This window comes from Flavivirga algicola (genome assembly GCF_012910715.1).
GTDB classification, from domain to species: Bacteria; Bacteroidota; Bacteroidia; order Flavobacteriales; family Flavobacteriaceae; genus Flavivirga; species Flavivirga algicola.
On record NZ_JABBHF010000011.1, the window covers coordinates 1 to 57,671 of the forward strand.

Here is a 57,671-nt window from a genome sequence, read left to right on the forward strand (position 1 = left end):
GCTCACGTATTCTATGATTAAAACAAATTTTTACCGATAAATTTATTAGTTTATTTCAAGCAGCATATTTTTTAATATCTACATAAGGGGTTCCTCTTTGTACTACTGCAAAAACTCTGGCCAATAATTTATTTCTTATCACATTTATTGTGCTCCTTCTATTTTTACCTTCTTCGACTTTCTGCTCATAATATAATTTCATTTCAATATTATGTTGGATGGCTGTTTTAGCACACATATCCAGCAAACTCTTTATCTTTTTATTGGCATAGTGGCTTATCCTTGTCCTCTTTCGAATACTACTTCCTGAAGAATATGGAAATGGGGCTATTCCGCAATATGAAGCAAATTTCCGAGCATTCTTAAACTTCGTAAAACCGTTGGTATGAACGATTAAAAACAAAGCAGTTTGAGCACCTATACCTTTAATGCTGGTTATCAGTCTGTAATGCTCTTTTAGTTTAGAGCTACTATCAATGATATTCTTCATTTGACCTTCTATAGCTTTAATCTCAATTGACAAATATCGGATCAATTTCTTATGGGATTGAAAGAAAATCCTGTTTTCAACTCTACAAAACAGCCTCTGGTATTCTCCCAATGAATTTTTATAGCCTGCTCTGTGCTTTACCATTCGGTCACGAAGTGATAGTAGCCGTTTTAATTTATTAATTGCATTAGTAGGCATTTGAAACAGAGTAATTTCATCCCTGAGCCTATATGCATATAAGGCTATTTTAGTGGCATCTATTTTATCGTTCTTACCTCGGACTATTCCCAAAGACTTTTTTATTTCCAGTCCAGAGATCACTGCAAAGGAAATATTGTCTTCGGACAAAAACACGGACAACCCATGTGAATACAGTCCTGTATGTTCAAAAACAAATATCGTTTCCGTGTTTAAATAACGTGTGTTCTTTCTCACCCATTTCAGCATTTTTCCATATCCTTTCAATGTGTTTTCAAAAACGTTGAACGCCTGACTACTATGAATCCTTACATCCAAAGTCAATTTACTAATGTCGATCCCTACCGTTTCTTTAATTTTCATAATTTTATGTTTTAAGTTAATGGTTACATTGACTAAAACCTTTAATAGGTAAACGCTATGATTCTATTTGGTCCTTTGTAACCAGTTTTAAAGAACGGAGACTAATACGTGAGATAGTTCTTGTTTACTAACGGGCGTGCAAGTTCACTCCGTTCTTTTTACTACCCTTAAAATTAATAACAATTTTAAAGGGTAAGAGTCTTCCCCAGACCCCATCTTTTTAACATAATTATAAATCCCTTTTTTAATCTTTAATAAAAACAAATCTAAAGGACCTAGGCGTGGGCTCTCTTATTGTTCCAAGGTATACCAGTACCCCAACGGCAATAAGTTGAGTTCCATGCCTTTTTTGTTTCCATACATATAGGCTTTGAGATGATATCTCCTTTTTAAGGAACTAAACTTAAAATGTTTAACTAACAACGTTACATTTTATGAAAAAAGAAGACCACTTTGTGTTGCCCGATAGTTTTATACTACCACATTATGCCCTTATAGCCACATTAATAGTATTACTGGATAAGTCTGAGCTAAACCATGCCGTTAAGAAACATTGTAAAACGGGTTTAAGGGTTATTGGTATTATTCATGCTAATACGGGCTATAATACTGGTACCAACTTACTATTAAACAAAGAGTTTGATGCGTTTTTTGCATTATTCCCTAAAGCGTTTTTTAATAATAGGGAACTCATACCTGCTATTATGATTATTGAAAATATAGAACAATGTATTAAAAACAATTACCTAGAATGTGTTGATAGCTAGAGCCAAATAACATCTTTATTCGAGATGTTTTTGACTCTTTTTTTATGTAAGAAGGGGGAAGCAATGTCATTCAGACTACAACAAAGAATCTCTCACCTAATATTGTTATGCCCAACTGGGCAAAGTCCTTTTAGATGCCTTTGTTGTTTATTATTCTGGATGACATTATTGTTTCCTGTTGTTTAAGAAAAGATTATCTGTTAACTAAAATTACATGTCATTCCAATCTAAGAATGAGGAGGCTGCCTAACGGCAATCAGGGAATCTCATCCTTCTGAGATTTCTCGTCACTCATGCTTCGCTCTGCCGAAATGACAAATAATTCAATATTAATCATTTACGCATGTTACCTATTTTGTTTAAAAAATGGTATTCTTAGATATTTTCTTGTTTAGAGATTCTTCGCTTCGCTCTGAATGACAGTAGGTTTTAAAAATACTTAGACAGACTAAATCTTAAAAAGCTATCTTCTCTAAAATTAGACAGTATAAATTCGTTGGTATCTATAGAACTAAAAATTCTGGCTTCAACCTCTGCCGTCCAACTGCTTCCAAAGCGTCTGGAAGCTTCCATGCTAAATATTTTACTACTGGATTCTAAGTCTGAAATGGCTCCAATTAAAATAGCCGTATCCTGGGTATCGTTAAAAGCAATTCTGCTCCCCAAAAACACATCGTTTTGTAAGGCATTTAAAGCCAATTCATCACGCTCATCATAAAGGTATTCACCTAACAACCCTATGTCTAACCCGTTGCCATCAATATTACTAAAAGTAAACTCCAAGCCTGCAACCATGGCAAAGAAATCTTGCGTTTTAGCGCTTCTGTAAATAGATTCCAGTTTCCATAAAAACGCATTGTGGGTAATCTGTAAATCGAGTCCTGTTTGATTAATTACTGGATAAAAAGCATTGATATTGCCTTGCTGATCGAAAGTAAATAGCGGTTCTCTCCCGTTGCCATAAAAATGAGTAAGCCCCACATCAAAAGCCCCAAAATAGTGTTTCCACCTAAAAGCTAAATCCTGACGCCATTCTTCGGCGCCACTTTCGTATTGCAGATCATCTTTATCTATAACTACAGGGAATCTTAAACGGCCTTTTGCCCCAGAAAATGTTCGTTTTCTGTGATATGGCAAATAAAAGAAATCGAAACTTCCTATTTTATTGGTTGTATAGGTAAATTGAACCATGGGTTGTCCTAACTTGTCTTCACCATCAAAAGACTCAACGGCATCGGTTTGGTTTATAATATCTACTAAGTGATTACTCTCTGCTACGCCCCAATATATTTTTTTAAGCCCTATGCTTAACTCCCAGTCTTTTTTTGCTTTTTGATAATAGAGTTCTCTTACATCCCAATGGGTTCGTTCATCATCAACATCCAATCTAAAAAAACCTGTAAAATTTAGCTGCTCATAACCCTTATTCCAATCTAATGAATATTCTGGTGTAAAGGCCATGGAAGGAAAATGCGTTTTTTGATTATCAAATGCCGCAGCATCGTAAAAGTATCTATATTCTGCTTCTACTTCCAGCTCGAAGTCCTGATTCATCTTTTTATCTTTATTTTGAGCATGAAACACACCAATGCTCAAAAAAAGAACTAAAATAATGGTACTAAATATTATTTTTTGATTCATTCTATTTCATTAAAAAGCAACACCAAAAGGACTAATACCAATCTTTACTTTCAATCAAATTAACCAAAAACGAAGAACATCTAAGAAAGCTCTAGTCTATGGCGTTGCTTTACTTGAGTTAGTCTATCAATCTCAACTTCTTTTTAAGGCGACTTGAGTAAAATCTTCATCGGAAAGATTTACATCAAAATTATAATCGCTAAATTCCAATATGGTTTCTTTTTTACTTTGGTGGTTTTTCATAACAAACCTGGATGCTCTCCAAAACTTTTTCTTGTACAGTTTATACTCACTATAAACCAATGTTTTTAGTAGTGCATTTTTTCTATCGTAAAACTCAACTCTTTCTAAGCGGTATCCTTTATCTTTATTATAGGTTACAAGACGTCTTGTGTATCCCGATTTTGGGTCTACAGGGTCTTGTTCTACAACTAAAAGGCTGCCTTTTTCTTCAAGAAACTTATACTTATATTTTTCAACTTCTTGTGATGATAAATCCTCATAAGCAAACTCACTTCCTACGAAAGGTCCCGATTTATTATTAGATGAAATTCTTTTCACACGTTTAATAGATGGTAAAAACAACCACTGGTCATCTGAACCTACTTTATGTGTAAAGGTTAATGTAGAAGTTCCTTTAACATCTTTAGGACTATTAAAAACGATCAGGGATTTATCACCATCTTCTGTAAGTTCTAATGTTTTTGTTGTAAGCGAACGTTGGCTGGTTTGACCATTTTTATTTTTAAGGGTCATTTTTAAATTCACCATAGAACTCTTAAACCCTAAATCTGCCTGTTCTGCTGCTTTAGCAATTTTTAACCCGCGCTCTTCAGGAGTTTGAGCCTGCATTCCAAATGCGATTAATACTGTTAATACGAAAACTATTTTCTTCATTTTTTTATGTTTAATAATTAATTTATTTATCTAAAGCTATTTGGGCTTCATTTATATTTTTTGCTACAGTGGCCTCTTTTCTGCTAGTAAGAATCAATAATGATGGCAGTAAGATAAAATCTATTATAAGTGCTGCCAAAATGATAATAACTGTAATTCTGGCCATATAACTATTTAATGCAAATGACGATGTTGACAATACAGAAAACCCTGCCAATAAAACAATGGTAGTTGTTACGAGTGCTTTACCCACAGTCTCAAAAGCATATACCACGGCTTGTTTAGCATCGTAACCCAACTCACGCCTGGCTCTTAAAAACTTACTCATAAAGTGTACGGTGTCGTCTACTATAATACCTAAAGTCATCCCAAAAACGATAACCATTCCTGTATTTATTTGTGCCTTATAGAGTGCCCAAATACCAAAACCAACCAGGACAGGAGTTACATTCGGAATGATACTTAACAAACCTAATTTGAAATTTTTTAGAGCCAACATCAACACCAAGGAAATTAATATAAGCGCAATAATGTTTCCTTTTAGCATACTGTCTGCTTGCCTAAACCCTAGTTTAGAAAACATAAGCGTTGGGCTTACAGCCATGGTATGCATCGCTTCTGGAGTGTTGTTTTTTAGCCAATCTTCACCTTTTTTTGCAAAAGCAATCATTTCGGCACTTGAAACATTCTCAATTGTTACTGTTACTCTGGTTTCGGATTTATCTACGTTAATTTGATTATTTAAATCCAACCCGAAAGGCAAAGACAATTCATAAAGTAATAAATACTGGGCTGCTTCCTCTCTATTATCGGGAATACGGTAGAAACTTTCATCATCACCGTGCATTGATCTATTAACACGTCGAGCCACTTCACTAAAGGCATTAACATGTATAACTTCAGGCTGTTCATTAAGCCAATTTTCAAAAGCATTTAAATTTTTAAGATATTCTGGATTGTTAATCCCGCCACTTTCTCCACTTCCTACAGAATATTCAATATTATAAATACCTGTTAAATGATCCTTTATATAGTCGGTATCTGTCCTAAATTGAACCGATTCATCAAAATAATTTACAAATTCGTCATTGAACGTATTCTTTGTCGCTAGATAAGTCAGTCCACCAATTATCAAGAAAGAGATAATTGTTAATCTAATAGGTTGTTTCACTACATAATTTCCTAAACCAGCATACCAATTTTTACGTACAACGGTCGACTCTTTTCTAACTTTAGATTTAACTGGTAAAACAGCCATCAACGCTGGGAGCGTTGTTGTAGAATAAAGAAACGCCATTAACATACCAAAAGCTGTGATATTTCCTAAATCCCAAAACGGTGGTACGTCCCCAAAATTCATAGTTAAGAACCCGATTACTGTTGTTAAACTCGTAATAAATACAGGCATAAAATTTAAACGCATAGACTCTTTTAATGCGTCTACTTTATTAAGACCATCTTTACGCATCTTTTGAAGCATGGTAACAAGTATATGGATACTGTCTGCAACAGCCAACGTAAGGATCATGGTTGGAAATACTGCTGAAGGTGGTGTCATTTTAATACCCATTAAGCCAACAAAGCCTACAGCACTCATTATAGAAAACATGACCACCACTAAAGTAGCTAGAGTGCTCCAAATATTTCTGGTTAAAATAAATGTGGTTATAATAACGATGATCAACATGATCATGGTTAATGCCATATCTTTCATTGAAGACTCAAAGAAAGCGGTGTTCATTGGTATTAAGCCTGAGGTATGCACTTCGAAATTCGGATGTTTTTCCTTAAAATCAGAAATCATATTTCTAACAAAAGGTGTCACCTCTCCTGGTATTTCATTGATATCTTCTCCAGGAAGCCTAACCGTTATATTAATGGCCGTAACACTCCCTTCTTCATTAAGTATTCTGTTAACAAGTAGTGGTTCTTTTAAAGCTTTTTCTTTAATTTCCAATATTTCGGCATCCGTTTTTAAAGATGACTCATAAGATAAATCGTCCACATATAAATCATCGCCATCTGCACTTGTATGCTGAAAGTTAGTTAATGCATCTACTCTGGATGAATATGGGGTATTCCATGCCTCGGCAGTTAATTCTTCTATAGCTGTAAGGTTTTCTTTTGTAAACAGATTACCATTAGATGGGGATAAAACAAGGATGACATTATCATCTTTAGTATACTTTTCTTGTAAAGCGTCAAAAGCCTCTAGCTCTGGGTTCGCTTTACTAAAGAAAACATGATAGTCTCCATCAAACTCCATACTTCCTTGAGAGCCTAACCCCAAGGCTAATGTTAATGAAACCAATAACACAGGCCACTTATATTTTATGACGAAGTTGGCCCAATTTCTGGTAAAAACAGTGGTAGCATTTCTTGCTTTTTTAATAGCATTCATATTAGTGATTTAAATAGTTGACCAGTCGTTTTTATATATGACTGATCTGGTTAATAATTTATCTTTTATATTAAAGACGATTTTTATATTTATAATAGGGACAAATAAAGTTAATATTTTAATAGTTGACCAGTCAACTAGTTATGGTTAAAAAAACAATCAAAGTATATTCTTGACCATAGCCATAAAATTATCTATAGGTTCTGCACTTTGTTTTTCTTTCATGCTAATCATAGATCCCTTTCCTGCATCCTCAATAAAAGTGGCTATAACATATGCTTCCATATTTATCTTCACCTCACCTAGTTCTTGGGCCTCTTTAATCACATCGGCAATTATCGATAACATTGTTTCTTCCTTGACTAAAATAGCAGTTCTTATATTTTCATTATGTTCTGCCATTTCACTTGCTAAATTACAAGCCATACAGCCCATCTGACAATTCAAGTTATTTTTTAAAACATCAACTCTGAATTCATAAAAATCTATAAGCCTTTGTTTTGGGGTTACAGATTTATCGCCCAACATTTCTCTTGCTGTAACCAAATGCGTATCAAAATATTTATTTATAGCTTTAACTGCAAAATCTTCCTTAGACTCGAAATAAAAATAAAAAGACCCCTTTGGCACATCGGCAGCCTTTACGATGTCATTAACACTCGTCCCGTTATACCCTTTACTCCATAGGATTTCCATTCCCTTTTCTAAAAGGAAATCTGCTTTGGCATCATGTTTAACAGTTTTAAGCATAAAATAAAATTCAATACAAAAATATGACCAGTCGTCTAGTTAATCCAAATTTTAAATGTTAAAATTTTTATAAACGCAGAAAAGGTCGCCAATTAAAGCAACCTTTTTTACTACTAATTAATCAATACTACTTTACTGTAAGCGTGTATTGTGGTGTTGGATTTAACGGACAGAAATAAACATACTCTCCTTTTGTTAACTTAGTAACCTTTGTTTTTTCAACCTTTCCTTCTTTAACAACTGTAGTTACATAAGCTGTTTTGATATGGTTTTCTGGTTTACTTGCATCTTTACCTTTAGGTACTAATACTAAACCAACTTCTTTAGCTGCGTGATTGTTAAACACTTCAAACACATAAGATCCTTCACTTAATGTTAAAGCTTTTTGGGTAAACTCGCCCTTAGTTTGTTCTAAGGATACTGTTTTTACATCCTTTTTCATGGCATCCTGTGCATTTGTATTTATTGTAAATGCTAATGCGATTACTAAAATTGAAATGATTCTTTTCATGATTTTAAAAAATTTATTAGTGATTATTATTTATTGATTTATTTTTATTTACACAACTGCGCCTTTTAATGGCTGCGCTACAGGGAAATCTACCGGTACTTGAGTTGTTTGGTGGATATAATTAGAAATTGTTTTGTCTCCCACCAAAGCAATGGTATCGATTAAATTTCCTTTAGTATATCCAGCATTGAAGAAATTTTCCAAAACAGCTTCGTCTGTCTTTCCTCTGTTTTCTGTTATATTTTTAGCCAGCTGTGCCAAAGCATTTAATTTAGAATCGAATGATGCATAACCTGCTCTTAATTCTAAGATTTGCGCATCGGTAAAACCATTCATTTTTCCAATAGCAGTATGTGCAGACAAACAGTAAACACATTGATTTACTTCACTAACTGCTAAATTAACAACCTCTTTTTCTTTAGCCGATAATGATGTTTTTGCGTTTGAAAAATTCAAATAATTTTCTAATGCCGTATCACTATGTGCATAGGTTGCGTATAAGTTTGGTACAAAACCTAAAGCTTTGTTTAAGTTATCGAAAATAGCCTGGTTATTTTCGCTTACTTCTTCTCTTTTTGGTACATTAAATGTGCTCATAATCTTAATTTTTTAATATGTATTATTTTTAAATTCTATTGTTTGTAATTCTGGTACAAAGGTGCAACCATATAAAGCGCTGCACCATGTAAGTTCTTCCTCTTTACTTGTCAATTATTCCCATTATAATTTTGAATGCATGATATTAGCATCTATATAAGGTGCTTCGGCATCGCAATAAAAATCGTGAATATGTTTTTGTTCGCAATGTGTTTTAGGGCTTATAGTATTAAGCGCTCTCTTCTTATTATGTCTGAATATTTCAATTAAATTGAAAATGGATATGTGTTTTAAGTTCATAACTTTTACTGTTTAAATTATACAGTACAAAGTTGCATTATAACAGGATGCTATAAAATGAATGAATTTCCCTAAAACTTGTCAATTTTTCCTATGAAGCAGATTTAAGCTGCTTTTTAAAATCTGAAGGTGATACAGAAGTATATTTTTTAAACAATCTGCTTAGATGTGAAGCGTCTTCAAAACCAATTTCAAAAGCAATTTCTTTGGCTGTTTTATCTGTATAAACTAACAACCGTTTTGATTCAAGAATAAGACGTTCGTGAATTATTTTTAACGGACTTGTATTTAGTTTAGCAAATGTATTGGATAAGGTTTTTGGAGATTTAAAAAGTTTATCGGCATAAAAGCCAACACTATGCTCTTGTCTAAAATAAGATTCTACCAAAACATTAAAACTTCTCAATAACTCTATTTTTGAATCTTTAGAGGTTAGCGCTGTTTCGGTATTATCTTTAGCTTTAAGTATACGCGTACTTTTAATAATAAATCTGGCCATAAGCATGCGCAGCATTTCAGCTTGAATGTTATCTTTGGTTTCCAACTCGTCAACAAACACCTCATGAAGGGTGTTGAACTTATTCTGTTCTTTTTCATTTAAATGAATAAGAGGTAAATATTCGTTTCCAAAAAATAACAAACCCGCACAACCAACTTCTTGGTCGTGGTCTTTAATACAATAAAATTCCCTGTTAAATTGATACACTACCAAATCCTTACCTTCAATAAATTGCAAATATTGAATATTTGTTAATGCCAAAACACTATGTGGTTCGATAGTAAAAGGTAGACTGTCCACAATAATCTCTGCGCTTGAATCTTTAGTTCTTATAAACGTAAATAATTCTACTTGCTTAGATTTTTTGTACGATTCTAAAAGCGACTCATTGCCTACTTTTAAAATGGCATCTGTAGAAAATTCAGAGAATAAATGTGTCATATTTACTAGGTCTCCAAGAAACCAATAACATTACAAATTGTTATTGCAAATTCCTTTAAGAGGTTAAAAGATTTTTTATTTTAGTGTTATAATGTAGGTAAACGAGTTTGAAGATGGAGATTCACTATTACTAATTGGGAAGAAAAAATAACGACACTATCACCCTATATATACAAAATAGGTACAAACTGGTTAAAGCCTCCTAAAGGTATCTCGATTCTATAAGCTTAAAGACCGCAAAACCTATAAGTAAGTCACTTATGCAATTTTAGCTGAATACGTTTTCGCAGAATATCAACTTCTAATACCTTCACTATAATTTGTTGATGCAAACTAACATATTCGTTAACATCCTTTACAAAAGAGTCGGACAGATTTGAGACATGAATCAACCCACTTTCTTTAATACCTACATCCACAAAACAGCCAAAGTTGGTAATATTATTGACAATCCCTGGAAGCAATTGCCCCTCCCTTAAATCTTCAATAGTCTTTATATTTTGATTAAATGTAAACACTTTTGCTTGCTCTCGAACATCCAGCCCTGGTTTCTCAAGTTCTTTAATAATATCTTGAAGCGTTGGCAACCCTACTGAATCGGTACAATATGTTTTCAAGTCTATGCTTTTAAGAAGCGCTGTATTACCTATAAGATCTTGAACACTCTTACCCAAATCTTTAGCCATTTTAGTAATAACAGCATAACTTTCGGGATGCACAGCAGAATCGTCTAACGGATTTTTAGCATCTTTAATCCTTAAAAAAGCAGCACCTTGTTCAAAGGCCTTCCCTCCTAAGCGTGGCACTTTTTTAATATCATTTCTTGAAGTAAACACACCATTTTCATTACGGAAATTAAAAATATTCTCTGCTAGCTTCGGGCCAATCCCAGACACATAACTCAATAAGCTTTTACTTGCTGTATTGATATTCACTCCAACCGAATTTACACAGTGTTCAACAACAGTATCCAAAGATTTCTGAAGCTTTGTTTGGTCCACATCATGTTGATATTGTCCCACACCAATAGATTTCGCATCGATTTTAACCAGTTCTGCCAACGGGTCCTGTAACCGTCGACCTATGGACACTGAACCTCTTACCGTAACATCATAATCCGGAAATTCTTCACGTGCAATTTTTGATGCTGAATAAATACTAGCTCCAGCTTCACTTACCACAAAAACCTGAATATCGTTTTTAAAACGAATTTTTCTAATTAAGGCTTCTGTTTCTCGTGATGCCGTACCATTACCAATAGCAATTGCTTCTATTTTATAAGCATCTGCCAACGAGCTTATTTTTTTCATCGCACCTGTGGCATCACTTTTTGGTGGATGCGGATAAATGGTTTCATTATATTTTAATTGCCCTTGCGCATCTAAACATACCACTTTGCAACCCGTTCTAAAACCTGGGTCTATGGCCAAAACACGTTTTTCTCCTAAGGGAGACCCCAGTAATAATTGTTTTAAATTTTTTGCAAATACATTAATGGCAGATTCGTCTGCTTTTTCCTTAGCTATTTGTAGTGCTTCATTGCTTAAAGATGGTAATAACAAACGTTTGTAAGCATCCTTGATAGCCAACTCTATTTGATCTGCACAGGCATTATTGCTACGAATCATCCTACTTTCAATCTTATCTAAAGCTCTGTCGTTATCTATTTCTACTTTAACACGAATAAAGCCTTCTTTTTCTGCTCTTAAAATAGCTAATAATCTGTGTGACGGAATTCTACTTAAATTTTCAGACCAATCAAAATAATCCCTAAATTTTTGAGCTGTTTCATCTCTTACACTGAGTGCCGTCGAAGTGTCAGCTTTCGACTTTACAACTTTTGTAGTAATCATTGCAAAACGCTCTAGTTGATAACGGATGTTATTTCTAATGTCGGTGCGCTCGTTTACCCATTCTGCAATAATATGCCTAGCACCTTCTAAAGCGGCTTCAACCGAATGAACATTATCTTTTATATAATTAAAAGCAATCGATTCGACATCATTGGCATTCTGACTCATAATAATTTTAGCCAAAGGCTCCAAGCCATTTTTACGAGCAGTCTCTGCTTTCGTTTTTCTACTTTTTTTGTACGGTAGATAAATATCTTCAAGTGTTGTTAAATCTTGAGCCGATGTTATTTTTTGTTTTAATTCTGGTGTTAAAACAGCTTGTTCTTCCAAAGCTTTTAAAATAGCTTTTTTTCGTTTATCTAAAGTTTCGAAGACTTCCTTATTCTTTACAATCTCTCCAATTTGAACTTCATCTAAATTACCTGTTCGCTCCTTTCTATAACGTGAAATAAACGGAACCGTACAATCTTCATTGAGTAATTCAACTGTATTTTTTACAGCATGTTCTGGGAGTTGGGTTTGGGAAACTATAAACTTTAAAATATCAATCATTTATTTTGTCTGAATTAAATTGAGCGCATAAAAAATCTCGTTTTCAAAAATAACATTGAAAACGAGATGTATGCAAGTTTAATTCTAATTTTAATTATTCGCTTCGGCCTTGGCTTCTTCAATCATTTTTTCATTGGGTAAAATAGCGATATTAACGCGTCGGTTTTTTGCTCGCCCTTCTACAGTAGAATTATCGTGCATAGGCTGATCTTCTCCAAACCAATTTGTAGTAAACCTTCCAGAGCTAAGCCCTTTTCCCTTAAAATAGTTTGTCACTGCGTATGCTCTGTTTTTTGATAAGTTCATGTTATAATTGGCATCTCCAGTATTATCGGTATGACCTACAACTAAAATATTAGTATCTGGATATTCTTTAAAGACTCCTGCCAATTTATTCAATGTTTTTTGAGAAGAAGCATTAATATTATACTTATTTGTATCAAAATAAACGCCGCTACCCTCGTCAAACGTTACTACGATACCATCATCTACACGCTCAACCTCTGCACCAGGAATTTCTTCTTCTATTTTCTGGGCTTGCTTATCCATTTTATTTCCAATGAGCACTCCAGCAGTTCCTCCAATAACACCACCAATGACAGCTCCCAGTTCTCCATTGCCTCCTTTACCTACATTATTACCAATAATAGCACCCAAAATAGCACCACCAGTAGCACCAATTACGGCACCTTTTTGTTTGTTATTGGCATTTTGTACGGCTTTACAATTTGTTAGACTCATTGTTAAAATAAGTGCCAAAAAGATTAATCCAATTTTGTTTAAAAATGTCTTCATTATTTTATTGTTTATTAAAATTCATTGTAATTGTAAATGGTTTACCACCAACAGACACGGTCTGTTCCCATTGCATGGTCGCATCTGATAATGAGATTAATTTTAATCGAAAACCACGATTGGTTTCAGATTTATACTTCTCATTGGTTGGCTTAAGCAGAAAATCGTAAAGCCCTGTTTGGGGATCAATTTCTTGAATTGTAAACACAAAATTTCGAATGCCGCTTGAACAACCAGGACCGTTAATATTGTAAATTCCCGTATTATTATTGGGAACAAACTGCCACGTGCTTCCTTCAAAACATTCTTTTGAAGAATCACTAAGCAAATTAACATTATAGGTTCCTTTCTCACTATAAGTTATTGAGTTTAGTACCCAATCTCCTTTAATTACTTTTTTCGAATCTCTTACAGTTTTTGATGTTCCGCAGGAAATTAAGCTAATAGCTATTAAAAAAATAAGTGTGTTTTTCATAAATTTAAATTTAATTGGTATGTAATGACATTTACGAATTTAAGACTCCCTTTAGATTTTTTTATATAATTTTTCTGAAGAAGTTTAAGCTCTTAAATATAGATAAGTATAAGACACCGATCATCTAGGTTAGTCACTTTTTTTTATACAATTTCATTAAAAATACAATGAATTAAAAAGCTAAGTTTTAAGTTTCAGAAAGTTAAACTGAAAACAAGCATATCTTGTGAAAATTTAGCCCATTAAAGAGGCGCGTATTTAAGCCACTTTTTTAAGCAAGTCGAAACAAGGACATTTTTTGCAACGTTTTTTTTCGCCTTTCTTGAATTTCTTGCAACAGCTGGTTTTCACCTTATCGGTAGTAATGATACCAATCTGTTGTAATTTTTTTATAGCTTTTTGCTTTTTCTTCTTGCCCAAAACTGAATCTAAGATTTCGATAACGTGGCAAAAATAGCTTATTTTTATTAAATCTAAATAAGATTAAGTGTTAAAATTATTCAGGAGCATTGGTTGCTGCAGTTGTAACTGTTAAATTTTCGATATCTCTGTCGAATAGGTACAGGCCTCCTTTATCATCACCAATCATGTTTATCTTATCAAGAATGGTACGGGCTACTGCTTCTTCTTCTATTTGTTCGGCAACATACCACTGTAAAAAGTTATGTGTTGCATAATCTTTTTCCTGAAGACTTATATGCACCAACTCGTTGATACTCTGAGACACATATACTTCATGATCAAATAATTTTTCAAACATTTCTTTAAAAGATTTAAAGGTAACATTCGGCGCCGCTAATTGGGAAATTTTGGCATGTCCGCCACGTTCATTAACAAACTTCACCAGTTTCAGCATATGTTCCCGTTCTTCATCAGATTGCGCATACATAAAATTGGATACACCTTCTAAGCCTTTCACTTCAGCCCAGCATGCCATCGCTAAATAAATTTGAGAGGATTCTGCTTCTATTCTTATTTGATTGTTTAATGCTTCTTCTATGGTTTTTGATAACATGAGTTCTTTTTTATGTAAAGTTAAACAAAATTAATCATAGAATTTTTCCAAAATATAAGTTTTAGATTTATAGAATAAAGAAATCTTTAATACCTAAAAATCGTTTTTGCTGCAATTTAAGTTACCTGATTGAGCATGGTTATTTATTTTGTAAAAAAAGTTTACAAATATCTTTATCTATGTGATTAAAACATAAATCAAATAATGATTTTATGTGAACAGGTTTTGTATTAGAGCAAATCTTGTAAACAAATGCGAACCTTTTTAACCAATTAGAAACTCTCCAAAACTTTCATTGGCATTCAAAAATGCTATCTGCAAGACGTTTTTATCATGAAGTATTTTTCATTTAATAGTTCTTCATGAAATATAACAGATGAATATTCTGAAAATCAATCCTTTTTATTCCTTGCTTCATAAAGGATAACCAATGCTATTTAACAACCATTATGTAAACCTATTCCTCTTTTTTTGTAAAAAAAGTATGCTTAAAATTAAAATATGTAAAAAAAATCCCTTAATTTAATCGTTTTATTAGTTTAACCTCCTAAAGACTAACAATTAGCATAATTACTAACTTTATATACCTTATTTTATGAATCGAAGAAAATTTTTATCATCTGGTACTATTGGATTAAGTGCTATATCGATGATCCCATCGTCAATTATTGCTAATAACAATCCTGTTTCTGTTTTCTCTATCGGAGAAGGGTTTAACCGGGTTTCTAGTCAAATTAATCATATTTCTGTAGCATTTCTACCTCAGCATTTTCTTAAGGCGCATACCGCTTTAATGCACATCCTTTTAAAAAAAGGATACAGTTATGATAATACTAAAGTTGTAAAATTAAGTTCTAATTGCTTTGCAATCCCTTTAAGCAAAAAACCTCTGATAGGTTTTAATACCAAAGAACTTGCTTTATTGATAGAACATAAAGGAAATTGTAAACACTATATTCTTAACGAAAACACAACAATCGCATTTAATTCATTGGTTGAAAACTTTAGCAAAAGTTCAGATTCCCATGAGCTAAATCTAGATGCCATTGCGTTTTCGGCTCCCGCAAAAGTCATTAAAAAATCTGATGGTAAAGAAAATAGATTTGTTTATAAAAATGCAGATGGAAACACTGTTACCTTAATAGGTTCCTCTAAACGACAAATAGCAATGGTTAACTAGAGAGAAGGGTTATGTAGATTTAATAGTCTTATATATTTCTTACTCTATTTAACTGAATGCATAGAATATCTATAAAATTATCTCTCTTTAATAATTATAGTAGTTCAGCCATGTGATCTATTTTTTTTCACTTGGTTCATCATAAAACTATGAATTTATGAAAGTAATACTCATTGGAAGTTTTCCAGTTTGTTTATCGGTTTATAATCATCTTTCAAAAAACAAACACTTGGATGCTGTTTGTTTTCAAGAATCAGAGATTCAAAATACCAAAGAAAATTTTTGGATAAATGCTATCCAGAAAGAAGGATTTGATTCTTTCCTTATTAATACAAATAATCTAAATCAACAATTTAAGGTATGGTTAGAAAATAAAACTCCAGATCTTGTTTTAGTCTGTGGATTTTCTTTAAAAGTTCCAGAACCTCTGTTATCCATACCAACACATGGTTTTTTAAACATTCATTTTGGTAAACTACCCGAAAACAGAGGACCAGACCCCTTATTTTGGTCTATTAGACGTGGAGAAAAGCAAACTGCTATTACCATACACCAAATGGATAAAAACTGGGATACAGGAAACATCCTTACAGAACAGCCAGTTCCCATCATTCCAGGAGAAACATTAGGAATGGCCAATTCTAAAATGAGTAATATGCTTGGAGAGCTTACTGAAAAAGCAATAAAATTGGTAGCAAATCTCCCAAATTTCAAACCACAATCAACAGAAGGAATAGCATACAATTATAAGCCTAATGATATAGAAACGAGCATACAATGGGAAACCCAAACTGCAGATGAAATTGAGCAATTAATCAATGCCTGTAATCCAAAATATGGTGGGGCCACGACCTATTATCAAGGAGCTCCAATAAAAATACTGGAAGTCTCACCTGTAGACAACCAACCTCTATTAGGTAAAATGCCTGGTGAGATTATACATGCGCATCCACAAGAAGGATTGTTCGTCTATTGCAAATACGGAAAATTATTAAAAGTAAATACGATAAGTTCTGATGCAGGAGTACTATCTGGATCTAAATATGTACATCTGGGAGTACGACAAGGGCATTGTTTTACTACCACTTTAAAAGCTAAATACCATACAGAAATCTAAATGATAACCAATAACAAATTATTAATCTTAAACATTAAAACTTATGCAAGGAACAATAGGAGAAGTTCGTATGTTTGGCGGTAACTTCGCGCCAAGAGCTTGGGCATTCTGTGAAGGCCAATTAATAGCCATATCACAAAACACAGCTTTATTTTCAATTATAGGAACTACTTATGGTGGTGATGGAAGAACCACTTTTGCTTTACCAGATCTAAGAGGACGTGTACCTATTGGACCCGGGCGCGGACCAGGTTTATCGTCTCGTTCCTTAGGTCAGAGAAGCGGTTCTGAAACCAATACACTAAACGTTCTACAAATGCCTTCTCATAATCATAATGCCATAGTTACTAATCCAGGAGAAATAGCTATACCTGTAAACACAACCTCAGGAGATGAAGATGAGGCAAACCCTGGAGCTGGGGTTTTAGCAAATACCGGAAATGATAATTTTGCTTCTAGTGTAACTGCTGGTGCAAAATATGCTGGAAGTAATATTCCTGTATCTGGAGGACAAATTACAATAGCTAATAATGGTGCTAATCAACCCATAAACAATATGCAACCTTGGCTATCTACTTATTATATTATTTGTTTACAAGGAGTTTTTCCTTCAAGAAGCTAAAAAAATATTAACCTTAAAAATAAAACATTATGGATGGAACAATAGGAGAAATTCGCATTTTTGCAGGCAATTTCGCACCAAGAGCTTGGGCGTTTTGCCAAGGACAATTATTATCTATTAATTCAAATCAAGCCTTATTTTCAATTTTAGGGACTACTTATGGCGGTGATGGGAGAACCTCTTTTGGATTGCCCGATTTAAGAGGGCGGGTTCCTATCGGGCCAGGAACAGGGCCTGGATTAACAACACGTAGACAAGGTCAAAGAAGTGGAACCGAATATAATATATTAACTATTCCACAAATGCCTTCTCATAATCATAATGCCATAGTTACGAACCCAGGAGAAATAGCTATACCTGTAAATACAACTTCAGGAGATGAAGATGAGGCAAATCCAGGAGCTGGGGTTTTAGCTAATACGGGAAATGATCATTTTGCTTCTAGTGCAACTACTGGTGCAAAATATGCTGGAAGTAATATTCCAGTAGCTGGAGAACAAATTACGATAACCAACACAGGAGCTAATCAATCTGTAAATAATATGCAACCTTGGCTATCTACCTATTATATCATTTGCTTACAAGGCGTTTTTCCTTCCAGGAATTAGATTATTAAAAGAAGAGAATTAGAATATATCTTTTTGTTCTCTTCTTTTTAAACTTTTATTCAATGTCACATTAAACAACACCATTTTTTTTAATAAAACTATTTCTAATAATGAAAAAAAATTACTTGAAAATCAAAATTATTGTATGTGTTTGGGTTCTATGCTCCTTTAGCTTATATGGACAAATCCAAGATGGAGTGATAGACGATCCTGGAGATATTGTGTTTGTAGCATTTCACGATAATGATGATGGTTTTTCATTTTTATTTCTTGATAACTGCCCTAACGGTACCTCAATTAGATTTATTGATGAAGGATGGAATGGAACTTCATTTAATAGCACAACTTCAGAAGGCGAGGTATTATGGACAAACAACACGGGAACCACAATAGTCGCAGGTACGGTCATTGATATTACAGACGCTGATGATAACAATCTAGGCATTCAAGCTACTCTTGGGGTTGCAACGGAAGATGAAAGTGGATTTTCGACAGGTGTCACAAACGAACAAATTTATGCCGTAACAGGAACCCGGGCAGCACCAGGTACTTTTTTAGCTTTTGTTGGCGATACAGATGATGGTTCAGATCCAGCTTCACTATCTGGAACGGGATTAGTAGCAGGTTCCACAGCGCTTATTCTCATAGACAATGAAGGATATTATACTGGGAGCACTACTTGTAATGGCACGATTGAACAATGTGCTACTATGTTTAACACCTCAGGAAATTGGACAACCGGAAGCTTTTCTTTTCCATCAGCAGTTCCTGATACAGCAGATGGAAGTGCAATCGCACCAGACACTACCAATCCACAAGTACAATCAATTACAAGACAAAACCCTACAACATCTCCAACTAATGCAGATACTTTGACTTGGGATGTTACTTTTGACGAAGCTGTAAGTCTTGTCGATCCTGCTGATTTTTCGCTTTCTGGAACTACGGCCACAGTAACTGGGGTTACCAATCCAAGTGGCAATATTTATAGGGTTACTGCTTCTGGTGGGGATTTAGCAAATGCGAACGCAACAGTAGTATTGAGTTTTAGTGGTGGTCAGAATATAATCGATTCGGTTGGAAATGCTTTAACAGATACAACCCCGACAGGGACTAATGATAATAACTTTGTTATAGACAATACAGCTCCGACTATATCGATTGGCACACCTAGTGCTGGGGCTGCCAATAATGGGCCTATCACTTACACCATTACTTATACAGGTGCAAACAGTGTGACTTTATCCAATGGGGACATAAGCTTGAACACCACGGGGACGGCTACGGGAAGCATCGCCGTTACCGGATCGGGAACAGCAACCAGAACCGTTACCATAAGCAGTATCTCTGGCGATGGCTCCCTGGGCATTTCCATTGCGGCGGATACGGCAAGCGACACCGTTGGAAACAGTGCTTCGGCTGCTGGACCCAGTGCCACCTTTACGGTGGACAACACCGCGCCAACCCTTGCCATCGGTGCACCCAGTGCCAGTTCGACAAGCAGCGGGCCCATCACGTATACCATTACCTATACGGGAGCAGATGCCGTGACACTGGCAAATGGGGACATCAGCTTGAACACCACTGGAACGGCTACGGGAAGCATCGCCGTTACCGGATCGGGAACAGCGACCAGAACCGTGACCATTAGCAGTATCTCTGGCGATGGCTCCCTGGGCATTTCCATTGCGGCGGATACGGCAAGCGACACCGCTGGAAACAGTGCCTTGGCAGCTGGACCCAGTGCCACCTTTACGGTGGACAATACACTAAATGTACAAAGTGATATTTTAGCTAATGAATTAAATATATATCCTATTCCTGCTCAAAACATCATCACTATTTCTTCGGAAACAAGTTTAGGATTACAAAACGTAAAATTATTTAATCTACAGGGCAAATTGATTCTTTCTAAGAAACTTGATACAAATAGTAATACAAATGCTATTGATATTTCTTTAATGCCTTCTGGTTTATATCTAATGCATATATCTTCAAAAAATGGTTTTGCCACTAAACGAATCATTAAACAATAACGCTATTTTTAATGTTAAAATAAAAAACCGAGGTCATGACCTCGGTTTTTCTTATTCATATCATATTGTTTTTCAACTTATCTGCAATCCATTCCTAACATCTGCATCACCGGCACTGAATGCAGTCGAAGTATCTGGATTTACAAATACCAATTTGCCTTCTGGGGTTTCCGTCATTAAAATCATACCTTCACTTTCAACACCTCTTAATGCTCTTGGTGCCAAATTCACTAAAACGGTTACCCGTTTTCCAACAACTTCTTCGGCATTAAAACTTTCGGCAATTCCAGAAACAATCGTTCTTACATCAATACCCGTATCTACTTTTAAGACCAACAGCTTTTTTGCTTTTGGCATTTTTTCGGCTTCTAAAATGGTTCCAACACGGATATCCAATTTTGTAAAATCTTCAAACGTAATGGTCTCTTTTTGTGGTTCTACAACAGCATTCGCTACTTCGTTAGCTTTTTTACTGGCTTCTAGCTTATCAAGCTGTGCTTGAATAGCAGCATCTTCAATTTTAGAGAATAACAATTCTGCTTTTCCTATTTTATGACCAACTGGTAATAAGACTTCTTTGGTACTGATATCGTTCCACTGAGATGCTTTGACAAGCTCAGCATGACTTTCGTTTTCATCTTTTCGGGCAAAACCAAGAACACCTTTAAGCTTTTCGGAAGTAAATGGCAAAAATGGTTCACTTAAAGTTGCTAAAGCTGATGCTATTTGAAGTGCTACATACATAATCGTTTTTGTACGCGCTTCATCTACTTTAATAACTTTCCAAGGTTCTGCATCTGCCAAATATTTGTTTCCAAGTCGTGCTAAATTCATGAGCTCTTGCTGTGCTTCTCTAAAACGATAACGTTCGATAGAACTAGCTATAACATCTGGATAAGCTTTTACTGCTGCTAATGTTTCTTCATCAACCTGTAGCAATTTGCTTGGAGCTGGAACATTTCCGTCATAATATTTATTTGTTAAAACCACAACACGGTTAATGAAATTTCCAAAAATGGCGACCAATTCATTATTATTTCTGGCCTGAAAATCTTTCCATGTAAAATCGTTATCTTTAGTTTCAGGTGCATTGGCTGTTAGGACATAACGCAATACATCTTGCTGCCCTGGGAATTCTTCTAGGTACTCTGGTAGCCAAACCGCCCAGTTTTTTGAGGTTGATAATTTATTTCCTTCTAAATTTAAAAACTCATTGGCAGGTACATTTTCTGGTAAAATATAGGAGCCTTCTGCCTTTAACATGGATGGGAAAATAATACAATGGAATACAATATTATCTTTCCCTATAAAGTGAACCAGTTTTGTGTCTTTATCCTTCCAATAAGGCTCCCAATCTTTTCCTTCACGTGCTGCCCATTCTACTGTAGACGAAATATAACCTATGGGTGCATCAAACCAAACATAAAGTACTTTTCCTTCTCCGCCTTCTGCGGGCACTGGAATACCCCAATCCAGATCTCTGGTTACCGCGCGCGGACGTAAGCCATCATCTATCCAGGACTTACATTGTCCGTAAACATTCGATTTCCAATCTTTTTTATGCCCCTCAAGAATCCATTCTTTTAAAAAGCCCTCATGTTTATCCAAAGGCAAAAACCAATGTTTTGTTTGTTTTAAAGTAGGCGTATTGCCTGTTAGCGCTGACTTCGGATTTATTAAATCGGTTGCATTATGGCTCGTCCCACAGTTTTCACATTGGTCGCCATAACTTTCTTCATTGCCACATTTTGGACAAGTTCCTACCACAAATCGGTCTGCTAAAAACTGATTTGCCTCGGCATCATACAATTGCTCTGTCACTTCTTCAACAAATTCACCTTTGTCATTTAAAGTTGTAAAAAATTCTGAAGCTGTTTTATGATGTACCTTAGCCGAGGTACGTGAATAATTATCGTAAGTAATTCCAAAATCTTCAAACGACTTTTTAATAATTGCATGGTATTTATCTACAATGTCCTGCGGCGTAACGCCTTCATTTTTTGCTTTGATGGTAATGGGCACACCATGCTCATCACTTCCTCCAATTAATACAACATCGTTCCCTGTTAATCGTAAATAACGCGCATATATGTCTGCGGGGACATAAACCCCTGCTAAATGGCCAATATGAATAGCACCATTTGTATAAGGAAGTGCTGTTGTAATGGTATATCGTTTTGGTGTACTCATCTTATTCTTTTTATATCATGTCCAGCGCAGTCAAAGTGTAGCAATCTTATTAATAATAGTTGTATTTAACAGATTCCTGTACTTTGCTCGGAATGACGGATCGTTTTGAAGCCGTAAAAGTAAACATTTTGACTACGATTTAGAAAAAAAATGTACATTTACATTATGTCAAAAATCTCATTAATTACTACATTATGTTGCGTTGTTTTGTTCTTTGGAGGCAAACACCTTTCTGCGCAAAATGCGCCATCAACTAAAACAAATACATTGATACAACCACCATATTTAAAAGCAGGCGATACGGTTGCCATAGTAGCGCCTTCGGGCATCTTAAAAAATCGAACTAAAGAAGTGCAACAAGCTAAAACACTTCTGAAAAGCTGGGGATTACACACCATTGTTGGCAAACATGTATTCAGTAAAGACAATCATTTTGCAGGAACGGATGATGAACGCTGTGAAGATTTTCAAAATGCATTGGACGACCCTAAAATAAGTGCCATCTGGTGCGCTCGCGGTGGCTATGGCACTGTTAGGATATTAGATAAACTAGATTACACCAAATTTAAACAAAACCCCAAATGGCTTATTGGTTATTCTGATATTACGGCACTACACAATCAATTTCATAACGAAGGGATTCAATCTATTCATGCTATGATGTGTACCAGTTTGCAAGATGACTTGGGAACTATTAAAGAAACACTTTCTACATTTAAAGATGCTATTTTTGGAAAACCACCAAGTTATATTCTGGAAGGCTCTAAATATAATAAAGCTGGAAATGTCTCGGCTCCTATTGTTGGTGGCAACTTAACAATGTTGCATACCATGTTGGGTTCTAAAACCAGCATTGATACTTCTGGTAAAATTTTATTCATTGAAGAAATAGGAGAATATAAATATCATATAGACCGTATGCTACAAAGTTTAAAACGCGCTGGGTATTTTAATAACTGTAAAGGGGTGATTGTTGGAGATATGACCAAACTTAGAAAAAACACCACACTTTGGGGGAGCTCGATTGAGCAGCTTATCTTAGATGCCTTGTCTGATTATAATTTCCCTATTGCATTTCATATGCCTGCTGGACATGAAAAAGATAATCGTGCCTTGATTTTAGGGAGACCTATTGAATTGACTGTAAGCGTCGATCAATCTACAGTTGTTTTTAAGGAATAAAGAATTTCTTGAAATGCACTATTCTCGAGGCAGAGCCATAGAGGTATTTCGTTCGTTTCATTTTGACCTTTTTGGTCAAAAGCTGAGCCTCGGAGAATTATTTTCGATTAAAAAATAAAAGCTATTTAAAAAGCTTCTATGATAATCTCATCATTAGTTTTATAAAGCTTAATAAAATCTTTTGGGTTTCCTTTTATTAGATACCCTTTTTATCAAACAAAGCAAATTCATTATTGTTTAGCGGCACTAATATTAAATATTTTTCGTCAATAACTACTTTTGAAAGGATTCCTGTAAAATCTTGTGCATGACCTTGAATTATACTTAGAATTATAAATATTCTTAAAATATAGGTTAACATTTATCAGCATTAAAACATTCAATGGTTACTTCAAATTCAATAGTATCAGATATAATATCATCTTTAACACCACTAAATAAATCTTTAGATTCGTATTTAATACCCCATTTGGTTCTATCGATAATAAATTTTGAATGCATTTGATACCTCCCATCCAGAACTTTATATTTCATGTCGAAAGTAATCTCGTTTGTAATATTTTTAATGGTGAGCTCTGCTTTTACTCTAATAACATCTACATTTTTATGAACCACATTTGTAAATTTTATTGTGGCCAAAGGATATTTTTCAACATCAAAAAAATCTTGATTCTTTAAATGCCCCACCAGCATATCGTTGTACTTACCATCGGTATTTGCAATGGAGTTCATATCAATCTCGAAATACCCTCCAAGGATAACATCGTTAGATTTTAAAAATGGACTTATTATAAAATCGTTAGATTTTGTAACATGCCCCTTTTTAAATTTTACAGTACCATAATGCTTATTATATTTAAACAAATTAGAGCCTGTCCATTTTACAACACTCTTAGCCATATCTATTTCAAAGTTTTTTTGAGCATTAGTAATTAATGTAAAACAAATAATAGTTGCTAGTGAGATAATTTTTTTCATGATTTATATTTTTTAGTAAAACTAGACGCAACGCATTCAATTTTTGTAAAAAAAATGTGAAAGAAGTGTGAAACGCATGCAAAAAGTTGAAAATTTTCATTTATTTAAGGATTTTAAATGTTATGACGAAAAAGCTTATTTTTCCTTTGTTAATCATCCTGTTTTTTACATTTTTAGGGTGTAAAGATGATATGCCTCAGAATCATTTTTCTGAAACGGTAAAAGTTGCTTTGCGAGATGCTGGTAGCAAATTATTACTTGCTGATAATGATTCTACATCATTAATTCTTCCTATTACCAAAATAAATGAGAACGCATATGAATTGGCATTTCAAAATAAACTTTCTATTACACCAGATAGCTTAGTAGCTGCTATAAGCCATAGCTTAAAAGCCGCTAAACTTCCAAAGCAATATATTGTCGAGGTTATTAATTGTAATAATGATGAAGTCTTTTACAGTTTTCAAATTAAAGGGGATAAAGAAAACGATATTGTTCCATGCTTAGGTAGAAATCTACCAACAGATTGTTATACGATTCAAGTATTATTTTTTGAAAAGAAATCGAATTTAAATGGTATTTTTTTAATCTTATTCGCAGGCGTGCTTATTTCTGGTCTTCTATACCTTAAAAAAAGAAAGGCTAAAGTTACTAATGAAGATGCGGCTTCTTATTCAAAAATTGGTGACTACAAATTTTACAAAGACCAAAACAGATTAATTAAAGAAGCCATTGAAATAAAACTATCGGCTAAAGAATGTGAGCTCATGACTATACTTAGTGCCAATCAAAACCAAGTTGTAAAGCGGGAGACACTTGTAAAAGAAATTTGGGAAGACCGTGGTGTTTTTGTAGATCGAAGTTTAGATACCTTTATATCGAAGCTTAGAAAAAAGTTTAAAGGGGAGCCTTCTATAAACATCGTAAATATACATGGCGTGGGTTATAAATTGGAGGTTCATTAAATATGGCATTTTACGACTTATCAAAAGAAGAGCGAAACCATCTCGTTGAAAAAATCAATCGAGATTTGACGTATGATTTGACCTCAAATAAAACAGAAAACATCATTAAATATTTTTCAGATGGAGATACATACATCCGTAAAACAAGTTATCTAGCTATAGGCAAGGTTTTTTATGCCAAGCAAGAATTACAAAAAGCAATTCTTGCCACTTTAGCGAGTTTGTTGAAATCAAACTCTGAAAAAGTACGCCAAACAACTATAAATGCTGCTGGCGAAATTGGTAAATTTCATTTTGATAAGATTCAATCCTTTTTTGATACTGGGTTATTTGACGATCACCATTCCGTTAGAAATGCCGTGATAGGTTCTGTAAAAAAAATGGGGGAGAAAAACCCTGAACCTGTTTTAGCATGGGCAAAGACCTATTTAAAACATCCCAATAAAGAAATTCGACGCGAAATTTGTCATGGCATTGAACTACGAGGTCGTACTCATCCTCAAGATATTTTACCATTATTAAAAACTCTGGAGTTTGATGAAACCAAACGCGTTTCAGATACGCTAATTCATGTTTTAGGACAAATTGCCTATAAAAATGGTTGTTTAAAAACTGTTGTAGCCCACCTCAACACCTGGAAAAACAAACCCCTTGTTGAAAAAGCTTTAGATGAAATCGTAGATGTACACAATCGTTATAAAAAATTTGCTGTTTTAACCCAGCAAGAGGCTATTGATTATATTGATGGGAATTATAAGACTGAAAATTAGAAGATGCATCATGTCAATATGCGATCGGTGAGCAGAACCGAAACGAGGTATAATTGATACATCTCACAATCATTGGTATAAATACATATTATGAATTTATCCTAACAATGAAATGACTAATTTTCTATAAACAAAAAAGTTTAGCTTTTTAAAACCCACGCTCCTTCTGCAACTGCTCATAAGCCTTTTGCACCTGTCTAAACTTTTCTTCAGCACCTACTTGGTGCTCTTTTCCTAAGTGAACTACCTTATCTGGGTGATACTTTTTAGCCATTTTTCGATATGCTCTTTTAATCTCATCATCCGTAGCATTCTTATCTATTTCCAGAATTTTATAAGCATTATCGCTGCTGTTGTAAAACATGGCTTTAATACTTTCGTAATCCCGCGAACTAATTCCCAAGTATCCTGCCATAGTATAGATTTGTCGCTCCTCGTCTTCCGTTACTATACCATCTGCCTTAGCAATACCAAATAAGAAATGCATCAATTGTAAACGAGACGGATGATCCATCATTTGTTTAATCTGCAAACAAACTTGTCTGGTCGAAATATTGTTTTGATTATTAATGTTCTTGAATAATTTGAATGCATGGTTTGCACGCTCTTTGCCATACATATTTACAAATTGCTCACGTACAAAATCCAGTTCTCTTTGATCTTGTTTACCATCTGCTTTTATTACGATAGACGCCAAAATAAGCAGACTAACTTCAAAATCGCCCGATTGTGTCTGCGGACGTTGCCTGGTTTCTGTTCTATAGGTAGTTCTTCTATTTTGTTGACGTTCTCCTTCTTGCAAAAACGGGCTTCCTTTACCATTAGTCATGGAGTCTACAAAACCCCCTATTGCTACTCCAATAATAGCACCTATAGGCCCTCCAAAAGACCAACCCAAGGCACCGCCTATCCATTTTGAAATACTCATGTAAATAATAGATTTTAATTATAGCCAAACCTACGTATAAATTCATTCTCTTAAAAGAAGAAATTATAATAAGGTAGGTTCACTCTGTCCTAATTTTTGAAAAATAGAAATTATCAGAGTAAATATAATATTTGTTAGTTGATTGATTCACAATTTTGTTACACAATTGGTATCTTTGCACTATAAAATTGTTAATTATAAAAATTTAAAAATATGTATCCAGCAGAATTAGTAAAACCAATGCGTGAAGATTTAACAAATGTTGGTTTTGAAGAATTACATACTTCTGAAGCTGTTGATGCTGCTTTGGCAAAAGAAGGCACCACATTAGTTGTTGTAAATTCGGTTTGTGGTTGTGCAGCAGCCAATGCGCGTCCAGGTGCAAGAATGAGTTTACAAAACGAAAAACGTCCTACAAATATAGTCACTGTTTTTGCAGGTGTAGACAAAGAAGCCGTAGACACAGCCCGCGGTTATATGGTTCCGTTTCCTCCAAGTTCTCCAAGTATGGCATTGTTTAAAGATGGTGAGTTAGTACATATGCTAGAACGTCATCATATTGAAGGTCGTCCAGCAGAACTTATTGCAGAAAACCTAATAGATGCTTATAATGAGCACTGCTAAAATATGGCATCATAATTAAGAAATCAAACCACGATTATCGTGGTTTTTTTTATATTAAGTTACGCAACCTATTTGTCAATTCCTCATCTTCTAAAAAAAGACTTATGAAACTGTATTTAAAAGCGATACTGGTTTTTGCCTATATTATTTTATTAGTTGCTACTGGATGTTCTTCTAACAATAATGATGCTCCAACTTATGAAAATGAGTTAGCAGAACTTAGTTTATTAAAAGCCGAGATTGAAGCTTTAGCCAATACGTCTGTTTGCGATGGCACTACCGAGTGCAAATTCATTGCCTTGGGAAGCAAGCCCTGTGGCGGGCCATGGTCTTACCTAACTTATACAACCTCTATTGATGTTGAACAATTAGAAGCAGCTGTTAAAGATTACAACCAAAAAGAAGCTGCTTTTAATATAAAATGGAGCATTGATTCAGATTGTGAATTCACATTACGGCCTATAAGTATAAGTTGTGAAAATAACACCTGTGTCATTACTTATTAAAACTTAGTTTTTACTTATTTTTGCGCATGCAAAAATTATTGTCATATCCACTCACCTTTATCTATTTCCTTTGTTTTTTAATAACATTGCTCATATTCCATCCTATTCAGTGGGTATGCTTTAATGCTTTTGGTTATAACGCACATAAAAAAAGTGTTGATATGCTTCAATTTTGCCTCCTGCGTTGCTTAAATATTTTGGGAACTCGATTTACATTCAATAACCCTCATAGTATCGGACCAAATCAACCTTTAATAATTGTAGCAAACCACCAAAGCATGTATGACATATCACCTATTATGTGGTACATGCGAAAATACCATCCAAAATTTATCAGCAAAATAGAATTGGGTAAAGGCATCCCTAGTGTATCTTATAATTTACGTCATGGAGGTTCGGCACTCATAGACAGAAAAAATCCGCGGCAATCTTTACCTGCAATCATGAAGTTTGGTGAATATATTGAAAAAACCAACCGTACTGCAGTTATTTTCCCCGAGGGCACAAGAAGTAAAGACGGCCACCCAAAACCTTTCCAAACAAAAGGTCTAGAGATTCTATTGAAAAAAATACCATCTGCATTAGTAGTCCCTATTTCTATTAATAACTCCTGGAAAACAGTTCGTTATGGAAAATTCCCTATGGGTTTAGGAACTCATATTACTTTTACTGTACATAAGCCTTTAAAAGTTAGTACCTTTGCCGATAAGCAAGCGCTTATAAATAGTATTGAAACCACTATCAAAAAACATATACACCCTTAAAAATTATAGATGTCGTTAAAGAACGTTAGATTAGAAGTGATGAATTTTTTGGAAAAAGACATCGAATCTTTAATTGAAAAATACTTAATTCCTATAGAAAAAATTTGGCAACCAACTGATTTTTTGCCGAATTCTGAAGAAAACACCTTTTTTGAAGAAGTCCGTGAAATAAGAGAACTCTCCAAAGAACTACCTTATGATTTTTGGGTGGTTTTAGTTGGCGATATGATTACAGAAGAAGCACTACCAACATACGAATCCTGGCTAATGGATGTAGAAGGTGTTAATCAAATGGATAGAGAAAATCCTTGGGCTAAATGGGTGCGTCATTGGACAGCAGAAGAAAACCGCCATGGAGACGTACTTAATAAATACTTGTACCTTTCTGGACGTGTTAACATGAAAGAAATTGAAAAGACCACACAGTATTTAATTGCTGATGGTTTCGATATTGGAACAGACAGAGATCCTTACAAAAACTTTGTTTATACCAGTTTTCAAGAGTTAGCAACCTACATCTCTCATAATCGTGTGGCCAAAATTGCTCGAAAGGCAGGTAATAAACAGCTCGCTAAAATGTGTAAAATTGTTGCTGGAGACGAAATGAGGCATCATAATGCTTATTCTGAATTTGTTGAACGCATTTTTAAAGTGGATCCTAGTCAAATGATGATGGCGTTTCATTATATGATGAAACAAAAAATAACCATGCCAGCTCATTTTTTAAGAGAATCGGGAAACAAAATCAGTACTGCTTTTGAAGAATTCTCCAATACTGCGCAAAGAATTGGTGTTTACACATCTAATGATTACGTAGAAATCTTAGAGAAATTGATTACCCGTTGGGAAATTGATAAAATCACAAACCTTACCGATGAAGCTGAAAAGGCTAGGGATTACCTTATGAAACTTCCTGCCAGAATGTATCGTTTGGCAGATCGCATTAAAATACCAGAAAACTCGTTTCAATTTAAATGGGTTGAGCCTGCAATTATAAAGTAACAAAAGTCGTTTTTGGAAGTATCATGATCTCTAAAAATGATATAGAAAAAGATTATATCCGTCGGATTAATTCGACTTTAAAATATATAGATACTAATCTTGATTCTGAATTATCACTAGAATCTCTTTCTAAAATGGCTCTTTATTCACCATTTCATTTTCATAGGGTTTTTAAAGCTCTGATAGGAGAAACACTCAACGCCTATATCATAAGGAAACGTATTGAAAAAACAGCTTCTGTATTACTGCATGAAAGACGTATAAGTATTACAGAACTTTCCTTACAATATGGTTTTAATAGTAATTCTTCTTTTACCCGAGCATTTAAAAAGTTTTATGGGATAAGCCCTTCTGGATTTCGAAAAGCAAACCCTGATGGATTTAGCAAGATAAGTAAAGTTAAAAGCAAGAACGGTCAAGAAATTCAAGTTTTTGAAAAATACATTTGCAACATTAATAATCATTTAAATTGGATTAAGATGAATGCAAACATTGAAATTAAAGAAATTCCTGAATTAAAATTTGCCAGTATGACTCATTTCGGAGTACATGGGGTTGAAAATGTATTTGACAGATTAATAAAATGGGCAACAGTAAAAGGTTTGATGGACAACCCTGAAACAAAAATGGCAAGAATTTTTCATGATAGCTTTAAAATAACAGATCCAGACAAAGTACGAATGAGTATTTGCCTGTTAACTAGTGAACCATTTATTGTAGAAGAAGAAATGGACTCGGGAATTATTGAAAAAAGCAAATGCATTGTTGGTCGTTTTGAAATACCACCCAATGATTTTGAAAAATCCTGGAGCAGCCTTTTTATTTGGATGAACGAAAACGGATATAAAAAAGCAGAGGAGAATCCTTTTGAAATATACCACAACGATTTTCGTATACACCCAGAAAATAAGTGCATTGTTGATTTTCACATTCCTATTGAATAACAACAATTTGATTTGTAAATTAGCGGCTGTCCAAGAATCTAAATTGACCGCTATTTTGAGGAATGCCTAAAATGAAAAATAAGAACTTGTTCGCCGTTTATTTTTCTAAGCCTTGAGCTTACAACGAACAAATTGTTACGGTTGTTCCTCCCTCACAGTGACATTGATTAATACTTCATGGCAACCCTTTTATCTTTAATTATGACTTCAGAAAAAATTATACAAAAAACCATTGCCTTTGTTAAAGAACAATTAGCTGATGCTGAAGGCGGACATGATTGGTTTCATATTGAACGTGTTTATAAAAATGCCTTGTTGATTTCGAAAAGTGAAAATGTAGATACTTTTATTGTGGCTCTTGGTGCTTTATTGCATGATATTGCTGACAGCAAATTTCATAATGGTGATGAAACCGTTGGTCCAAAGACAGCCCGAGAATTCTTATTTAAACTTAATGTCGATTCCACAGTTATAGAACACGTTATAAATATTATTGAAAACATTTCTTTTAAAGGAGGCCATGAAGTACAAAAGTTTCATTCTCCAGAATTAGATGTCATCCAAGATGCAGATAGACTCGATGCTATAGGAGCCATAGGTATCGCACGTTGTTTTAATTACGGAGGCTTTAAAAACAGAGCGCTTTACAATCCAGATATAAAACCGAATCTTAACATGAGTAAAGCGGAGTACAAGGCATCTAAAGCCCCAACTATTAATCATTTTTATGAAAAGTTATTACTTCTAAAAGATAAAATGAATACCAAAACTGGAAGTCAAATAGCTTCAAACAGGCATGCCTTCATGGAATTATATCTCAAACAATTTTATAATGAGTGGAACGGAAACTCTTAATTTATTGTATGATTAGTTTTATCTCCTTTCTGTATTGCGATGCACTTTTACCTGTTATTTCATTAAACTGCTTATTAAAATGTGAAAAATTATTAAATCCACATTCAAAACAAATATCAGCAATACTAATTTGACTCTCGTTTAATAATTTAGTGGCATGTACTACACGGTATTCATTAACTAATTGAGTAAAAGTTTTACCCGTGGTCTTTTTAAAATATCTACAAAATGCAGGCACCGTCATACTTACCTTGTCGGCAATCTCATCTAAAGTTATATGTGTTTTAAAATTAGCATTAACATATTTATATATAATACTAATTTTATCGCTGTCTTGCGGATTCGTTTCTAAAACTATCCCATCTGCATTTAATATGGTATAATCATCTGTATTTGCAAGATAATTTAAAATCTCTAAAAATTTTAGCACCCGCTCTAAGCCTTCAAAATCTAAAAGTTTTCTAATTTTTAACCCAATATCTTTTTTAGTTTCCATATTAAATCGGATACCTTTTTTAGCTCTATCGAACAAAGCGGAAACATTAGCCATTTCAGGAATATTAATAAAGTCGTTTCCTAAAAAATCAGACTTAAACTGTACTGTAGTTTCTGTGCCGTTGGCTGTTAACCTATCTGTAAAGCCATTATGAGGTAAATTAGCCCCTATTAATATAAGCTGACTATTGTTAAAATAGGACAAATGGTTACCAATATGTGTTTTTCCTTGTCCTTTATTAATATATATGAGTTCTAACTCTGGATGAAAATGCCAAAAAGCATTATTCTTATCTACTTTCTCTACGTGCTGTTTTACCAATATCGAGCTTCCAAAACTAGGAGTAAGCTTTTCTAATGTAGGTTTCTTAATAATCATTGTAGGCAATTTTAAAGCAAATTTACCATTTATTTTTCTTACAATATATATATAATTATCTTAATTATATGCTATTTTAACTTTACATAGATTTAACATTGATTTAACAGATAAAATAGCATATAAATTGGTCAAATTTGATGTTTTGGAGCTTCTTTTTCTGACATACCTTTGTCTCGTTGAACGATGTAAAAATCAAAACACTATGAAAAACGTAATTAAAACATTCAAAAAAAACCTATTATTAGTAGCAATGATGTTTACTGTTATAGTAGGTAACGCAACTGAAATTTCTTCTTTCAAAATTGAAAAAGATCTTAAAGGGACTGCATTAACAATTGATAATGTAAAAGAAGGAGACCTTCTATCTATTAAAAATTACAAGGGTATCACGTTATATAAAGAATTTATTCAATCATCTGGAACTTACACTAAGGGGTTTGATTTAACTGAGTTGCCTGACGGGAATTATTTCTTCGAGGTAGACAAAGACCTTGAAATCAACACAATTCCTTTTACAGTTACAGGTAAAAAAGTTGTTTTCGATAAAAACAAAGAGGTTGTTATTTTTAAACCTCATGTAAGAGAAAAGGACAATCTAGTTTATATAACAAAATTCTCTCCAAATCTTGAACCATTAAAAATAAGAGTTTACGGAGATTACGATGGCGGATTTCATTTAGTACACTCGGAAAAAATTGAGGGTGTTCAAATTGCCAAAAAAATATTTAAGCTTAGAGAAGGCGGGAATTACAAAATAGTTCTTAATTCAAATAATAAAGAATACACAAAATTCATTAACAATTAACCTTGGTTAATGTCTAATGTCTTATTTAGTTAGTTTAGTTTAAATTGGTAAGTGCGGGCATTCTTAATGACCCGCACTTTTTCTGTAATTCATAAAATATATGAAAAACCTTATTTTACTATTAAATAGCCTAAACAGCTCGCACAGCTTAGTGAAAAAATATCTTTTAAGTATTGTTTGGTGCATTTTACATACAACGATTTTATCAATCATCATTTTAATGGTACAAGCGCAAGGAACATCGTTTGAACTTATTTGGCTTCCAATAGTTTTAATTTACATGTCCTTTTATTTGATTACAACCAGTATCTTTTTAGATAAAATCGTCTGGAATGAAATAAAAAGTATTAGTAAATAATTTAAAACAGCTTTAGCTGACCATCTTTATATTGTTCATGTAAATTCAGGTTAAGCCTTGGCATCCTCTTATTTTTAAAATACTTCAGCCGAGCTAGCCTTACTAGGTTATTAATTTGCTCAGCAATTTTCCCTTCTCCCCGCATTCTGGTTCCATAACGAGAATCGTTTAAGCTTCCTCCATGACAGCTTTCTATTTGGTGCAGTACTTTTTGAGCTCGATCTGGCATCGTTTTATGAATCCAATCTTTAAAAATTTCGCCAATAGCGCCATTTAACCTCACAATAGTATGGGCTATGGATAAGGCACCATACTCGGATGCTGCTTTTGCTAAAGGTAATATTTCATGACTATTAATAGATGGAATAATAGGTGCCAGCATCACATTTACAGGAATTCCATTTTCGCTCAAAACTTTAACAGTTTCTAATCTCTTTTTTATGGTAGCCGTTCGAGGCTCTAAAATGCGTCTTGTGTCTTCTGATAATGAAGTGATTGATAAATTTACACTTATTAAATTATCGTTCGCCAATGCTTTCAAAACATCTAAGTCTCTAAGAATCAATGCATTTTTTGTAATGATAGCGGCTGGATGTTTATATTTTAAAAACACTTCCAAACATTGTCTGGTAATTTTAAATTGTTTTTCGGCAGGTTGGTAACAATCCGTATTTCCAGACATAACAATTGGATGTGCCTTCCAGCTTTTCTTTTTAATTTTTGCTTCCAATAATTTTGGAGCCGCTTTTTTTACCATAATGCGGCGTTCAAAATCTAAACCCGCACTGTACCCCCAATATTCATGACTATTACGGGCATAGCAATAAATACAGCCATGCTCACAACCTTGGTATGAATTCATTGAGTATGACATCCCAATATCTGGGCTTTCAACCTTGTTTATTATGGTTTTAGGAAATACTTCCAGATAGAGTGTTTTATTTTTATCACTTATTTCGCCTTCTTTACGGCAATATTCGAGGAAATCGTCACGCATTTCATGACTTAATTCAAAAAAACGATTGTGTACATTACGCTGTGCACCACGTCCTTTTATGGCAGATTTTGGATTCATTATAGTAAAATTAAAGGTTGAATACGCTTTGGGTAGCTCTTTAAAATTACTTATAAATTCTATTCAAAAATGTTAAAGTAGAAATGGGTTATTAACAAATCCTATTCCCCTGGAAAATCAGCTTTTCGTTTTTCTAAAAATGCCGTAGTACCCTCCTTAAAATCTTCGCTTCCAAAGCAATTACCAAACTCTTGAATTTCTGTGCTAAAGCCATTAACACCATCTTTAAAGTTTGCATTTACAGCTCTAATAGCTGCACTTATGGCAACTGGAGAATTACGGGCTATTTTATCTGCAATTTTCTCACAAAAAGGAAGTAGTTCGTCTAAATTCGTCACATGATTTACCAAACCATAACTTAAAGCACTATTTGCGTCGATCATTCCTGCAGTCATTATAAGTTCCATGGCACGCCCTTTTCCTATTAATTGTGGTAGTCGTTGAGTTCCCCCATAACCAGGAATAACACCAAGCGATACTTCAGGCAATCCCATTTTAGCATGATCGCTTGCCACTCTAAAATGACATGCCATCGCTAGTTCTAATCCGCCACCAAGTGCAAAACCATTTATCGCAGCTATAACTGGCGTAGATAAATTTTCAATAAAATTGAATAACAATTCTTGTCCTGTAGCTGCCAACACCTTACCTTCCTCTACATTGTAGTTTGCAAACTCACTGATATCGGCTCCCGCAACAAAAGCTTTTTCTCCACTACCAGTAACCATAATAACTTTTATGTTTTTATCTAAATCAGCTTCCTTAAAGACATGGTGCAATTCATTGATCGTTTCCTTATTAAGCGCATTTAATTTTTTTGGACGATTGATCGTTATTGTGACAATACTATTATTTACTTCTGATAGTATATTAACGTATTTCATAGTATTTTTTAAAGTTTATAATGAGTTATTCTTTAGGAAAGGTTACTGTAAACGTTGTTCCTTTATCTTTTTCCGATTTGAATTTTATAGTACCTTTATAAGTTTCCATAATATTTTTAACCATGGCCAAACCAAGTCCCATACCACTTGTTTTTGTTGTAAATTTAGGTTCAAAAACTTTGTCTTTATTCTCCTCCGAAACACCCGAACCGTTATCTGCGACTGTTACGACAACATCATCGTTTACCGTACCTACATTAATAACAATTTTTGGTGTCTGGTTTTCTGGCATGGCCTGAATGGCATTTTTAACTAAATTGGTAACCACTCTAATTAATTGTGTTCTGTCAAATTTTGCAATAATTTCTTCGGCCTCAGCTGTAAAAAATATGTAATCTTCATTAAAAATATCTAATGCTAATTTTACAATTTTCACAACATTTAAAGTTTCACTTTGTTGTGCGGGCATCTTGGCAAAGTTTGAAAATGCCGATGCAATAGAACTCATCGTATCTATTTGCTGAATGAGCGTTTTACTATACTCATCTAACTTCGAATGGATATTTTCATCGTTCGAATCAAACTTGCGCTGAAAGTTTTGTACGGTTAAACGCATGGGCGTTAATGGATTTTTAATCTCATGCGCTACTTGCTTAGCCATTTCCCGCCAAGCCTGTTCACGTTCACTACGAGCCAATTGTACCGCACTTTCTTCAAGCTCGTCAATCATACTATTATAAGAATTTACCAAAGTGGAAATTTCTTCACTTGTATCATTTACCTCTATCTTCTCATTACGTTTTTCTAATCTAGTGGTATTAATTTTATCGCTAATCGTTTTTAGGGATTTGGTAATATATTTAGACAGCAAAAATGCAATACCAATAGCCATAAATAAAATGAACATATAGGCATATGCTATACGCCTTAAAAATTCTTCCAGTTCTTTGGAAAGGAAATCGTCTTTTTCTAAATAGGGTAGATTTAAAATAGCTAGAGGCTTCGATTTTTGATCCGTAAGATAGGTATACGATGATTGGAATGTTTCGCCATTCTCTCTATGTTTATCGACAAACCGATGCTCAGCAGTATTAGAAATGGCATTTAAAACTTCAGCGTCAAGACATTTAGGAGCTGCATTAATTTGCAATTCTGCTTTAGATGATATTAACAGCCCTCCCTCTAAATCGTATAAATTAATTTGAAGTTTATGGATATCTGCAACGTTATATATTTCTTCTTTATAAATTAAAGGAATATTCTCCGTTTTTATTTCCCAGGAGTTCTGTCTGCCATTTAAAACACGTTTAAGATGTGTTTGGATGTTTTCTTCTTTACGCTTCAAACGCTCTTTATGATAATCTTGCCGCTCTTCTTTATATTGATAAATAGCAACTGTCGAGATAAGGATGGATGCCAACAAAACCAGCAATATCATTGCTAAAAAAATGCGGGTACGTAAAGAGAGTTTTTTTAGTTTCATTAATAATTATTGTGCCTTTAAAAGTTCAATAAATATAACAATAATCACACCAAATATTCCTTTTTAAAAAATTCTAAAAACAAACATCCAAAAAGCTGATACTTTTCATTTCATAGTTTGTTTTTTAAGGTTTAGATCTTAAAATTAAGCATCTGGGTTTTTGGCTCGAATATTTTTATAAATTTTAAAGCCTAACATGATTAAGATGCCTAAAACGATAATGCCTACAACACCCCAAATCCAATTTATGGCACTTTTTAAAATAACCAAAAACACGACAGCAAAAAGAATAAACGTTGCTCCTTCATTCCAGATACGCATAAAACCTGATGTTTTTTTAACAACGTCATTTTGAAGTGCTTTATAAAACATGTGTGTTTTGAAGTGGTATAAAAATAACAATACAACAAAGGCCAATTTAACTTGCATCCAATCTTGGTAAATTAACATGGGGTTTAAATAAAATAGCACCAACCCAAACAACAAAGCCAAAATTGCCGATGGCCATGTAATAATAAACCACAGGCGCTTTGCCATAAGTTTTAATTGTTTACCTAATATTTCTTTTTCTGGTGACGGTTTATGAAAGGCTTCTATCTGATAAACAAACAATCTGGGAATATAAAACAGTCCTGCAAACCAGGTAATAACAAAAATAAGATGAAACGATTTTATGTAATAGTAATATGCCATAGTTAACTAATTTCAACCGACGATTCTGCCCATTCTGTAATCCATTTTGAAAGTAGGTGAACAAATTCGTCATCGTCATTTAAACAAGGTACTGTTGTAAAATCTTTACCACCCATTTCATGAAAAATGGCTTGTCCTTCCATGGCTATTTCTTCAAGGGTTTCTAAACAATCGCTAACAAATGCAGGTGTGACAATGGCCATATTTTTAATGCCCTGTTTGCCTAAGCGCTCAATGGTTCTATCTGTGTAGGGTTGTAACCATGGGTCGAAGCCTAAACGCGACTGAAAGGATGTAGAATATGAACCTTCTTTAAAATCCAATTTTTCGGCAACCAGCCTAGTCACTTCATAACATTGATGCCTGTAACAAAACTCATGAGCTTCAGATGGTGTTACACAGCAACTACCGTCTATTTTACAATGTGATTTTGTAACATCACTTTTTCTAATATGGCGTTCAGGAACCCCATGATATGAAAATAATAAATGCTCATAATTTGTACCTTCTAAATGATTTTTTATGGAGTTAGAAAGGACCTCAATGTAATCAGGTTTATTATAAAATGCAGAAACGGATTCTATTTTTAAGTTTGAAAAATACTGCTGGCGTAATTCTTCTGTCAACACCGTTATGGTTTCGGTAGTTGCCATGGCAAACTGAGGGTACAAAGGAAATAACAAAACCTCATCGACACCTTTATCCACCAATTCCTGTATGCCTTTTTTTATAGTCATACTCCCATAACGCATCGCTAATGCGACAGGAATATCAACCTGTTTTTGTATTTTGTTTTGTAATCTTTCTGATAATACGATTAAAGGAGACCCCTCTGCCCACCATATTTTTTTATAAGCTGCTGCAGATTGCTTTGGGCGGGTATTCAATATAATACCTTTCACCAAAGCAGTTCTTGCGGCAAATGGAATATCAATAACCCGTTCGTCCATTAAAAATTCTCCTAAATATTTCTTTACATCTTTTGGTTCTGGACTATCTGGAGAACCAAGGTTAACTAGTAAAACTCCTTTTTTCATGAATCGTTTTCTTTTTACGAAGATAAGGACATTACATATTTTTTAGGCGTAGTGCCATATTTCTTTTTAAAAGCAGCAATAAAATGACTAGAGGTACTATATCCTACTTTATGCCCCACTTCGTTGACATTGTTGTCGCCAGACTCTAATAGTTTTCTAGCAACTTCCATCTTGTAATCAAATAAAAAACTAAATACAGAATCTCCATAAATTTGTTTAAAGCCTTCTTTTAGTTTTTTAAGAGTTAATCCTATTTCATCTGCTAGTTCCTGTAAACTTGGAGGTTCTGCCATACGGGCAATAACAATTTCTTTGGCTTTTCTAATTTTTATAACATTGGCCTCGTCTACTAAAAACGGACATTGCTCAACATCGGCATCTTCACTCCTGTTAAAATACAAACTTAAAAGCTCATATGCTTTTCCTTTAAAATACAGATTCTTGATGGATTGATTAAGGTTATAATTTATTAATTGGTTTAAAACAATGGCCATTGAAGGAGAAATGACACCATCTTTATAATACTTTTTATCCTTATTATCATCACTTAAAAAAGTAATATAATCTGCTTCTTGAGAAAACAATGCATGAAAGTTTTTAATAGATATTAAAATGGAAACCATCCATGAGTTAGGATCTATTTGCAAATTAATTGGCAAATCACGTTGGGGATTATACAATAACAATGAATTCTCTTCGAGAATGTTTAAGGTATACCTGCCTTCATTAAAAACAAAGCGACTCGTCCCTTTTACGCAAAAATGAAATTGAATATAATCACTATCTATTTCTTTAGCAAGAGATTGCACTTGGTTTGATTCATTTTTAAATGTTAAAACCAAAGCACCATCATCGACTTTTGTTTCATCAAAAGAACTTTGAGCGACACTTTTATGACTGTTTATTTCATCATTCATAATGATTTTATTTAGATTGGTTCTAAATAGATTAGACAAAAACCGCCTAATCATAGGCAAAAATATGACATTTATCATATAATATGAAAAAACAACGTTAAAAAACCCAAAACGATATTAAAAGTTCTTTGAGCGTTATTTTTTTTCTTGGCATACATATATTTTTGCTTTGAATTATCAGGTATCAGCATGCAGAAGTACAACATATCAAGAAGTAACTACTTTTATGCCATTGGTTTAAGTTATAAAAAAGCCGATGCAGATATTAGAGGTCGCTTTAGTTTAGACGAAGAAGGCAAACAAGCTTTGCTGAACCAAGCAAAGGAAAATGACATTGAAAGCTTGGTGGTTACATCGACTTGTAACCGAACCGAAATTTATGGTTTTGCGCAGCACCCTTTTCAATTAATTCAATTACTTTGTGACAATACAAGAGGTACGGTAGAAGAATTTCAAGACGTCGCCTATATCTACAAAAATAAAGATGCTATTGCCCACATGTTCCGTGTTGGTTCTGGTTTAGATAGTCAGATTCTTGGAGATTTTGAAATTATTAGCCAATTGAAGTCCAGCGCTCGCGCTTCAAAAAAACACGGATTACTAAATCATTTTTCAGAACGATTGGTAAATGCTGTTATTCAAGCGAGCAAACGTATCAAGACTGAAACTAATATTTCCTCTGGAGCAACTTCGGTGTCTTTTGCTTCTGTTCAATACATTTTTAACACAGTTAAAGATGTTTCAAACAAAAATATTTTGCTTTTCGGAACTGGAAAAATAGGCAGAAATACTTGTGAAAATCTTGTAAAGCATACCGAAAATGAACAAATCACTTTAATCAACAGAACCAAAGGCAAAGCAGAATTAATTGCTGGAAAGTTCGACCTGATCGTTAAAGATTATGCAAATTTACAAGAAGAGATTAGTAAATCTGACATTTTAATTGTTGCCACAGGAGCCCAACGCCCTACTATCGATAAACATATCATTCAGTCTAAAAAACCGCTTTTAGTTTTAGATCTGTCAATTCCAAAAAATGTAGACTCTAATGTTGAAACGTTAGACAACGTTACCTTGGTTCATTTGGATCATTTATCTAAAATCACAGATAAAACTTTAGAAGAAAGAAAAAAGCATATTCCTTTAGCAGAATCTATTATAGAAGAAGTGAAAACGGAATTTAATCAATGGTTAGAAACCAGAAAGTTTGCTCCAACTATCAAAGCGTTAAAACACAAGCTTACTAATTTTGCTTCTGCCGAATTAGAAACGCAACGCAAAAAAAATGCTGATTTTAATGAAGCTCAGGCAGAACTAATTAGCAGCAATATCATTCAAAAAATAACCAACCACTTTGCGCATCATTTAAAAGATGACAATATCTCCACTGATGACAGCCTGGAACTTATAAAAAAAGTATTTCAGTTAGAAGAACCAACAACGCATGTCTAAAATCATTAGAATTGGCACACGCGATAGTGAATTAGCACTATGGCAGGCAAACATTGTACAACAACAACTCGAAAATTTAGGATATAAAACAGAACTTGTACCAGTAAAGTCGACAGGCGACTTGGTTTTAGACAAGCCTTTATATGAGCTAGGTATTACTGGAATTTTTACGCGTACTCTAGATATTGCCATGCTAAACCATGACATTGACATCGCTGTACATTCCCTAAAAGATGTGCCTACAGTTTTGCCAAAAGGGATAACCCAAGTGGCCGTTTTAAAACGAGGCAATGTAAATGACACCCTCGTCTTTAAAAAGAACGAAGAATTTCTAAGCTCAAAAAATGCAACCATAGCTACAGGAAGCCTAAGGCGAAAAGCACAATGGTTAAATAGATATCCCACACACACGATTGAGGATTTACGTGGTAATGTAAATTCAAGATTACAAAAGCTAGAAGACAATGCCCATTGGAATGGAGCTATTTTCGCGGCCGCAGGCATAGGGCGTATTGGAATAAGACCCGACGAAGCCATTAATCTGGACTGGATGGTTCCTGCTCCTGCTCAAGGCGCTATTATGATAACTGCTCTAGAGGAAGATGACTATGTAAAAACGGCATGTGCTGAATTAAATCATGAAGAAACTGAAATTTGCACCACGATTGAGCGTGCATTTTTAAACCGGTTAGAAGGTGGGTGTACGGCACCTATTGGAGCTTTAGCCAAAATTAAAAATGAAGAAATACATTTTAAAGGTATCCTTTTAAGTAAAGATGGCTCAAAAAAAATAGAAATCACCAGAACCGAAAAACTAGGTAAGCATCAAAATTTAGCTGTCTTTTGTGCCGATTATATTATAGAGCGCGGAGGCAAACGATTGATGGATGACATTAAATACGCAAACAAACCAACAAATGTGATCTCTACTAAATCTTTAACCGAAGACCAGCGTTTATTGTTTCACGAAAAAGTAATTGCGAAAAGTGATGATTTTATCAAAATAAGTTTAAATCGTATTCGCCCGCAACTCCTAAAATCTGAAATAAGAAATGTCATTATAACGAGTAAAAATGCTGTCGATGCTCTGGTGACAAACTATTCGGCCGCCGAATTACAATTTAAAAACATTTACTGTGTTGGACGACGAACCAAAAGACTTATTGAAAGTAAAATTGGCAAAGTAAAACACATCGAAAAAAATGCACAAAAGCTGGCAGAATATTTAGTAGAATACCTTGAAGGTACCGAAGTAACCTATTTTTGTAGCGACATAAGATTAGATGCATTACCCTTAACCTTGGCCGAAAACAATATAAAAGTTAACGAAATAGAAGCTTATCAAACTAAATTTGACGGTCATAAAGTTGAAGAATCGGTAGAAGCCGTGATGTTTTACAGTCCATCTACCGTACAAAGTTTTGTACAAAAAAATGGTGCAGATGTTATTGCCTTTTGTATTGGAGACACTACGGCAAAAGAAGCAAAAAACCATTTTAAAGATGTCAGGGTTGCAAAAGTCCCAACGGTTGAAAGTGTCATTGAATTAGTAAATGAACATTATATCTAATGGTTTATTTAACCGTTTTATTATTTATAAAAAAAGGAAAAGAGGACGTTTTTAATGAATATGAAGCATTGGTGCTTCCCATAATTAAGGATTATAACGGAAAACTAATTTATAGGGTTAGACCAACACAGGATAATTTTATTAGTTCTGAAGACGAATTACCTTATGAAATACATTTTATTTCATTTGAAACTAATGGTGATTTTCTGAATTTTATAAATGATAATAAAAGAAAACGTTTTGAAAAACTAAAAGTAGACGCTATAAAATCTACTTTTATAACCAAAGGCGAAAAGTTATAATATTGACATTCCTGTTACCTCACTGAGTATAGTCGAAGTGTCCAAGTAGGAATCTAATATATAAAAATTAAGTTTCAATTAAAAAGATTCCTGCCTTTGCAGGAATGATTATAATATGATTAAAAATGATTTATTTTTAAGGGCTTTAAAAGGAGAGACTGTTAACCGCCCACCAGTTTGGATGATGCGTCAAGCTGGACGTTACTTACCAGAATTTATAGCCATTCGCGAAAAATACGATTTCTTTACACGTTGCAGAACTCCAGAATTAGCCAGTGAAATCACCGTACAACCTATTCGTCGCTACGGCATGGATGCCGCTATTTTATTTAGTGATATCTTGGTTATTCCTCAGGCCATGAATATTGAGGTGCAAATGAAACCTAATTTTGGCCCGTATTTGCCAAACCCTGTACGTAGTCAAAAAGATGTCGACAATGTTATTGTTCCTGACGTAACAACAGAATTGGATTATGTATATCAAGCTATAAAAGCGACAAAAGAATTGCTCAACGACGATATCCCATTAATTGGGTTTGCAGGCTCACCTTGGACCATTTTATGCTATTGTGTGCAAGGTCAAGGAAGCAAGACCTTCGATAAGGCTAAGGAATTTTGCTTTACCAATCCGATTGCAGCACACCAAATGCTTCAAAAAATAACCGATACGACCATTGCTTATTTAAAAGAAAAAGTAAAAGCAGGTGTTAATGCTGTTCAGGTTTTCGATTCCTGGGGAGGTATGTTATCTCCAACCGATTATCAGGAATTCTCGTGGCAATACATCAATCAAATTATTGAAGCCTTAAAAGATGACGCTCCAGTAATTGCTTTTGGCAAAGGCTGTTGGTTTGCACTTGGCGACATGGCAAAAAGCAATGCCTCTGCTTTAGGCGTAGACTGGACATGTTCACCAAGAAACGCCCGTTATTTAACTGGTGGAAACATAACACTTCAAGGTAATTTCGATCCGTCTCGTTTACTGTCTCCTCCTGCAGAAATAAAGAAAATGGTACACCAAATGATAAACGAATTTGGTAAAGACAAATACATTGTAAACCTTGGACACGGTATTTTACCTAACATTCCGTTAGATCATGCCAAGGCATTTATAGATGCAGTAAAAGAATATAACCCCTCTTAATCTCACCCAAGGGAATTAAATTTATTAGTGTTTTTGTAAATTTATATCCAACTAATAATAATTTAACCCCTTATCCTTTGGAGAGGGCTAGTAAGAGGCTTTATGATAAAAAACATATTTTTAGGAATCAAAGCGTATTTCGGAGCTTTTAGTTTAATCTCCAAACTAAAGCTCTGGAAATATTTTGCAATTCCTATGCTTATAAGTTTTATAACGGCCATCCTTATATTCACATCAGCTTACGGGTTATCCGATAATGTTGGTGCATTTATTTCAAAAATCTGGATTTGGGATTGGGGAAAAGAAACCTTTGTAACCATTAGTACTTTTATTGGTGGGCTCTTTATTATTGTTCTCGGATTAATTCTTTTTAAACATATCATTATGGCTCTATCTGCGCCATTTATGAGCCCAGTATCCGAAAAAATAGAAGCACACTTAACAGGAACAGGTCATACACAACACACGCATAGAAATACAACGTTCTTACAACAGCTTTGGCGTGGTATACGAATTAATGGAAGAAACTTATTCATGGAGATTTTGTTGACCATTCCATTACTTCTCTTAAAGTTTATACCTTTCGTCAATATATTGTCAACCATATTGCTTTTTTCAGTCCAGGCATATTACGCTGGTTTTGGAAATATGGACTATACTTTGGAACGCCACTTTAAATATCAGGAAAGTACATCTTTTGTTAGAAAGAATCGTGGTTTAGCTATTGGCAATGGCATTATATTCATCTTGTTGTTATTAATTCCTATAGTTGGCATTATACTCGTTTTACCCTTATCTGTAACAGCGGCTACCACAAAGACAGTAGAAGCTCTGAAGTTAAAGAGTACGCCTCATGCTTAGCTTTAACAGGTATCATATAAAACCTATTCAACCAAAAGACGCCTGGAGTTTATGTAATTTCATTGTAGCAAACGAAGATCGATTAAAACGCTATTTTCCTAAAACATTGGAACAAAATTTAACTCCCGATTTGTCAAAATTCTTTGTTGATAAAAAGGTAAAGCAGTTTGACTTAAAAGAAGAATTCTTGTTTACTATTAAAGAAAATGAATCTGATGAATTTGTTGGCCTGATTTATATTAAAGAGCTTGACTGGGATAAAAAACAAGGCGAATTTGCCTATTGCATAGGGTATCCTTTTGAAAGAAAAGGCATTATGACAAACGCAATTCACATCTTGTCTGAATATGCATTTACCAACTTAAATATAGAAACGTTACAAATCATTGTTCACAAAGACAACATCGCTAGTGTAAAAGTTGCCGAAAACTGTAATTTTACATGGATTAAAACCTTAAAAAATGAGTATACCCCTCCTGGAGAAAAGTCTCTAAATATGGAATTATACGAGTTATATAATAAAATAGAAGCCTAAAATATGCCACATTTCGTAATTGATTGTTCAGAAAACATTTTAACGCTACAGCAACCCGATAAAATTATACAAGAGGTTCATAAATGCGCTGTCGATACAGGATTATTTGATGAAACAGATATTAAAGTACGCCTAAACCCTTTTAAAGAACATTATTTGATCGGTGGCAAAAAAGACGACTTCATTCATGTTTTTGCAAATATTATGGAAGGTAGAACAACAAAACATAAAGCGAATCTTTCAAAACAAATTGTTACACAATTAAAGTTTTTGTTTCCTACAATTCCTTTTATTGCCATGAACATTAGAGACTTTGAAAAAGCGACATACTGCAATAAAGATATGATCTGAAAATGGAGGATAAATTTTCCAAAAACAGTCTTCTCAGGTTTTTAAAACCTGAGAAGGGCTAAAACAGAATGATATGTCATTAGCAAAAATAGAAAAAGGCCATTACTACCATATTTTCAATCGAGGAATAAATAGCAATGTTATTTTCAAAACGGAAGATAATATGGACTATTTTCTAAATTTAATAAAAAAGTATTTGGACAATAAAGTTAGTATAGTTGCTTACTGTTTATTGAATAATCATTTTCATCTTATTGTTAAAATTATTGAAAATGAATCGATAGTAACTCAAGCATTCTCTAACCTTTTTAATGCTTACGCAAAAGCGTTTAACAAACAACAAAATAGAACAGGGACTCTTTTTGAAAGACCTTATAAAAGAATAAGAATTAATAATGAAGCATATTTAAAAAACCTTATTCTTTATGTACATAAAAATCCTGAGCATCATAAAATTGTTGAAAATTTTGAAGATTATCAATATACATCTTTTTATTCTTACATTATTGGAAATAAAAATATACTTTCTACTGAAAAACAATATGTTTTAAATCTTTTTGAAGATATCGAAAACTTTAAATATGCACACAAATCAGACCTGTCAGGTTTTGAAAGCCTGACAGGTCTTAGTGACAACCAAAAAAATCAATCCAAAACCTCTATGAAAGATAAATTTTATCAATATATACAAGATTTACAAGACCGTATAACTTCGAAGCTAGAAGCTATAGACGGCAAAGCAATTTTTCAAGAAGACCTATGGAAACGTCCTGAAGGCGGTGGCGGACGTACCCGCGTTATTGAAAATGGGAATGTTTTCGAAAAAGGAGGCGTAAACATTTCTGGTGTTCATGGGAAGCTTCCAAAATCAATGCAAGCCTATTTTAAAGTAGGAGATGTCGATTTTTTCGCCTGTGGATTAAGCTTGGTTTTACATCCTAAAAACCCTATGGTACCAACAGTTCATGCTAACTGGCGTTACTTTGAAATGTATAATAAGCAAGGGGAAATTATTGATAGTTGGTTTGGGGGCGGACAAGATTTAACACCCTATTATCTGTTTGAAGAAGATGCTATTCATTTTCATCAAACCTGTAAAACGGCTTGCGATAACCACAATTCAGAGTTTCATCCAAAATACAAAGCACGTTGTGACGAGTATTTTTACAACGCCCATCGTAATGAAGGCAGAGGTGTTGGCGGTTTGTTTTTCGATTATTGTAAAGCTTCAGAAGCCATGACCATGGAAAACTGGTATGACTTTGTAACCGAAGTTGGAGATAGCTTCTTGGATGCTTACATACCAATTGTTGAAAAGAGAAAAAATTTAAAGTACACACAAGCACAACGTAACTGGCAGGAAATACGTCGCGGACGCTATGTGGAATTTAATTTAGTACATGATAAAGGCACCCTTTTTGGATTGAAAACCAACGGACGTATAGAAAGTATTTTAATGAGCTTACCGCCTCATGTACAATGGGTTTATGACCATCAACCTGAAGCTGGAAGTGAAGAAGAAAAGTTAATAGAAGTTTTAAGAACACCTAAAAACTGGGTTTAGTTATCTCCACACGACTACTTGTTTAGAAACCTTTTTAAAAACATGATAAATATGAGATAACCTGGCTTTTAACAGTAGTTTTCTACCCTCAATATGCCTGGTATAAAACAACTTATTGCTTCCTAAATAAATACGCCAATATTTCCGAAATACTAATGCGTTTTCCTTTTTGTCTCCAAAAATTTCTGGAACAGAATAAAAATTCCCTGTATTTAAACGGCTTTTGAAAAAACTTGTTTTTACAATTAAATATCTTGGAGATTCAATCGGCTCTAAAATGTCGCTCAAAGCTTTAGAGAATAATGAATTCTCTAAAGCATTCCCGCCTAATAAATCACATATAATGTCGCCATTACCAGTACGTCTTGACTCAATACTTATTGCATTTTTATTGGTTGTCATAAAACCCAATTCATATAAAGAATCAAGTATTACGAGTCCCATCTTTTTTATTTTTTTATCGAGATATCCATACCTTATGTAAAGTGTAATCGCTTTATATAATTTATAACCAAAAGACACTAAAAAAGCTATCAAAAAAGTATATAAAAAATACTTAATACCCCGACTTAAAATAACATGAATACTTTTAAAAATGAACTCAAGATAAAACAACAGCATAGCAAAAGATAATTCTGCCACAAAAAATCGTACTGCATCAAAATAATAGATCTGTTTCTGCTTTTTATAAGGGCGTTTATCTAAATGAAAAAACTTGACTTCTTTTGTTAAACCTGTACCTTTCTCAATCGCATCACTCCATCTTTTTATAATATCGCTTCTATTAACAGAGCGCTCCAACGTTTGTACATTTAGAGCTTCAATATCTTCTTCTAAAATTTGTTCTGGGAATTGCAACCGTTCAAAACCATTTTCAATATATGCCTGGCTGCTATTTGAAACGCCAACGAAGGCTTCAAATCTTCGTCTTAAAATATCAACATCTCTACCACCATTAGTAACGGTGCTATCAATACATGCTAAATGCCAAATGTTTCCTGTTTTGTTTATTTGATCGGGATCCTTTCTAACAGCCCTTCCTCGCATTTGATTAGAGGACACAAACGAACCAACAAATGATGCTAAAATTAAACTATTTATCGATGGAGCATCCCAACCCTCTCCCAGTAAAGATTTTGTGCCAACCAAAATTTTAATATCGCCATTTTCAAAAAGTTCAGTAATAATATTTACAATCGTATTTTTTGTTTTCTTTTTAGGTGTTACTACTAAAAACGCATTATCTACTTGCAATGGGGTAAATGAAAAATTATTGCAATCTTCAATGAGGTCAAATGCCTTTAAAATAGCGTTATGAATTAAAACCAAACTCCCAGAAACTACCGCTAATGTTTCTTTATTCGAAAAATACATTCTTAAATAATGAAAAATAGGAATAACACCTATTTTATTAATGGTTTCGGTCTCCTCTTGCCCAACATTCAAAAACTCTTTTCTAATATAATCTGTTAACACGACACACCTTAAATCACTATGCAAACTTCTATATTCTGAAGTAACAATACTTACAATACTATTGAGCTTACTTGGGCTGCTTGCTAAAGATTTATAAAGCAAATCTTCACCAACAAAATTCACTTTTCTCTTTTCAAATACGTTTATCTTTCTCAATGTTTTTTCTAACCTCAAGAGGTATGGTTCATTTTCTAACAATTGCCCCCTATCGTTAATCAATAAGTTTTGGAATAAAATTTCTAACCATTCCAAATTTAAAACAGGAAACATTATGGTTTCCTTTTTATTAAAACCTAGTACTTCTAATTTATGCCTTTCAATTGCTACTCCACATGCATTTAAAAAAATTAGAATGGCCGAAAAATATTCAGTATTGGAATAAAGCTCTTCTAAACAAGCCTCGGTTTCATTAAAAAATCGGTGTTGCTTTATAAAAGAAATAAAAACGTCATCATTTAGCAACCCATCTTTAAAATCGGCAATTTTTCGCCTGTACTCAACAATAAAATTAATCTCTATATCTTCTGGTTTAGAAAAATAAACTAAATCCTGATGGGCGCATAAATCTGTCTCCCTTACCAAATCTGGTACTGCAATTTCATCATCTATTTCACCGCAAAGTGTAAAATACTTCGAGACTTCTATTCTACTACTGTCATAAGGAGGTGTTGCCGTTAATGCTACAACAAAAAAAGAATTATTGTTTTTTAAATCAATTAAACAATTCCACCATTCATTTTTAAGGTGATGTGCTTCATCTAAAACAAGTGTTTTAATCTGGCGTTCTTTAAAAAAAGCATAGTAACTACTTTTATCTTCAAATGTTTTATAAAAGGCATGCAAAGATTGGTAGGTTACAAAGGTAATATCGCTTGGAGATTTTATATTAAAAGAATACGATTTATACGTTTCTTTTTTAGTAAAAAAAGATTGTAATCTATCCTCCCATTGGTTCCTAATAGTAAGCGTTGGAGCAAGCACTAATGTTTTTTCACCTAGTCTTCTTAAAATTTCAATACCTAAAATTGTTTTTCCGGAACCAGGGGGCGCTATAACATGAAAATGGTCATCTGATATGTGATTATCAAAGTTTTTTAAAAGATTTGCCTGATAACTTCTCCATGGGAAATTAAATTCTAAATGACCAAACGATTCACTCAATAGAAACTAGGTTTTAATGATTAACTTTGCAATTGATAAAAATAACAATTATCAAGAATTTTTAGACGTAAACTATGTATCCATTAAAAAGAAACAGAAGATTAAGAACCAATAAAGCCATTCGCTCTTTAGTTCGCGAAACTATTATTACTCCTAATGATTTTTTAGTGCCCTTATTTGTTGTTGAAGGCAAAGGGGTTAAAGACGAAATACCATCCATGCCTAACTATTTTCGCTACAGTTTGGATTTGCTTGAAGGCGAAGTAAAAGCATTATGGAAGTTGGGTTTGAAATCGGTATTACTTTTTGTAAAAGTTCCAGATAATTTAAAAGACAATAAAGGGACTGAAGCTTTAAATCCTAACGGACTTATGCAACGTGCTATAAAAACCGTAAAAAATGTTTGTCCTGATATGTTGGTTATGACTGATGTAGCCTTAGATCCATATTCGGCTTATGGTCATGATGGTATTATTGAAAACGGACAAGTTTTAAATGATAAAACCGTAGACGTTTTAAGTGAAATGAGCATTTCCCATGCTCAAGCAGGTGCAAACTTTGTTGCTCCCAGCGATATGATGGATGGACGTATTCTATCTATTCGAGAAGCTTTAGAGGATGAAGGTTTCACCAATACAGGTATTATGAGCTATTCGGCAAAATACGCCTCGGCGTTTTACGGGCCATTTCGCGATGCGCTAGACTCTGCTCCAGTAGATCTAATTGATATCCCAAAAGACAAAAAAACCTATCAAATGGATTATGCGAATCGTTTTGAAGCGATTAGAGAAACCGAAATGGATATTGATGAAGGAGCAGATATTGTCATGGTTAAGCCAGGCCTATGCTATTTAGATATTGTAAGAGAAATCAAAAATGACGTGGACGTTCCTGTTGCTGTATATCAGGTTTCCGGCGAATATGCCATGTTAAAAGCTGCTGCCGAAAAAGGCTGGTTAGAGCATGATGCCGTAATGATGGAACAAATTACCGCTATTAAACGTGCAGGTGCAGATATTATAGCCTCCTACTTTGCTAAAGATGTGGTTAAAATTTTAAATACTTAAAAACGATGGGGCAAGAACATGGTTAAGGGTTATAACTTTTTTGCAATCCTCGTTGTTTTTCTCTTAAATATACCTTCTGGCTATGCCCACAAATACATTTGATAGCTAAAGAGGCGTCTATTTTGCCCGTTTTCAAGACATTTTTTTGTCCAATAGAGCTCAATTCTGTGTCTCCAAAAGGGTTCTTAACAACAGTATGTATTGAATAAATAAGAATATCAAATGTTTCATTACAGCCTTTCTTTTCACAAGAAACCTCTGCTAACTCATAGGATAGTTTTTCGGTTATCATAATTAATTTAGTTAGTTAAAAATTTTGAAAGAAAAAGCTTATGAAGAAAAGAGGCGTTAACTTACACAATATACAAAATAAATTTAACTATTTTAGCGGTAAATCAATTTTTAATGAGTGCATTAATTTTTTGGGCCACAATTTCTATTTTCTTTTCTTTTTTATGCTCTATTCTTGAAGCTGTTTTGCTAACTGTTACGCCAACGTTTATAAATGTTAAGAAACAAGAAGGCAAAGAATATGCTTTTACTCTAGAACGTTTAAAAAAAGACGTAGACAAACCTTTAATTGCCATACTTACTTTAAATACTATTGCACATACACTAGGTGCGATGATGGTTGGGATTCAGGCAGAAAAACTGCCCTATAAAATAGAAATAGCAGGAATTAATACGGTGGGAGTTATTTCGGCTATTATGACTTTACTCATTTTAATTGCCTCGGAGATTGTTCCAAAAACCATTGGTGCTACGTATTGGAAAGGTTTGGCGAATTTCACTTCAAAAACGTTGACTATTTTAATGTTTCCTTTAAAATGGACAGGTATTTTATGGCTACTACAGCTCACCACCAAGCTTATTGGAGATAAAGGTCATGGAAGTGTATTAAGCCGCGAAGATTTTCATGCAATGACAGATATCGCTCAAGAAAAAGGTGTATTTCAAGAAAATGAAAGCAAAATCATTAAAAATTTATTGACTTTTAAAGAAGTTTTGGCAAAAGATGTGATGACGCCTAGAACTGTTATGCTGGCAGTAGATCAAAATACAACTGTTGAAGATTTTTTTAATAAAAACTTAAATCTTCGTTTTTCTAGAATCCCTATATACTCAAACGAACCAGATAATATAAAAGGATTAGTCCTTAAAGACGAAGTTTTTAAAGAAATGGCCCTTGGTCATGGAGATAAAAAACTCTCGGATTTAATACGGCATATTATTATTGTTAATCGTAATTTACCGATTCCAAACCTATTCGAACTATTGGTTGAAGGCAGAAACCATATGGCCTTGGTCGTTGACGAGTATGGCTCTGTAAGCGGATTAGTTACTATGGAAGATGTTATTGAAACACTTTTAGGCTTAGAAATTATGGACGAGAGTGATAATGTTTCAAATCTCCAGCACCTCGCACGCAAAAGTTGGGAGGCAAGAGCTAAAAAATTAGGTATTTTAGAGGATTCTAATCCAGAAAAATAATGGAAACCTGCATCATTCAATCTCCTTTAGGTTTTACCAAGATACATGGAGATATTAATGGTATCTCTTCTATTAATGTTTTAAATTCTAAAGAAAAAATAACTGACATTATTCCTTTAGAATTAGAAGACTGCGTACATCAGTTTAAAGAATATTTTGAAGGCAAACGCAAACAGTTCAATCTAAAATTAAATCCTCAGGGAACCGAGTTTCAAAAAAAAGTCTGGAAACAACTTGAACAAATTCCTTATGGCAAAACACTTTCTTATTTAGAACTATCTAAACAACTTGGAGACGTTAAGGCAATTCGTGCAGTAGCGAGTGCCAATGGGAAAAACCCACTTTGGATTATTGTTCCTTGTCATCGTGTTATTGGTAGTGATGGCAGTTTAACAGGTTATGCTGGTGGTTTACACCGTAAAAAATGGTTGCTAGAACATGAAAGCCCCTATAAGCAACAATCCCTTTTTTAGAATGTACAGAACACTTACTAAAATAATGAAACGTTTCATGTCTGATAAACAGATATACAAATATGGATTTAACTTATCTCCTATGTATAGACGATCTACAGGGAAAGTTATTGAAGTAAGTAACAATTTGCATGATGTTAAGATAAAAATCCCCATCAGCTTTAAAAATAGAAATTTTGTAGGATCCATATTTGGTGGCAGTCTCTTTTCTGCCACAGACCCCATTTACATGATTCAACTTATGAATATTTTAGGTGACAATTATATTGTTTGGGATAAAGAGGCTACTATAAAATACAAGCGTCCAGCCAAAGAAAATGTTTATACGGAATTTTCTTTTTCATTAGAAGAAATAAAAAATATTAAAACCCAAATTGCAAAAAAAGGGGAATTGAATGTGACCAAAACTACCCATATAGTAAACAAAGAAAATATAGTTATTGCAGAGGTGATTAAAACCATTTATGTAGCTGACAAAACATTTTATAAAGAAAAACGCAAGCTACGGGCAAATCAAAAATAACCCAGTTTTTATTCGTATAGAATTTCTTATCTTTAATTTCTACTAAAAAAGAACTTATGAAATTCTTAAAAAAGCTTTTTAAATGGGTAGCTATTGTTATCGGTGTTATTGTTCTATTACTTTATATCTTTGACTATAGCTATATTTTAAGAGGTGTTCGTATTGTTTACATGACTGGACATCAAACCGTTTTTATAGATGATTATCCTTACTTTGAAAATGATACTATTAAAAGTGGAAATAATTTTCAACCCTGGTCACTACATAAAAAATATAATAGCATTGAACCAACTGAAAAATTAACGAACATTAATAGTGAATTGGAAACCGTTGCTTATCTGATTATTAAAAATGATAGTATTTTTTACGAGTGGTATGCTCCTAATTATGGAAAAGAATCTAAGACAAATTCTTTTTCTGTAACAAAAAGTATTACGACCTCTATGCTCGGTAAAGCGATTATGGATGGTTATATTGAAAGTTTAGATCAATCTGTTACCGATTTTTATCCAGAATATGGTGATATAAAAACAACCGTTGGTGATTTGGCCTCCATGGCCTCTGGTTTAAATTGGGTTGAGCATTATACCAGCCCTTTTTCACTAACAGCTAGAGCCAATTATGATGATAATTTAGCCGAAACCATTTTGAATCTTAAACAGGTTAAAGCACCAGGAAAAGAATTCGAGTACTTAAGTGGAAACACCCAATTATTAGGAATGATCATCCAAAAAGCTACAGGAAAAACTCTGGCCAATTACCTTTCGGAAAGTTTTTGGAAACCCATGGGCGCATCGCAAGATGCACTATGGCAGTTAGATGATGCAGAAAACAGATTAGCAAAAACGTTTTGTTGTATCTCCAGTAACTCCAGAGATTTTGCGCGCTTTGGTAAACTTTATAAAGATCACGGAAAATGGAATGGCAAACAAATTTTAGATTCTACATTTGTAGCAAAATCAGTGTCACCCCGTTTTGCAGATAGCCCAGAATACGGTTACGGATGGTGGTTAAAAAAAATGAAAGACAAAAGCTTCTTTTTAATGCGAGGGCATCACAGTCAATATATCATTGTAGAACCAAATGATAATGTCATTATTGTAAGGCTAGGGCACCATACCTCAGCCGATGAGGGTAAAAAACCTTTTACCATAGATACTGATATTTATATTGAGGAAGCTTATAAAATGCTAAACTCCTATAAAAACAAACCATAAAAGGAGGTCTAAAAAGCGCCATTCAGAATAAAGCGAAAAACCTCTTCAAATTTAGACACATTTGCAGAGGTTTTTCGAACTTTAGTTTATGCTGAGCGTGGTCTAAGCAATCGAAATGATAACTTATAGACTTTTTAGACACTCTCCTTTTATTTGATATCTATCTATTTAATATTTAGCGTTTTACAAACTTTTTAATCATAATCTCTTCTCCATCATTTACTTCTAAAAAGTATGCACCTGCATTAAGATTAGAAACATCAATTTCTTTAGATGTAGTACCACTTGCTATTCTTTGGCCTAGCATATTGAGAATTCTGTAGTTTGTACTAATATCACCAGGTAATCTAATATTTAAAATGTTATCGTTAACTGGATTCGGATAAAGCATAAATTCTTCATCTGAGTTAAATCCATCGTCAGTATTCAACTCTCTTAGAGGTGTAATTTGGGTACCCCTTCCAGCAACTGTTCCTGCAATTAAAGGACTAGTCGTTGGATTCCCTATAATGGTAATTTGATCAATATAAATATAATCACTATTACTACTTGCATCGCATTGGAATCTATATTGAGCGTTAGAAACAAAATTAATAGTTGAAGCATCTAATACTACTGTAGCCGAATAAAAGGTATTATTATTAAAGTGGGTACCACGAACATACGTTGCAACTGGCGTCCATGTTGAGCCATTATAATAACTCAACCAAAAATCTTCTCCATTCTCCATGCTATATGCGTAGAAATAAAACTTAACTTCTACTTGATTGAATGCCGTTATATCAAATATAGGTGAAGTCATTGCCGATGCTGTTCCCGAATTATCTCTTAATCGAATCGAGTAACGTCCTTCATAAGAACGGGATCCTCTATAACGAGCACAATCGCTTCCGCCATCAATCCATCCGTCCCAACCAGTCTCAAAATAAACCTCATGAAGTGTTGTTGGTCCTGCTGATTGATTATTGACTATGATGGTTCTCGTTACTTGAGCAGCTGCATTACCAGCTGCATCACTCACATCATAGGTTACAAAATATGATCCTGCTATCGTAGTATTTACAGAACCTCCAATAACTATGCTAGAAGTTAAATCTCCATCAACATTGTCGGTTGCCGTTGCCCCAAGTTCTGTATACGTATCACCCACCGTTAAGTTAATTGTAGAATCACCGTTTAGTGTAATTACTGGAGCTACCGTATCAGCTCCTGGCGCAAGAGTCGTTATATTTACTTCATTACTTGCTACCGACACATTTTCTGCAGCATCTTTTGCTCTAACAGTAAAATCGTATGCTGTATTAGCACTCAATCCAGTAACTTGATATGTTGTACTGCTAACATTTGTAATTAATGAGCCATCTTGATATATATCATATCCTGTGACTCCAATGTTATCAGTTGAAGCTGTCCATGATAAATCAACACTGGTTTGAGTAATAGTAGAAGCTATTAAATTAGTAGGTGCTGTTGGCGCTTCTGTATCTGGGATAGATGTCGCCGTAAAACTACCTGTAAATACGCCCCGTCCATATGTAGATGCTATAACTTTATTTGTAGTATCATCTCCACTAACATCCCAATAATCAAACGAAGTTACGCTAACATCACTCATACCGTTATAAGCTTGGGACCATGTAGGACTCGTAGCATTAAAATCTGATGTTTCCCAAACACCTAACTGTGTAGCAATAATAGCTTCATTAAGGTTTAACGGGTTTAATAAAAAGTCTCTTACAGGTATATTAGGCAAGTTCCCTTCTTTACTCGACCAACTGGTGCCCGCATTTGAAGAGTACCATACACTTGTAACACCATAATTATGCATGGTTACTATTAGATCATTTGATGTTTCTCCAAATCTAATAGAAGATACTGAGCCTACAAAAGGTGTTGTAATAGTTGTCCAAGTTGCTGAAGAATTAGAAACATTAGTCAACCTTAAAAGACCTCCCGTAGCTGTACCAACATACCAAGTATTAGTAGCAAAAGGGGATGCTCTAAAGGCTGTTGGTTTAGCTGTTAAAGCAGCATTAGTTAATGTTCCACTGCTATTTGCTGCAACATTAATGCTTCTAATAGAAAAATTTGTGCCTGAAGAGTTATTAGACAATAAACGATTCGCATCACTATCGTAACCCATTTGATTTACAAAATCTCCAGTGGTTTGGCTATTTGACAACGTTGTAGCAGCACCATTAATACGACCCAACCCATTCCAAGGTAAATTGAATCTATAAATAACATTAAATACATACGATGCAATCATATATTGACCATCTTTATCTACAAATGTGTAAAAACCATCGCCATCGCTTAATTCTTCAGAACTATTAACTCCCGTCGTTGCATTTCTAAAAGCCTGGGTTCCGTTATCTTGTGCTCCAGCAGAAAATATACCACTTGTATCGCCAGTTCCATCAGGCCCTATTCCTGCTTTCACAAATTGTGTGACATTATAATTATTATTTCTAACAGAAATAGTACTTCCAGAATTACCAGAATAATATAAACCTCCATCATTCCCAAACATAATTTG

At 34.0% G+C, this 57,671-nt stretch carries 55 protein-coding genes and 1 pseudogene (1 of these 56 running past the window's edge); 30 read left to right on the forward strand and 26 right to left on the reverse strand.

Annotated elements, in window-relative coordinates; genetic code table 11:
• Positions 1-55 precede the first annotated feature (55 nt).
• A complete protein-coding gene (locus HHX25_RS16915; protein ID WP_169670953.1) occupies positions 56-1,051 on the reverse strand; it encodes an IS110 family RNA-guided transposase in 996 nt (331 codons plus the stop codon).
• A gap of 434 nt (positions 1,052-1,485) precedes the next feature.
• Between HHX25_RS16915 and HHX25_RS16920 the strand changes: the two genes are divergently transcribed.
• The gene (locus HHX25_RS16920; protein ID WP_169675956.1) at positions 1,486-1,818 is read left to right on the forward strand and encodes a hypothetical protein; all 333 of its coding nucleotides are present in this window, start codon (positions 1,486-1,488) and stop codon (positions 1,816-1,818) included.
• Between the two features lie 429 nt (positions 1,819-2,247).
• Here HHX25_RS16920 and HHX25_RS16925 read toward each other — a convergent pair whose 3' ends face one another.
• From HHX25_RS16925 to HHX25_RS16980, 12 genes are all read right to left on the reverse strand, one after another.
• Positions 2,248-3,459: a hypothetical protein gene (locus HHX25_RS16925; RefSeq protein WP_169675958.1), complete on the reverse strand. Its 1,212-nt coding sequence runs from the start codon at positions 3,457-3,459 to the stop codon at positions 2,248-2,250.
• Between the two features lie 132 nt (positions 3,460-3,591).
• The gene (locus HHX25_RS16930; RefSeq protein WP_169675960.1) at positions 3,592-4,356 is read right to left on the reverse strand and encodes an outer membrane lipoprotein-sorting protein; all 765 of its coding nucleotides are present in this window, start codon (positions 4,354-4,356) and stop codon (positions 3,592-3,594) included.
• A gap of 22 nt (positions 4,357-4,378) precedes the next feature.
• Positions 4,379-6,757, reverse strand: a complete 2,379-nt coding sequence (locus tag HHX25_RS16935) for an efflux RND transporter permease subunit (RefSeq protein ID WP_169675962.1) — start codon at positions 6,755-6,757, stop codon at positions 4,379-4,381.
• A 159-nt stretch (positions 6,758-6,916) separates the two neighbouring features.
• The gene (locus HHX25_RS16940) at positions 6,917-7,507 is read right to left on the reverse strand and encodes a TetR/AcrR family transcriptional regulator (RefSeq protein WP_169675964.1); all 591 of its coding nucleotides are present in this window, start codon (positions 7,505-7,507) and stop codon (positions 6,917-6,919) included.
• Between the two features lie 127 nt (positions 7,508-7,634).
• Positions 7,635-8,018, reverse strand: a complete 384-nt coding sequence (locus HHX25_RS16945) for a cupredoxin domain-containing protein (RefSeq protein WP_169675966.1) — start codon at positions 8,016-8,018, stop codon at positions 7,635-7,637.
• A 48-nt stretch (positions 8,019-8,066) separates the two neighbouring features.
• Positions 8,067-8,615, reverse strand: a complete 549-nt coding sequence (locus tag HHX25_RS16950; RefSeq protein WP_169675968.1) for a carboxymuconolactone decarboxylase family protein — start codon at positions 8,613-8,615, stop codon at positions 8,067-8,069.
• Positions 8,616-8,738: 123 nt separating this feature from the next.
• Positions 8,739-8,915, reverse strand: coding sequence for a hypothetical protein (locus HHX25_RS16955; RefSeq protein WP_169675970.1), 177 nt, complete (start codon positions 8,913-8,915; stop codon positions 8,739-8,741).
• A gap of 91 nt (positions 8,916-9,006) precedes the next feature.
• Positions 9,007-9,855 carry an AraC family transcriptional regulator gene (locus HHX25_RS16960; RefSeq protein WP_169675972.1) on the reverse strand — a complete coding sequence of 283 codons (849 nt, stop codon included), beginning with the start codon at positions 9,853-9,855 and terminating at the stop codon, positions 9,007-9,009.
• Positions 9,856-10,109: 254 nt separating this feature from the next.
• Positions 10,110-12,260: a Tex family protein gene (locus tag HHX25_RS16965; RefSeq protein WP_169675974.1), complete on the reverse strand. Its 2,151-nt coding sequence runs from the start codon at positions 12,258-12,260 to the stop codon at positions 10,110-10,112.
• A gap of 90 nt (positions 12,261-12,350) precedes the next feature.
• Positions 12,351-13,055 (reverse strand): OmpA family protein, encoded by a 705-nt coding sequence (locus tag HHX25_RS16970; protein WP_169675976.1) that lies wholly within the window; start codon positions 13,053-13,055, stop codon positions 12,351-12,353.
• A 4-nt stretch (positions 13,056-13,059) separates the two neighbouring features.
• Complete coding sequence (locus tag HHX25_RS16975; protein ID WP_169675978.1) at positions 13,060-13,530, reverse strand: lipocalin family protein; 471 nt, start codon at positions 13,528-13,530, stop codon at positions 13,060-13,062.
• Between the two features lie 496 nt (positions 13,531-14,026).
• Positions 14,027-14,545, reverse strand: coding sequence for a ferritin (locus HHX25_RS16980; protein WP_169675980.1), 519 nt, complete (start codon positions 14,543-14,545; stop codon positions 14,027-14,029).
• A gap of 595 nt (positions 14,546-15,140) precedes the next feature.
• Between HHX25_RS16980 and HHX25_RS16985 the strand changes: the two genes are divergently transcribed.
• The 5 genes from HHX25_RS16985 to HHX25_RS17005 all read left to right on the forward strand — a co-directional run bounded on the left by HHX25_RS16985 (position 15,141) and on the right by HHX25_RS17005 (position 20,108).
• Positions 15,141-15,725: a hypothetical protein gene (locus tag HHX25_RS16985; RefSeq protein WP_169675982.1), complete on the forward strand. Its 585-nt coding sequence runs from the start codon at positions 15,141-15,143 to the stop codon at positions 15,723-15,725.
• Positions 15,726-15,882: 157 nt separating this feature from the next.
• Positions 15,883-16,842: a methionyl-tRNA formyltransferase gene (locus HHX25_RS16990; protein ID WP_169675984.1), complete on the forward strand. Its 960-nt coding sequence runs from the start codon at positions 15,883-15,885 to the stop codon at positions 16,840-16,842.
• Between the two features lie 43 nt (positions 16,843-16,885).
• Positions 16,886-17,464, forward strand: a complete 579-nt coding sequence (locus tag HHX25_RS16995; RefSeq protein ID WP_169675985.1) for a phage tail protein — start codon at positions 16,886-16,888, stop codon at positions 17,462-17,464.
• Between the two features lie 29 nt (positions 17,465-17,493).
• Entirely contained in the window at positions 17,494-18,072 is a 579-nt protein-coding gene (locus HHX25_RS17000; RefSeq protein WP_169675988.1) for a phage tail protein, read from the forward strand.
• Positions 18,073-18,182: 110 nt separating this feature from the next.
• The gene (locus tag HHX25_RS17005) at positions 18,183-20,108 is read left to right on the forward strand and encodes a T9SS type A sorting domain-containing protein (protein WP_169675990.1); all 1,926 of its coding nucleotides are present in this window, start codon (positions 18,183-18,185) and stop codon (positions 20,106-20,108) included.
• 72 nt (positions 20,109-20,180) lie between these two features.
• Here the strand turns inward: HHX25_RS17005 and metG are convergent, their stop codons facing one another.
• On the reverse strand, positions 20,181-22,298 hold the full coding sequence (gene metG / locus HHX25_RS17010) for a methionine--tRNA ligase (RefSeq protein WP_169675992.1): 2,118 nt from the start codon (positions 22,296-22,298) through the stop codon (positions 20,181-20,183).
• Between the two features lie 165 nt (positions 22,299-22,463).
• On the opposite strand from metG, the gene HHX25_RS17015 reads away from it, so the two are divergent.
• Positions 22,464-23,480 carry a S66 peptidase family protein gene (locus tag HHX25_RS17015; RefSeq protein WP_169675994.1) on the forward strand — a complete coding sequence of 339 codons (1,017 nt, stop codon included), beginning with the start codon at positions 22,464-22,466 and terminating at the stop codon, positions 23,478-23,480.
• Positions 23,481-23,834: 354 nt separating this feature from the next.
• Here the strand turns inward: HHX25_RS17015 and HHX25_RS17020 are convergent, their stop codons facing one another.
• Positions 23,835-24,458 carry a YceI family protein gene (locus tag HHX25_RS17020; RefSeq protein ID WP_169675996.1) on the reverse strand — a complete coding sequence of 208 codons (624 nt, stop codon included), beginning with the start codon at positions 24,456-24,458 and terminating at the stop codon, positions 23,835-23,837.
• 122 nt (positions 24,459-24,580) lie between these two features.
• On the opposite strand from HHX25_RS17020, the gene HHX25_RS17025 reads away from it, so the two are divergent.
• Both HHX25_RS17025 and HHX25_RS17030 read left to right on the forward strand, forming a co-directional pair.
• Complete coding sequence (locus tag HHX25_RS17025; RefSeq protein ID WP_169675998.1) at positions 24,581-25,423, forward strand: helix-turn-helix domain-containing protein; 843 nt, start codon at positions 24,581-24,583, stop codon at positions 25,421-25,423.
• Between the two features lie 2 nt (positions 25,424-25,425).
• The gene (locus tag HHX25_RS17030) at positions 25,426-26,193 is read left to right on the forward strand and encodes a HEAT repeat domain-containing protein (RefSeq protein ID WP_169676001.1); all 768 of its coding nucleotides are present in this window, start codon (positions 25,426-25,428) and stop codon (positions 26,191-26,193) included.
• Between the two features lie 148 nt (positions 26,194-26,341).
• Here HHX25_RS17030 and HHX25_RS17035 read toward each other — a convergent pair whose 3' ends face one another.
• Positions 26,342-27,121 carry a TerB family tellurite resistance protein gene (locus HHX25_RS17035; RefSeq protein ID WP_169676003.1) on the reverse strand — a complete coding sequence of 260 codons (780 nt, stop codon included), beginning with the start codon at positions 27,119-27,121 and terminating at the stop codon, positions 26,342-26,344.
• 213 nt (positions 27,122-27,334) lie between these two features.
• Here HHX25_RS17035 and HHX25_RS17040 point away from each other — a divergent pair, with 213 nt between their 5' ends.
• The 6 genes from HHX25_RS17040 (at position 27,335) to HHX25_RS17065 (ending at position 31,816) form a co-directional block, all read left to right on the forward strand.
• Entirely contained in the window at positions 27,335-27,745 is a 411-nt protein-coding gene (locus HHX25_RS17040) for a BrxA/BrxB family bacilliredoxin (RefSeq protein WP_169676005.1), read from the forward strand.
• Positions 27,746-27,849: 104 nt separating this feature from the next.
• Positions 27,850-28,251, forward strand: a complete 402-nt coding sequence (locus tag HHX25_RS17045; RefSeq protein ID WP_169676007.1) for a hypothetical protein — start codon at positions 27,850-27,852, stop codon at positions 28,249-28,251.
• Positions 28,252-28,277: 26 nt separating this feature from the next.
• On the forward strand, positions 28,278-29,015 hold the full coding sequence (locus HHX25_RS17050) for a lysophospholipid acyltransferase family protein (RefSeq protein ID WP_169676009.1): 738 nt from the start codon (positions 28,278-28,280) through the stop codon (positions 29,013-29,015).
• A 9-nt stretch (positions 29,016-29,024) separates the two neighbouring features.
• The gene (locus HHX25_RS17055; protein WP_169676011.1) at positions 29,025-30,017 is read left to right on the forward strand and encodes an acyl-ACP desaturase; all 993 of its coding nucleotides are present in this window, start codon (positions 29,025-29,027) and stop codon (positions 30,015-30,017) included.
• A gap of 23 nt (positions 30,018-30,040) precedes the next feature.
• Positions 30,041-30,961: an AraC family transcriptional regulator gene (locus HHX25_RS17060; protein WP_169676013.1), complete on the forward strand. Its 921-nt coding sequence runs from the start codon at positions 30,041-30,043 to the stop codon at positions 30,959-30,961.
• 201 nt (positions 30,962-31,162) lie between these two features.
• Positions 31,163-31,816, forward strand: a complete 654-nt coding sequence (locus HHX25_RS17065) for an HD domain-containing protein (RefSeq protein WP_169676288.1) — start codon at positions 31,163-31,165, stop codon at positions 31,814-31,816.
• Position 31,817: 1 nt separating this feature from the next.
• Here HHX25_RS17065 and HHX25_RS17070 read toward each other — a convergent pair whose 3' ends face one another.
• Positions 31,818-32,690: an AraC family transcriptional regulator gene (locus HHX25_RS17070; RefSeq protein WP_169676015.1), complete on the reverse strand. Its 873-nt coding sequence runs from the start codon at positions 32,688-32,690 to the stop codon at positions 31,818-31,820.
• A 205-nt stretch (positions 32,691-32,895) separates the two neighbouring features.
• On the opposite strand from HHX25_RS17070, the gene HHX25_RS17075 reads away from it, so the two are divergent.
• Positions 32,896-33,498: a hypothetical protein gene (locus HHX25_RS17075; protein ID WP_169676017.1), complete on the forward strand. Its 603-nt coding sequence runs from the start codon at positions 32,896-32,898 to the stop codon at positions 33,496-33,498.
• A gap of 359 nt (positions 33,499-33,857) precedes the next feature.
• Here the strand turns inward: HHX25_RS17075 and HHX25_RS17080 are convergent, their stop codons facing one another.
• The 6 genes from HHX25_RS17080 to HHX25_RS17105 all read right to left on the reverse strand — a co-directional run bounded on the left by HHX25_RS17080 (position 33,858) and on the right by HHX25_RS17105 (position 39,945).
• Positions 33,858-34,931, reverse strand: coding sequence for a PA0069 family radical SAM protein (locus HHX25_RS17080; protein ID WP_169676019.1), 1,074 nt, complete (start codon positions 34,929-34,931; stop codon positions 33,858-33,860).
• 101 nt (positions 34,932-35,032) lie between these two features.
• Positions 35,033-35,815 (reverse strand): enoyl-CoA hydratase/isomerase family protein, encoded by a 783-nt coding sequence (locus HHX25_RS17085; RefSeq protein WP_169676021.1) that lies wholly within the window; start codon positions 35,813-35,815, stop codon positions 35,033-35,035.
• Positions 35,816-35,840: 25 nt separating this feature from the next.
• Positions 35,841-37,298: a sensor histidine kinase gene (locus HHX25_RS17090; protein WP_169676023.1), complete on the reverse strand. Its 1,458-nt coding sequence runs from the start codon at positions 37,296-37,298 to the stop codon at positions 35,841-35,843.
• A gap of 144 nt (positions 37,299-37,442) precedes the next feature.
• Positions 37,443-37,991 (reverse strand): CopD family protein, encoded by a 549-nt coding sequence (locus tag HHX25_RS17095; RefSeq protein WP_169676025.1) that lies wholly within the window; start codon positions 37,989-37,991, stop codon positions 37,443-37,445.
• 2 nt (positions 37,992-37,993) lie between these two features.
• Positions 37,994-39,028 (reverse strand): ferrochelatase, encoded by a 1,035-nt coding sequence (gene hemH, locus HHX25_RS17100; RefSeq protein WP_169676027.1) that lies wholly within the window; start codon positions 39,026-39,028, stop codon positions 37,994-37,996.
• A gap of 14 nt (positions 39,029-39,042) precedes the next feature.
• Positions 39,043-39,945 (reverse strand): helix-turn-helix transcriptional regulator, encoded by a 903-nt coding sequence (locus tag HHX25_RS17105; protein WP_169676029.1) that lies wholly within the window; start codon positions 39,943-39,945, stop codon positions 39,043-39,045.
• A gap of 189 nt (positions 39,946-40,134) precedes the next feature.
• Between HHX25_RS17105 and hemA the strand changes: the two genes are divergently transcribed.
• The 9 genes and pseudogenes from hemA to hemF all read left to right on the forward strand — a co-directional run bounded on the left by hemA (position 40,135) and on the right by hemF (position 47,724).
• Positions 40,135-41,397, forward strand: a complete 1,263-nt coding sequence (gene hemA, locus HHX25_RS17110; RefSeq protein WP_169676031.1) for a glutamyl-tRNA reductase — start codon at positions 40,135-40,137, stop codon at positions 41,395-41,397.
• The gene (gene hemC, locus HHX25_RS17115) at positions 41,390-42,967 is read left to right on the forward strand and encodes a hydroxymethylbilane synthase (RefSeq protein ID WP_169676033.1); all 1,578 of its coding nucleotides are present in this window, start codon (positions 41,390-41,392) and stop codon (positions 42,965-42,967) included. Before hemA ends, hemC begins: the two co-directional genes overlap by 8 nt.
• Complete coding sequence (locus HHX25_RS17120; protein ID WP_169676036.1) at positions 42,967-43,269, forward strand: DUF1330 domain-containing protein; 303 nt, start codon at positions 42,967-42,969, stop codon at positions 43,267-43,269. The genes hemC and HHX25_RS17120 overlap by 1 nt, the downstream gene beginning before the upstream one ends.
• 115 nt (positions 43,270-43,384) lie before the next feature.
• On the forward strand, positions 43,385-44,413 hold the full coding sequence (gene hemE / locus HHX25_RS17125; RefSeq protein WP_169676038.1) for a uroporphyrinogen decarboxylase: 1,029 nt from the start codon (positions 43,385-43,387) through the stop codon (positions 44,411-44,413).
• A 102-nt stretch (positions 44,414-44,515) separates the two neighbouring features.
• A complete protein-coding gene (locus tag HHX25_RS17130) occupies positions 44,516-45,274 on the forward strand; it encodes an EI24 domain-containing protein (protein WP_169676040.1) in 759 nt (252 codons plus the stop codon).
• The gene (locus HHX25_RS17135) at positions 45,267-45,809 is read left to right on the forward strand and encodes a GNAT family N-acetyltransferase (RefSeq protein ID WP_169676042.1); all 543 of its coding nucleotides are present in this window, start codon (positions 45,267-45,269) and stop codon (positions 45,807-45,809) included. The genes HHX25_RS17130 and HHX25_RS17135 overlap by 8 nt, the downstream gene beginning before the upstream one ends.
• Positions 45,810-45,812: 3 nt before the next feature.
• A complete protein-coding gene (locus HHX25_RS17140; RefSeq protein WP_169676045.1) occupies positions 45,813-46,160 on the forward strand; it encodes a 5-carboxymethyl-2-hydroxymuconate Delta-isomerase in 348 nt (115 codons plus the stop codon).
• Positions 46,161-46,233: 73 nt separating this feature from the next.
• Positions 46,234-46,584, forward strand: a pseudogene (locus HHX25_RS21550) (transposase); the annotation flags it as partial.
• A gap of 237 nt (positions 46,585-46,821) precedes the next feature.
• Positions 46,822-47,724 (forward strand): oxygen-dependent coproporphyrinogen oxidase, encoded by a 903-nt coding sequence (hemF, locus tag HHX25_RS21260; RefSeq protein WP_169676290.1) that lies wholly within the window; start codon positions 46,822-46,824, stop codon positions 47,722-47,724.
• On the opposite strand, the gene HHX25_RS17155 is transcribed toward hemF, so the two are convergent.
• The gene (locus HHX25_RS17155; protein ID WP_169676047.1) at positions 47,725-50,361 is read right to left on the reverse strand and encodes a DEAD/DEAH box helicase family protein; all 2,637 of its coding nucleotides are present in this window, start codon (positions 50,359-50,361) and stop codon (positions 47,725-47,727) included.
• 74 nt (positions 50,362-50,435) lie between these two features.
• Between HHX25_RS17155 and hemB the strand changes: the two genes are divergently transcribed.
• Positions 50,436-51,428 carry a porphobilinogen synthase gene (gene hemB, locus HHX25_RS17160; RefSeq protein WP_169676049.1) on the forward strand — a complete coding sequence of 331 codons (993 nt, stop codon included), beginning with the start codon at positions 50,436-50,438 and terminating at the stop codon, positions 51,426-51,428.
• 22 nt (positions 51,429-51,450) lie between these two features.
• On the opposite strand, the gene HHX25_RS17165 is transcribed toward hemB, so the two are convergent.
• Positions 51,451-51,720, reverse strand: a complete 270-nt coding sequence (locus tag HHX25_RS17165; RefSeq protein ID WP_169676051.1) for a hypothetical protein — start codon at positions 51,718-51,720, stop codon at positions 51,451-51,453.
• A 113-nt stretch (positions 51,721-51,833) separates the two neighbouring features.
• Between HHX25_RS17165 and HHX25_RS17170 the strand changes: the two genes are divergently transcribed.
• Genes HHX25_RS17170 through HHX25_RS17185 form a run of 4 tightly spaced genes read left to right on the forward strand, consistent with a single transcriptional unit; the run spans position 51,834 to position 55,132 of the window.
• Positions 51,834-52,919 carry a CNNM domain-containing protein gene (locus HHX25_RS17170; protein ID WP_169676053.1) on the forward strand — a complete coding sequence of 362 codons (1,086 nt, stop codon included), beginning with the start codon at positions 51,834-51,836 and terminating at the stop codon, positions 52,917-52,919.
• Positions 52,919-53,392: a methylated-DNA--[protein]-cysteine S-methyltransferase gene (locus HHX25_RS17175; protein WP_169676055.1), complete on the forward strand. Its 474-nt coding sequence runs from the start codon at positions 52,919-52,921 to the stop codon at positions 53,390-53,392. Before HHX25_RS17170 ends, HHX25_RS17175 begins: the two co-directional genes overlap by 1 nt.
• A complete protein-coding gene (locus HHX25_RS17180; protein ID WP_317169105.1) occupies positions 53,358-53,915 on the forward strand; it encodes a DUF4442 domain-containing protein in 558 nt (185 codons plus the stop codon). Before HHX25_RS17175 ends, HHX25_RS17180 begins: the two co-directional genes overlap by 35 nt.
• Before the next feature lie 56 nt (positions 53,916-53,971).
• Positions 53,972-55,132 (forward strand): serine hydrolase domain-containing protein, encoded by a 1,161-nt coding sequence (locus HHX25_RS17185; protein ID WP_169676057.1) that lies wholly within the window; start codon positions 53,972-53,974, stop codon positions 55,130-55,132.
• Positions 55,133-55,307: 175 nt separating this feature from the next.
• On the opposite strand, the gene HHX25_RS17190 is transcribed toward HHX25_RS17185, so the two are convergent.
• Positions 55,308-57,671, reverse strand: partial view of an immunoglobulin-like domain-containing protein gene (locus tag HHX25_RS17190; protein WP_169676059.1) — the 3' portion only. It continues 1,494 nt past the right edge of the window; the window shows 2,364 of its 3,858 coding nt (coding positions 1,495-3,858); the start codon falls outside the window, past its right edge; the stop codon is at positions 55,308-55,310.

Coding starts and splice junctions, on each gene's coding strand:
- HHX25_RS16915 (WP_169670953.1), bottom strand. CDS start 1,051: ATGAAAATTAAAGAAACGGTAGGGATCGACATTAGTAAATTGACTTTG.
- HHX25_RS16920 (WP_169675956.1), top strand. CDS start 1,486: ATGAAAAAAGAAGACCACTTTGTGTTGCCCGATAGTTTTATACTACCA.
- HHX25_RS16925 (WP_169675958.1), bottom strand. CDS start 3,459: ATGAATCAAAAAATAATATTTAGTACCATTATTTTAGTTCTTTTTTTG.
- HHX25_RS16930 (WP_169675960.1), bottom strand. CDS start 4,356: ATGAAGAAAATAGTTTTCGTATTAACAGTATTAATCGCATTTGGAATG.
- HHX25_RS16935 (WP_169675962.1), bottom strand. CDS start 6,757: ATGAATGCTATTAAAAAAGCAAGAAATGCTACCACTGTTTTTACCAGA.
- HHX25_RS16940 (WP_169675964.1), bottom strand. CDS start 7,507: ATGCTTAAAACTGTTAAACATGATGCCAAAGCAGATTTCCTTTTAGAA.
- HHX25_RS16945 (WP_169675966.1), bottom strand. CDS start 8,018: ATGAAAAGAATCATTTCAATTTTAGTAATCGCATTAGCATTTACAATA.
- HHX25_RS16950 (WP_169675968.1), bottom strand. CDS start 8,615: ATGAGCACATTTAATGTACCAAAAAGAGAAGAAGTAAGCGAAAATAAC.
- HHX25_RS16955 (WP_169675970.1), bottom strand. CDS start 8,915: ATGAACTTAAAACACATATCCATTTTCAATTTAATTGAAATATTCAGA.
- HHX25_RS16960 (WP_169675972.1), bottom strand. CDS start 9,855: ATGACACATTTATTCTCTGAATTTTCTACAGATGCCATTTTAAAAGTA.
- HHX25_RS16965 (WP_169675974.1), bottom strand. CDS start 12,260: ATGATTGATATTTTAAAGTTTATAGTTTCCCAAACCCAACTCCCAGAA.
- HHX25_RS16970 (WP_169675976.1), bottom strand. CDS start 13,055: ATGAAGACATTTTTAAACAAAATTGGATTAATCTTTTTGGCACTTATT.
- HHX25_RS16975 (WP_169675978.1), bottom strand. CDS start 13,530: ATGAAAAACACACTTATTTTTTTAATAGCTATTAGCTTAATTTCCTGC.
- HHX25_RS16980 (WP_169675980.1), bottom strand. CDS start 14,545: ATGTTATCAAAAACCATAGAAGAAGCATTAAACAATCAAATAAGAATA.
- HHX25_RS16985 (WP_169675982.1), top strand. CDS start 15,141: ATGAATCGAAGAAAATTTTTATCATCTGGTACTATTGGATTAAGTGCT.
- HHX25_RS16990 (WP_169675984.1), top strand. CDS start 15,883: ATGAAAGTAATACTCATTGGAAGTTTTCCAGTTTGTTTATCGGTTTAT.
- HHX25_RS16995 (WP_169675985.1), top strand. CDS start 16,886: ATGCAAGGAACAATAGGAGAAGTTCGTATGTTTGGCGGTAACTTCGCG.
- HHX25_RS17000 (WP_169675988.1), top strand. CDS start 17,494: ATGGATGGAACAATAGGAGAAATTCGCATTTTTGCAGGCAATTTCGCA.
- HHX25_RS17005 (WP_169675990.1), top strand. CDS start 18,183: ATGAAAAAAAATTACTTGAAAATCAAAATTATTGTATGTGTTTGGGTT.
- metG (WP_169675992.1), bottom strand. CDS start 22,298: ATGAGTACACCAAAACGATATACCATTACAACAGCACTTCCTTATACA.
- HHX25_RS17015 (WP_169675994.1), top strand. CDS start 22,464: ATGTCAAAAATCTCATTAATTACTACATTATGTTGCGTTGTTTTGTTC.
- HHX25_RS17020 (WP_169675996.1), bottom strand. CDS start 24,458: ATGAAAAAAATTATCTCACTAGCAACTATTATTTGTTTTACATTAATT.
- HHX25_RS17025 (WP_169675998.1), top strand. CDS start 24,581: ATGACGAAAAAGCTTATTTTTCCTTTGTTAATCATCCTGTTTTTTACA.
- HHX25_RS17030 (WP_169676001.1), top strand. CDS start 25,426: ATGGCATTTTACGACTTATCAAAAGAAGAGCGAAACCATCTCGTTGAA.
- HHX25_RS17035 (WP_169676003.1), bottom strand. CDS start 27,121: ATGAGTATTTCAAAATGGATAGGCGGTGCCTTGGGTTGGTCTTTTGGA.
- HHX25_RS17040 (WP_169676005.1), top strand. CDS start 27,335: ATGTATCCAGCAGAATTAGTAAAACCAATGCGTGAAGATTTAACAAAT.
- HHX25_RS17045 (WP_169676007.1), top strand. CDS start 27,850: ATGAAACTGTATTTAAAAGCGATACTGGTTTTTGCCTATATTATTTTA.
- HHX25_RS17050 (WP_169676009.1), top strand. CDS start 28,278: ATGCAAAAATTATTGTCATATCCACTCACCTTTATCTATTTCCTTTGT.
- HHX25_RS17055 (WP_169676011.1), top strand. CDS start 29,025: ATGTCGTTAAAGAACGTTAGATTAGAAGTGATGAATTTTTTGGAAAAA.
- HHX25_RS17060 (WP_169676013.1), top strand. CDS start 30,041: ATGATCTCTAAAAATGATATAGAAAAAGATTATATCCGTCGGATTAAT.
- HHX25_RS17065 (WP_169676288.1), top strand. CDS start 31,163: ATGACTTCAGAAAAAATTATACAAAAAACCATTGCCTTTGTTAAAGAA.
- HHX25_RS17070 (WP_169676015.1), bottom strand. CDS start 32,690: ATGATTATTAAGAAACCTACATTAGAAAAGCTTACTCCTAGTTTTGGA.
- HHX25_RS17075 (WP_169676017.1), top strand. CDS start 32,896: ATGAAAAACGTAATTAAAACATTCAAAAAAAACCTATTATTAGTAGCA.
- HHX25_RS17080 (WP_169676019.1), bottom strand. CDS start 34,931: ATGAATCCAAAATCTGCCATAAAAGGACGTGGTGCACAGCGTAATGTA.
- HHX25_RS17085 (WP_169676021.1), bottom strand. CDS start 35,815: ATGAAATACGTTAATATACTATCAGAAGTAAATAATAGTATTGTCACA.
- HHX25_RS17090 (WP_169676023.1), bottom strand. CDS start 37,298: ATGAAACTAAAAAAACTCTCTTTACGTACCCGCATTTTTTTAGCAATG.
- HHX25_RS17095 (WP_169676025.1), bottom strand. CDS start 37,991: ATGGCATATTACTATTACATAAAATCGTTTCATCTTATTTTTGTTATT.
- hemH (WP_169676027.1), bottom strand. CDS start 39,028: ATGAAAAAAGGAGTTTTACTAGTTAACCTTGGTTCTCCAGATAGTCCA.
- HHX25_RS17105 (WP_169676029.1), bottom strand. CDS start 39,945: ATGAATGATGAAATAAACAGTCATAAAAGTGTCGCTCAAAGTTCTTTT.
- hemA (WP_169676031.1), top strand. CDS start 40,135: ATGCAGAAGTACAACATATCAAGAAGTAACTACTTTTATGCCATTGGT.
- hemC (WP_169676033.1), top strand. CDS start 41,390: ATGTCTAAAATCATTAGAATTGGCACACGCGATAGTGAATTAGCACTA.
- HHX25_RS17120 (WP_169676036.1), top strand. CDS start 42,967: ATGGTTTATTTAACCGTTTTATTATTTATAAAAAAAGGAAAAGAGGAC.
- hemE (WP_169676038.1), top strand. CDS start 43,385: ATGATTAAAAATGATTTATTTTTAAGGGCTTTAAAAGGAGAGACTGTT.
- HHX25_RS17130 (WP_169676040.1), top strand. CDS start 44,516: ATGATAAAAAACATATTTTTAGGAATCAAAGCGTATTTCGGAGCTTTT.
- HHX25_RS17135 (WP_169676042.1), top strand. CDS start 45,267: ATGCTTAGCTTTAACAGGTATCATATAAAACCTATTCAACCAAAAGAC.
- HHX25_RS17140 (WP_169676045.1), top strand. CDS start 45,813: ATGCCACATTTCGTAATTGATTGTTCAGAAAACATTTTAACGCTACAG.
- hemF (WP_169676290.1), top strand. CDS start 46,822: ATGAAAGATAAATTTTATCAATATATACAAGATTTACAAGACCGTATA.
- hemB (WP_169676049.1), top strand. CDS start 50,436: ATGTATCCATTAAAAAGAAACAGAAGATTAAGAACCAATAAAGCCATT.
- HHX25_RS17165 (WP_169676051.1), bottom strand. CDS start 51,720: ATGATAACCGAAAAACTATCCTATGAGTTAGCAGAGGTTTCTTGTGAA.
- HHX25_RS17170 (WP_169676053.1), top strand. CDS start 51,834: ATGAGTGCATTAATTTTTTGGGCCACAATTTCTATTTTCTTTTCTTTT.
- HHX25_RS17175 (WP_169676055.1), top strand. CDS start 52,919: ATGGAAACCTGCATCATTCAATCTCCTTTAGGTTTTACCAAGATACAT.
- HHX25_RS17180 (WP_317169105.1), top strand. CDS start 53,358: ATGAAAGCCCCTATAAGCAACAATCCCTTTTTTAGAATGTACAGAACA.
- HHX25_RS17185 (WP_169676057.1), top strand. CDS start 53,972: ATGAAATTCTTAAAAAAGCTTTTTAAATGGGTAGCTATTGTTATCGGT.